The organism is Mycobacteroides franklinii (genome assembly GCF_002013895.1).
GTDB classification, from domain to species: Bacteria; Actinomycetota; Actinomycetes; order Mycobacteriales; family Mycobacteriaceae; genus Mycobacterium; species Mycobacterium franklinii.
The window spans coordinates 55,352-113,022 of sequence record NZ_MAFQ01000008.1 but is presented as its reverse complement, the minus strand read 5'-3'; the positions used below and the strand labels follow the sequence as shown (position 1 = coordinate 113,022).

54 protein-coding genes and 2 pseudogenes (1 of these 56 cut by a window edge) are annotated in these 57,671 nt (G+C 63.5%); 30 read left to right on the top strand and 26 right to left on the bottom strand.

Annotated features, from left to right (window positions below; translation table 11 throughout):
- Positions 1-79: 79 nt before the first annotated feature.
- The 5 genes and pseudogenes from B4393_RS15000 to B4393_RS14980 form a co-directional block, all read right to left on the bottom strand.
- Positions 80-1,476: pseudogene (locus B4393_RS15000) on the bottom strand (IS1380 family transposase).
- Positions 1,477-1,743: 267 nt separating this feature from the next.
- Positions 1,744-3,300 carry an acyl-CoA synthetase gene (locus B4393_RS14995; RefSeq protein ID WP_067992169.1) on the bottom strand — a complete coding sequence of 519 codons (1,557 nt, stop codon included), beginning with the start codon at positions 3,298-3,300 and terminating at the stop codon, positions 1,744-1,746.
- 126 nt (positions 3,301-3,426) lie between these two features.
- The gene (locus tag B4393_RS14990; protein ID WP_067992172.1) at positions 3,427-4,581 is read right to left on the bottom strand and encodes an acyl-CoA dehydrogenase family protein; all 1,155 of its coding nucleotides are present in this window, start codon (positions 4,579-4,581) and stop codon (positions 3,427-3,429) included.
- Positions 4,582-4,639: 58 nt separating this feature from the next.
- Positions 4,640-6,655 (bottom strand): acetyl/propionyl/methylcrotonyl-CoA carboxylase subunit alpha, encoded by a 2,016-nt coding sequence (locus tag B4393_RS14985; protein ID WP_172527842.1) that lies wholly within the window; start codon positions 6,653-6,655, stop codon positions 4,640-4,642.
- A gap of 5 nt (positions 6,656-6,660) precedes the next feature.
- Positions 6,661-8,262 (bottom strand): acyl-CoA carboxylase subunit beta, encoded by a 1,602-nt coding sequence (locus tag B4393_RS14980; RefSeq protein WP_078334774.1) that lies wholly within the window; start codon positions 8,260-8,262, stop codon positions 6,661-6,663.
- A 129-nt stretch (positions 8,263-8,391) separates the two neighbouring features.
- On the opposite strand from B4393_RS14980, the gene B4393_RS14975 reads away from it, so the two are divergent.
- Positions 8,392-9,570 (top strand): acyl-CoA dehydrogenase family protein, encoded by a 1,179-nt coding sequence (locus B4393_RS14975; protein ID WP_078334773.1) that lies wholly within the window; start codon positions 8,392-8,394, stop codon positions 9,568-9,570.
- Positions 9,571-9,717: 147 nt separating this feature from the next.
- Here B4393_RS14975 and B4393_RS14970 read toward each other — a convergent pair whose 3' ends face one another.
- On the bottom strand, positions 9,718-10,359 hold the full coding sequence (locus B4393_RS14970) for a TetR/AcrR family transcriptional regulator (protein ID WP_109558221.1): 642 nt from the start codon (positions 10,357-10,359) through the stop codon (positions 9,718-9,720).
- A 141-nt stretch (positions 10,360-10,500) separates the two neighbouring features.
- Between B4393_RS14970 and B4393_RS14965 the strand changes: the two genes are divergently transcribed.
- The 8 genes and pseudogenes from B4393_RS14965 to B4393_RS14930 all read left to right on the top strand — a co-directional run bounded on the left by B4393_RS14965 (position 10,501) and on the right by B4393_RS14930 (position 20,176).
- A complete protein-coding gene (locus B4393_RS14965; protein WP_078334771.1) occupies positions 10,501-11,337 on the top strand; it encodes an SDR family NAD(P)-dependent oxidoreductase in 837 nt (278 codons plus the stop codon).
- 31 nt (positions 11,338-11,368) lie between these two features.
- A complete protein-coding gene (locus B4393_RS14960) occupies positions 11,369-12,292 on the top strand; it encodes a hypothetical protein (RefSeq protein ID WP_011895451.1) in 924 nt (307 codons plus the stop codon).
- The gene (locus tag B4393_RS14955; RefSeq protein ID WP_078334770.1) at positions 12,289-13,959 is read left to right on the top strand and encodes a flavin-containing monooxygenase; all 1,671 of its coding nucleotides are present in this window, start codon (positions 12,289-12,291) and stop codon (positions 13,957-13,959) included. Before B4393_RS14960 ends, B4393_RS14955 begins: the two co-directional genes overlap by 4 nt.
- A gap of 71 nt (positions 13,960-14,030) precedes the next feature.
- Complete coding sequence (locus B4393_RS14950; RefSeq protein WP_078334909.1) at positions 14,031-15,545, top strand: flavin-containing monooxygenase; 1,515 nt, start codon at positions 14,031-14,033, stop codon at positions 15,543-15,545.
- Entirely contained in the window at positions 15,542-16,504 is a 963-nt protein-coding gene (locus B4393_RS14945; RefSeq protein ID WP_043985032.1) for an alpha/beta hydrolase, read from the top strand. Before B4393_RS14950 ends, B4393_RS14945 begins: the two co-directional genes overlap by 4 nt.
- A gap of 62 nt (positions 16,505-16,566) precedes the next feature.
- Positions 16,567-18,156, top strand: coding sequence for a flavin-containing monooxygenase (locus B4393_RS14940; RefSeq protein ID WP_078334769.1), 1,590 nt, complete (start codon positions 16,567-16,569; stop codon positions 18,154-18,156).
- 351 nt (positions 18,157-18,507) lie between these two features.
- A pseudogene (locus B4393_RS14935) lies at positions 18,508-19,212 on the top strand (cytochrome P450); the annotation flags it as partial.
- Positions 19,213-19,369: 157 nt separating this feature from the next.
- Positions 19,370-20,176: an SDR family NAD(P)-dependent oxidoreductase gene (locus B4393_RS14930; RefSeq protein WP_011895445.1), complete on the top strand. Its 807-nt coding sequence runs from the start codon at positions 19,370-19,372 to the stop codon at positions 20,174-20,176.
- A gap of 53 nt (positions 20,177-20,229) precedes the next feature.
- Here B4393_RS14930 and B4393_RS14925 read toward each other — a convergent pair whose 3' ends face one another.
- Positions 20,230-20,907 carry a TetR/AcrR family transcriptional regulator gene (locus B4393_RS14925; RefSeq protein WP_225397498.1) on the bottom strand — a complete coding sequence of 226 codons (678 nt, stop codon included), beginning with the start codon at positions 20,905-20,907 and terminating at the stop codon, positions 20,230-20,232.
- 143 nt (positions 20,908-21,050) lie between these two features.
- Here B4393_RS14925 and B4393_RS14920 point away from each other — a divergent pair, with 143 nt between their 5' ends.
- A complete protein-coding gene (locus tag B4393_RS14920) occupies positions 21,051-22,196 on the top strand; it encodes an acyl-CoA dehydrogenase family protein (protein ID WP_011895443.1) in 1,146 nt (381 codons plus the stop codon).
- A 606-nt stretch (positions 22,197-22,802) separates the two neighbouring features.
- On the opposite strand, the gene B4393_RS28385 is transcribed toward B4393_RS14920, so the two are convergent.
- From B4393_RS28385 to B4393_RS14885, 7 genes are all read right to left on the bottom strand, one after another.
- The gene (locus B4393_RS28385) at positions 22,803-23,000 is read right to left on the bottom strand and encodes an adenylate cyclase regulatory domain-containing protein (RefSeq protein WP_231963591.1); all 198 of its coding nucleotides are present in this window, start codon (positions 22,998-23,000) and stop codon (positions 22,803-22,805) included.
- Between the two features lie 106 nt (positions 23,001-23,106).
- Complete coding sequence (locus tag B4393_RS14910) at positions 23,107-23,769, bottom strand: TetR/AcrR family transcriptional regulator (protein ID WP_011895441.1); 663 nt, start codon at positions 23,767-23,769, stop codon at positions 23,107-23,109.
- Positions 23,770-24,182: 413 nt separating this feature from the next.
- Entirely contained in the window at positions 24,183-25,919 is a 1,737-nt protein-coding gene (locus B4393_RS14905; RefSeq protein WP_078334768.1) for an acyclic terpene utilization AtuA family protein, read from the bottom strand.
- Positions 25,916-26,728, bottom strand: coding sequence for a TIGR03084 family metal-binding protein (locus tag B4393_RS14900; RefSeq protein WP_011895439.1), 813 nt, complete (start codon positions 26,726-26,728; stop codon positions 25,916-25,918). The genes B4393_RS14905 and B4393_RS14900 overlap by 4 nt, the downstream gene beginning before the upstream one ends.
- Positions 26,729-26,730: 2 nt before the next feature.
- Positions 26,731-27,498: an enoyl-CoA hydratase/isomerase family protein gene (locus B4393_RS14895; RefSeq protein ID WP_011895438.1), complete on the bottom strand. Its 768-nt coding sequence runs from the start codon at positions 27,496-27,498 to the stop codon at positions 26,731-26,733.
- A gap of 386 nt (positions 27,499-27,884) precedes the next feature.
- The gene (locus B4393_RS14890; RefSeq protein WP_067992190.1) at positions 27,885-29,393 is read right to left on the bottom strand and encodes a carboxylesterase/lipase family protein; all 1,509 of its coding nucleotides are present in this window, start codon (positions 29,391-29,393) and stop codon (positions 27,885-27,887) included.
- Positions 29,394-29,614: 221 nt separating this feature from the next.
- On the bottom strand, positions 29,615-30,628 hold the full coding sequence (locus tag B4393_RS14885; protein ID WP_041800299.1) for a helix-turn-helix domain-containing protein: 1,014 nt from the start codon (positions 30,626-30,628) through the stop codon (positions 29,615-29,617).
- A 122-nt stretch (positions 30,629-30,750) separates the two neighbouring features.
- Between B4393_RS14885 and B4393_RS14880 the strand changes: the two genes are divergently transcribed.
- The 8 genes from B4393_RS14880 (at position 30,751) to B4393_RS14845 (ending at position 39,213) form a co-directional block, all read left to right on the top strand.
- Positions 30,751-31,071: a 2Fe-2S iron-sulfur cluster-binding protein gene (locus B4393_RS14880; RefSeq protein ID WP_011895435.1), complete on the top strand. Its 321-nt coding sequence runs from the start codon at positions 30,751-30,753 to the stop codon at positions 31,069-31,071.
- 22 nt (positions 31,072-31,093) lie between these two features.
- A complete protein-coding gene (locus tag B4393_RS14875) occupies positions 31,094-32,485 on the top strand; it encodes a cytochrome P450 (RefSeq protein ID WP_011895434.1) in 1,392 nt (463 codons plus the stop codon).
- A complete protein-coding gene (locus B4393_RS14870; protein ID WP_067992193.1) occupies positions 32,482-33,684 on the top strand; it encodes an NAD(P)/FAD-dependent oxidoreductase in 1,203 nt (400 codons plus the stop codon). The genes B4393_RS14875 and B4393_RS14870 overlap by 4 nt, the downstream gene beginning before the upstream one ends.
- Before the next feature lie 265 nt (positions 33,685-33,949).
- Entirely contained in the window at positions 33,950-34,360 is a 411-nt protein-coding gene (locus tag B4393_RS14865) for an SCP2 sterol-binding domain-containing protein (RefSeq protein WP_067992196.1), read from the top strand.
- Between the two features lie 48 nt (positions 34,361-34,408).
- A complete protein-coding gene (locus tag B4393_RS14860) occupies positions 34,409-36,025 on the top strand; it encodes a fatty acid--CoA ligase (RefSeq protein WP_078290122.1) in 1,617 nt (538 codons plus the stop codon).
- Positions 36,026-36,070: 45 nt separating this feature from the next.
- A complete protein-coding gene (locus B4393_RS14855; RefSeq protein WP_067992199.1) occupies positions 36,071-37,177 on the top strand; it encodes an NDMA-dependent alcohol dehydrogenase in 1,107 nt (368 codons plus the stop codon).
- Positions 37,178-37,447: 270 nt separating this feature from the next.
- Complete coding sequence (locus B4393_RS14850; protein ID WP_067992202.1) at positions 37,448-38,548, top strand: BtrH N-terminal domain-containing protein; 1,101 nt, start codon at positions 37,448-37,450, stop codon at positions 38,546-38,548.
- The gene (locus tag B4393_RS14845; protein WP_043985051.1) at positions 38,545-39,213 is read left to right on the top strand and encodes a transglutaminase-like domain-containing protein; all 669 of its coding nucleotides are present in this window, start codon (positions 38,545-38,547) and stop codon (positions 39,211-39,213) included. The genes B4393_RS14850 and B4393_RS14845 overlap by 4 nt, the downstream gene beginning before the upstream one ends.
- Before the next feature lie 224 nt (positions 39,214-39,437).
- Here B4393_RS14845 and B4393_RS14840 read toward each other — a convergent pair whose 3' ends face one another.
- Positions 39,438-39,671 carry a hypothetical protein gene (locus B4393_RS14840; protein WP_162291742.1) on the bottom strand — a complete coding sequence of 78 codons (234 nt, stop codon included), beginning with the start codon at positions 39,669-39,671 and terminating at the stop codon, positions 39,438-39,440.
- On the opposite strand from B4393_RS14840, the gene B4393_RS14835 reads away from it, so the two are divergent.
- Both B4393_RS14835 and B4393_RS14830 read left to right on the top strand, forming a co-directional pair.
- A complete protein-coding gene (locus B4393_RS14835; RefSeq protein ID WP_078281697.1) occupies positions 39,639-40,022 on the top strand; it encodes a PaaI family thioesterase in 384 nt (127 codons plus the stop codon). The two genes, B4393_RS14840 and B4393_RS14835, sit on opposite strands and share 33 nt — an antisense overlap.
- A gap of 181 nt (positions 40,023-40,203) precedes the next feature.
- The gene (locus B4393_RS14830) at positions 40,204-41,253 is read left to right on the top strand and encodes an LLM class flavin-dependent oxidoreductase (RefSeq protein ID WP_062655119.1); all 1,050 of its coding nucleotides are present in this window, start codon (positions 40,204-40,206) and stop codon (positions 41,251-41,253) included.
- A gap of 47 nt (positions 41,254-41,300) precedes the next feature.
- On the opposite strand, the gene B4393_RS14825 is transcribed toward B4393_RS14830, so the two are convergent.
- The 3 genes from B4393_RS14825 to B4393_RS14815 form a co-directional block, all read right to left on the bottom strand.
- Positions 41,301-41,765: a DUF6188 family protein gene (locus tag B4393_RS14825; protein ID WP_062655118.1), complete on the bottom strand. Its 465-nt coding sequence runs from the start codon at positions 41,763-41,765 to the stop codon at positions 41,301-41,303.
- Between the two features lie 75 nt (positions 41,766-41,840).
- A complete protein-coding gene (locus B4393_RS14820) occupies positions 41,841-42,512 on the bottom strand; it encodes a TetR family transcriptional regulator (protein ID WP_067992207.1) in 672 nt (223 codons plus the stop codon).
- Positions 42,509-42,967, bottom strand: a complete 459-nt coding sequence (locus B4393_RS14815; protein ID WP_218620378.1) for a PaaI family thioesterase — start codon at positions 42,965-42,967, stop codon at positions 42,509-42,511. Before B4393_RS14815 ends, B4393_RS14820 begins: the two co-directional genes overlap by 4 nt.
- A 155-nt stretch (positions 42,968-43,122) precedes the next feature.
- Here B4393_RS14815 and B4393_RS14810 point away from each other — a divergent pair, with 155 nt between their 5' ends.
- Both B4393_RS14810 and B4393_RS14805 read left to right on the top strand, forming a co-directional pair.
- Entirely contained in the window at positions 43,123-43,809 is a 687-nt protein-coding gene (locus tag B4393_RS14810; protein ID WP_067992211.1) for a TetR/AcrR family transcriptional regulator, read from the top strand.
- Between the two features lie 485 nt (positions 43,810-44,294).
- On the top strand, positions 44,295-45,092 hold the full coding sequence (locus B4393_RS14805) for a coiled-coil domain-containing protein (protein ID WP_067992214.1): 798 nt from the start codon (positions 44,295-44,297) through the stop codon (positions 45,090-45,092).
- A gap of 308 nt (positions 45,093-45,400) precedes the next feature.
- On the opposite strand, the gene B4393_RS14800 is transcribed toward B4393_RS14805, so the two are convergent.
- From B4393_RS14800 to B4393_RS14775, 6 genes are all read right to left on the bottom strand, one after another.
- Positions 45,401-46,027, bottom strand: coding sequence for a hypothetical protein (locus tag B4393_RS14800; protein ID WP_083000307.1), 627 nt, complete (start codon positions 46,025-46,027; stop codon positions 45,401-45,403).
- A gap of 251 nt (positions 46,028-46,278) precedes the next feature.
- Complete coding sequence (locus B4393_RS14795; RefSeq protein WP_043985060.1) at positions 46,279-47,031, bottom strand: helix-turn-helix domain-containing protein; 753 nt, start codon at positions 47,029-47,031, stop codon at positions 46,279-46,281.
- Entirely contained in the window at positions 47,028-47,864 is an 837-nt protein-coding gene (locus B4393_RS14790; RefSeq protein WP_070953156.1) for a TIGR04255 family protein, read from the bottom strand. The genes B4393_RS14795 and B4393_RS14790 overlap by 4 nt, the downstream gene beginning before the upstream one ends.
- A gap of 218 nt (positions 47,865-48,082) precedes the next feature.
- A complete protein-coding gene (locus tag B4393_RS14785) occupies positions 48,083-48,541 on the bottom strand; it encodes a transposase (RefSeq protein ID WP_131822210.1) in 459 nt (152 codons plus the stop codon).
- Positions 48,542-48,619: 78 nt separating this feature from the next.
- A complete protein-coding gene (locus B4393_RS14780) occupies positions 48,620-50,203 on the bottom strand; it encodes an ATP-binding protein (RefSeq protein WP_067992223.1) in 1,584 nt (527 codons plus the stop codon).
- A gap of 133 nt (positions 50,204-50,336) precedes the next feature.
- On the bottom strand, positions 50,337-50,534 hold the full coding sequence (locus B4393_RS14775) for a helix-turn-helix transcriptional regulator (protein ID WP_062657835.1): 198 nt from the start codon (positions 50,532-50,534) through the stop codon (positions 50,337-50,339).
- A gap of 168 nt (positions 50,535-50,702) precedes the next feature.
- On the opposite strand from B4393_RS14775, the gene B4393_RS14770 reads away from it, so the two are divergent.
- Complete coding sequence (locus tag B4393_RS14770) at positions 50,703-51,872, top strand: tyrosine-type recombinase/integrase (RefSeq protein WP_067992226.1); 1,170 nt, start codon at positions 50,703-50,705, stop codon at positions 51,870-51,872.
- 227 nt (positions 51,873-52,099) lie between these two features.
- On the opposite strand, the gene B4393_RS14765 is transcribed toward B4393_RS14770, so the two are convergent.
- Together B4393_RS14765 and B4393_RS14760 are read right to left on the bottom strand one after the other, a co-directional pair.
- Positions 52,100-53,287, bottom strand: coding sequence for a tyrosine-type recombinase/integrase (locus tag B4393_RS14765; RefSeq protein ID WP_078334767.1), 1,188 nt, complete (start codon positions 53,285-53,287; stop codon positions 52,100-52,102).
- Positions 53,280-53,807, bottom strand: coding sequence for a helix-turn-helix domain-containing protein (locus B4393_RS14760; protein ID WP_157901280.1), 528 nt, complete (start codon positions 53,805-53,807; stop codon positions 53,280-53,282). Before B4393_RS14760 ends, B4393_RS14765 begins: the two co-directional genes overlap by 8 nt.
- Before the next feature lie 105 nt (positions 53,808-53,912).
- Here B4393_RS14760 and B4393_RS14755 point away from each other — a divergent pair, with 105 nt between their 5' ends.
- The 7 genes from B4393_RS14755 to B4393_RS14730 all read left to right on the top strand — a co-directional run.
- Positions 53,913-54,137 carry a helix-turn-helix transcriptional regulator gene (locus tag B4393_RS14755; RefSeq protein ID WP_078334765.1) on the top strand — a complete coding sequence of 75 codons (225 nt, stop codon included), beginning with the start codon at positions 53,913-53,915 and terminating at the stop codon, positions 54,135-54,137.
- Positions 54,134-54,955, top strand: a complete 822-nt coding sequence (locus B4393_RS14750) for a hypothetical protein (RefSeq protein WP_078334764.1) — start codon at positions 54,134-54,136, stop codon at positions 54,953-54,955. The genes B4393_RS14755 and B4393_RS14750 overlap by 4 nt, the downstream gene beginning before the upstream one ends.
- Before the next feature lie 84 nt (positions 54,956-55,039).
- Positions 55,040-55,297, top strand: a complete 258-nt coding sequence (locus tag B4393_RS14745; protein WP_394334244.1) for a glutaredoxin family protein — start codon at positions 55,040-55,042, stop codon at positions 55,295-55,297.
- Between the two features lie 106 nt (positions 55,298-55,403).
- On the top strand, positions 55,404-56,189 hold the full coding sequence (locus B4393_RS14740) for a TRM11 family methyltransferase (RefSeq protein ID WP_078334763.1): 786 nt from the start codon (positions 55,404-55,406) through the stop codon (positions 56,187-56,189).
- A 346-nt stretch (positions 56,190-56,535) separates the two neighbouring features.
- The gene (locus tag B4393_RS28290; RefSeq protein ID WP_269087568.1) at positions 56,536-56,661 is read left to right on the top strand and encodes a hypothetical protein; all 126 of its coding nucleotides are present in this window, start codon (positions 56,536-56,538) and stop codon (positions 56,659-56,661) included.
- A 117-nt stretch (positions 56,662-56,778) separates the two neighbouring features.
- On the top strand, positions 56,779-57,096 hold the full coding sequence (locus B4393_RS14735; protein ID WP_236743175.1) for a hypothetical protein: 318 nt from the start codon (positions 56,779-56,781) through the stop codon (positions 57,094-57,096).
- Between the two features lie 198 nt (positions 57,097-57,294).
- A protein-coding gene (locus B4393_RS14730) for a recombinase family protein (protein ID WP_078334762.1) crosses the window boundary here: on the top strand, positions 57,295-57,671 show its 5' portion. It continues 178 nt past the right edge of the window; the window shows 377 of its 555 coding nt (coding positions 1-377); the start codon lies at positions 57,295-57,297; its stop codon lies beyond the right edge, outside the window.

Below are 57,671 nucleotides of genomic sequence, written 5' to 3'. Positions count from 1 at the left end.
CTGGCTGTGAGCAGGGGGTATCGGCTGGTCTGTCCAGCTTTTTCCTGTGTGCTCCGGTCGTGGCCTTTCGGCGGATTGGTCAGGTGGGGGCGGTTGCTGGCGGGCTGTGGCCGATGGTGTTGCGCCACAATCGGAGCCAGTGCGTCGCCCACGGCCAGTGGGCTGGTAGGTGCAGGATGGGTCGGCGTTGGGGGCGGGCCAGTCGGGCCGGGATGGTGATGAGGCGTCGGCGCAGGGTGGCGCCGCGAGCCACCGCGTGTGCACCGCCGGCCAGGATGCCGGCGGCGCGCTGCAGGTTGTGGGCGATGGCCGCGCACAGTATCCAGGCAGAGTTCGCCCCGAAACGTCCCGAGGGCATGTGGGCCAGGGGTCCGTCGATGAGGTCGGCGAACACGGTTTCGATGATCGCGTGGCGGCGGTGAGTGATGTCAGCGACGTCGACGGGTTCGTCGGTGTCGGTGAAGAACGGGTGATATCGCCAGACCGGGAACAGGGCGTCGGGGTATCGGGCGTCTTTGACCCGGCGCACGATCAACCGTGCCGTGATCGGAGTCTTCGTGGAACTGAAAGCGGTGCAGGTGGTTTCGGCGACTTCGGCATCGGAGATCCAGGCACCGGTGTCGGGATCGCGGCGGGATAGCACACCGGGATCCACGCGGTGTCATTGATGTCGGCGATGGCCGCGACGACTGCGGCGGTCTTGGTCAGCACCAGCGAGAACCGGGCACCGGCGCGGCGGCAGGCGGTGACCACGCTGCTGTTGCCGTAGGCCGAGTCGCCGCGCACCAGGATGCGCCCGGTGACACCGGCGCCGCGGGCGGTGGCGACGGCTTGGGCGATCATGCGGGCCGCGCCTTTGCCCGAGTTGGTCTTGCCCGCCCGCAGTCGTGCTCCGGTGATCACCGGAGCGCAGTGTTCGGTGCTGATGGTGGTCACCAACGGGGAAAGACCCTTGCGCAGGATCTGCTTGCCGGCGATTTTGGTGTGGCCGTAGCTCGCACCTTGTTTGGCCTGGCCGTAGACCGGGCGCAGCAGTGAGTCGATGTCGATGAACACCCGCCCGTCGGCGCCGGGCAACAGATCGACACGCTCGCACAGAGCGCCCACGTGCTCACTGAGCACCGACTCCAGTTGCCGGGCATGGCCGAAGGTGAACTCCCGCAACAAGGTTCCGATGGTCGACGGGGCGTACACCTCGCCGAACAGGGTCTTCATCCCGCCGCTACGAACTACGTCGAGGTCGTCGATGCTGTCCGCGCCGGTGCACATCCCGGCGATCAGCGTGGTCAGCTTCGGCGACGGATTGGCCGCACCGGACTTGACCCGCTCGCAGCTGAACCGAACTTTGTCGGCCAATGACGATGACAGTCCGGTCTGCTCGGCAAGGGCCATCACCGGTACCAGGCCTGCGCACGACACCAGACGCTCATCATCGAAGACCGCCGACGATGCGGCGAACCTATGGGACACTTGCACCGGAAGTGCCTTTCCGAGTTGTGCCGATAAGTGCGTAGAGAACACTCATCATCGCAGCTCAGAGGGCACTTTCCTCATTCCGACACCCCACGACCAGCCAATTCATCGGTGGATCGAGGATAAGAACATCCGACAAGTGGCGCGCGTGGTCTTGCCACGCGCTAGACGTTAGCGACGATTAACATCTTCAGCTATTTGCAGCGGCGACCGTGGCTACTCGTCGTGACAACACTTCCCAAACCCGCGCTCCGCCTCCGGTGTCGTGCCTCAGCGCTGGACGACGCCGCCCTCGACGCCGGTGAATCGCTTGCGCAGCTCGGTCTTGAGGAGCTTGCCGGTGGCGTTGCGGGGCAGCTCGGGAAGGAGGTGCACTTCGCGGGGGCACTTGAAATGCGCCAGCCGTTCGCGGCACCAGGCGATCAGTTCGTCGGCGCTGGGTTCCTGCTCGGCGGCTGGGTCGGCCACCACCACCGCGACGACGCGCTCACCCCACTTGTCGTCCGGACCGCCGACCACCGCGGCGTCGAGCACACCGGGGTGACGGAACAGCACCTGCTCGACCTCGATGGGGTAGACATTTTCCCCGCCCGAGATGATCATGTCCTTCTTGCGGTCGACGAGCGTGATGTAGCCGTCGGCGTCGATCCGGCCGAGGTCGCCGGTGTGGAACCAGCCGCCCCGGAAGGCCTCGGCGGTGGTCGCCGGCTTCATCCAGTACCCGACGAACACGTTGGGTCCGCGCACCAGGAGTTCGCCGACGGTGTCGGCCGGGACGTCCCGGTCGTCGGCGTCCACGATGCGGGCATCGACGTGCATGGCGACCCGGCCGATTGATCCGGCCCGCGTCGTGATGTTGGCGGCGTCCAAGACCGAGACCATGGGTGCAGTCTCGGTCATCCCAAATCCCTCGGTGAAGGGGACGCCACGTTGCTGCATGAAGTCGATGACAGTCAGCGGCATCGGTGCGCCGCCGCCCATGGCCAGACGCAACGCGGAGAGATCGTAGGAGTCGAAGTCGGGCACCTGGGTCAGCGCCGACCACATCGCCGGCACCATGAACTGGACGGTGGCGCGGCTTTCGGCCATCGCCTTGAGCGTGCTCACCGGGTTGAACGACGGGAGGATCACGCTGGTCCCGCCGACGTAGAGCAATGGCAGCGTATGTACCCCGAGCCCGCCGATGTGGAACATGGGGGCGACTGCAACAGTCACGTCGCTGCCGGTCAGGCCTTGTTCGGCGCCCAGCACGTTGATGGCGTTCCACAGTAGGTTGTCGTGGGTGAGGATGGCGCCCTTCGGGCGGCCGGTGGTGCCCGAGGTGTACATGATGAACGCGGCGTCGCGGCCCTCGACGTCGCTGTCGAGAGGCTCGGGGGCGCCGCCGGAGAGCAGGTCTGGGTAGGCGATCTCGCCGTCGGCCGGGGCGCCCCCGGCCCGGACCGTGTGGCGGACCCGGACCCCCGGCTCGGCCAGCGCGCTGACCGCCGCCGCCGCGAGCGGCTCGTGGAACACGAACACGTCGGCGCCGGAGTCGGCGAGGATGTAGCCGATCTCCGGGCCTGCGAGTCGGACGTTGATCGGGATGGTGATGGCGCCGATCTTCGCGCAGCCGAGGAGGACCTCCATGAACTCGACCGAGTTCACCAGCAGTATGGCCACCCGGTCCCCCTTGCGGACGCCGAGACGCAACAGGTTCGAAGCGACCTGGTTGGTGCGCCGATCGAAGTCGGAGTACGTGAAGCTGGTGTCACCGCAGACGAACGCCGTGCGCTGCCCGTTGAGGAAGGCCCGTTTGGTGACCCACTGACCGATACCGCGATCCATGTTGATTTGCCTCCTCGGCAGTTTTGGTTGACACATGCTCGGTAAGGCAGGACCCGGCCCCGGCGGGCGACCGATCACCACCGTCCGTCTTGTAGACCGAAGCGGACACGAACGGATGAAGGATGCTCAGTATGAGCGGGGCAGGTTCAGGCTGTGCTGAGCCACATAGTTGAGGATCATCTCTCGGCTGATCGGCGCGGTGCGCATCAGCCGCACCGGGCCCCAGAGAGTGGCCAGCCCGTACTCGGTGGCCAACCCGTTGCCGCCGTGGGTCTGGATCGCCTGGTCGAGGGCCAGGATGCCGGCCTCCGCCGCAGCGTATTTGGCCATGTTCGACGCCTCCGCGGAACCGGGGTCGCCGGCGTCGTGCAGTGAGGCCGCCCGCTGGGTCATCAGCCGGGCCAGCTCCAGCTGGATCTTGGCGTGCGCAAGCGGGTGGGACAGGCCCTGGTGGGCTCCGATCGGCACGTCCCAGACCTTGCGCTCGCGCGCGTAGGCCGACGCCTTGTCCAGCGCGTAGCGGCCGATGCCGTTGCCCAGGGCGGCGCCCATTATGCGTTCGGGGTTGAGGCCCATGAACACCTGACGCAGACCGTCGTTTTCCGCGCCGATCAGGTTCTCGGCCGGCACCCGCACGTCGTCGAAGAACAGCGTGAACTGCTTCTCCGGTGTCACCGCCTGCACCGGGATGAGGGTCTTGGTCAACCCGGGCGCGTCGGTCGGGACCACCAGCAGGCTCAGCCGTCCGCGGCCGCGGTCGTCGGTCGCGGTGCGGGTGACGACCAGGATGGCCTCCGCCTCGTCGACGCCGGAAATGTAGTACTTGGTGCCGTTGAGCACCCAATCCCCACCGACGCGCTTGGCGTGGGTGGAGATGTTGTGAGAGTTCGAGCCCGCATCCGGCTCGGTGATCGCGAACGCCATGATGATCTCGCCGCTGGCGATGCCCGGCAGCCAGCGCGCCTTTAGCTCGTCGCTGCCGAAAGCCTCGATGATCGTGCCGCAGATGGTGGGGGAGACCACCGTCATCAGCAGCGGGCAGCCGGCCGCGGCCAGTTCCTCACCGACGATCTGCATGTCGTAGATGCCGCCGCCACCGCCGCCGTACTGCTCGGCGATGTTGACCCCGAGGAACCCCTGCTTGCCCACGGCCTGCCAGAGTTCCGAACTCTTCTCCCCGCCGAGCGACTTGGCCACGTAGTAGTCGTGCCCGAAGTCCTTGGCGATCTCGGACACGGCCTTGCGCAGCGCTCGCCGTTCCTCGGTCTCGTGCAGTTCCATACCGCTCTCCTACTTCGAAGTCACCCGCCACCGGGGCCGGTGACGGGTCTGATGGTGCTCAATCCTCGTCTGCACTGTCGGCCGCTCCGACCACCGCGAGGGCATCGCCGGTGGACACCTGCTGACCCACCTCGACCGAGAGTTCGGCGACGATCCCGTCGATCGGGCTGGCGATGGTGTGTTCCATCTTCATCGCCTCCACCACGACCAAGGCCTGCCCGGCCGTCACGACGTCGCCCGCGGCGACGGGCAGCCGGATCACCGAACCCGGCATAGGCGCCGTCAGCGAGCCCGCCGGCTTGAGCGTGCTGGGGTCCAGGAACCGCGGTACCTGGGTGAACGCAGTGGACCCGGCAGGGCTGTCAACGTAGGCGATGTCGCCGTCGAGGACGACGTCGTAGCCGCGCCGTACCCCGCCGGTCTCCAGGACCACCCGGTCCGGCCGCTGCACGAGCACCCTGACGTCCTCGACCGGTTTGCCGTCGACTTCGACCTCGACGCCGTCGCGGAGCAGCGCATAGCCCACCCGACGCTCGCGGCCGTCGGCGGTCAGCCATCCGGTGGACTGCAGTTGGGACGGGTTGTTGCGCCACCCGGCAGGCAGCGTCGGCTGGACGGGGGCCGCCGCGCGGCGTCCCGCGACCTGGGCGAGTGTGGCCGCGATGGCGTGCAAGCCCTCCCCGTCGCGGTCGATGAGGGCTGCGCCGAGGTCGGCCACGTCGTGGCGGTCGAGGAACCCGGTGTCGGTGCCGCGTCCGGCGAACTCGTCGTGGCGCAGAACGCGAACCAGCAGATCCCGGTTGGTGGTGAGTCCGTGGATCCGGGCGCCGGCGAGCGCGGCGGACAGCGCGCCGAGCGCCTCGGCGCGGGTGGGCGCCCAGGCGATCACCTTGGCCAGCATGGCGTCATAGTGGTGGCTGACCACCGAGCCGTCGCGCACGCCGGAGTCCACCCGGACCCCGACGTGGTCGGGGATCTGCATCGTGCGCAGCGTTCCGGTCTGCGGCAGGTAGCCCTTCGTGGGGTCCTCGGCGTAGAGCCGGGCCTCGACCGCGTGGCCGGTGATCCGCGGCTTGCTCACCTCGGCAGGCAGTGGCCGACCCATCGCCACCAGCAACTGCAGGCGCACGAGGTCGAGCCCGGTGACGAGTTCGGTGACCGGGTGCTCGACCTGCAGCCGGGTGTTCATCTCCAGGAAGGCGAACGTCCCGTCGTCATCGCCGCCGTTCGCGTCGAGGACGAACTCGACCGTTCCGGCCCCGACGTAACCCACGGCCTGTGCCGCCGCGACCGCCGCCGCGCCCATCCGGGCGCGCAGGTCGTCGTCGACGACGGGCGAGGGCGCCTCCTCGATGACCTTTTGGTGGCGGCGCTGCACCGAGCACTCCCGCTCGAACAGCGAGACAACCGTGCCGTGCATGTCGGCCAACAGCTGGATCTCAACGTGGCGGGGACGCTGCACGTACCGCTCGAGGAACACCGTGCCGTCCGAGAACGCCGACATCGCCTCGCGCGAGGCCGAGGCCACGGCTCCGTCGAGGTCGTCGGCCGACTCGACAACCCGCATGCCGCGCCCGCCGCCACCCGCGCTCGCCTTGACCAGCAGCGGGTAGCCGATCTCGGCGCCGAGCTTGCGCAGCTTGTCGGGGTCCAGGCCGGTCGCGTCGCCGCCCGGGAGAACCGGCACGCCCGCATCGGCCATCATCGCCTTGGCCGTCAGCTTGGAACCCATCGCGTCGATGGCATCCGGCGGCGGGCCGACGAACACGAGCCCGGCGTCGGCGCAGGCCCGCGCGAAGCCGGCGTTCTCCGACATGAAGCCGTAGCCGGGATGCACGGCGTCGGCGCCGGTGAGGAGGGCGGCGGCGATCACCCGGTCACCGTCGAGGTAGGTCTCCGCCGGCGAGGAACCCGGTAGCCGGACGGCCTCGTCGGCATCGTCCACGTGCCAGGCGTCGGCGTCGGCGTCGGAGTACACGGCGACGGTCGCGATGCCGAGTTCGCGACAGGTGCGAAACACGCGTCGGGCGATCTCTCCCCGGTTGGCCACCAGCAGCTTCTTGATCACGGGCATCGCCATCACATCCGGAACACGCCGTAGCCACGCTGGCCACGGATCTCGCTGTTGTGGACCACGGAAAGGCAGAACCCGAGAACGGTACGGGTGTCGCGCGGGTCGATGATCCCGTCGTCGTAGAGCCTGCCGCTGTTGGCCAGCGCCAACGACTCACGCTCGATCTGGCCCTCGACGGCAGCGCGCATCTGGGCGTCGGCCTCCTCGTCGAACGGGAGCCCCCGGTCGGCGGCCGACTCGCGGGCCACGATCGACAGCACGCCCGCGAGCTGGGCCGGGCCCATGACGGCCGAACGCGAGTTGGGCCAGGTGAACAGGAAGCGGGGAAAGTAGGACCGCCCGCACATCCCGTAATTGCCCGCACCGTAGGACGCGCCCATCACGATCGTCAGGTGTGGGACAGCGCTGTTGGAGACGGCGTTGATCATCTTCGCGCCGTCCTTGATGATGCCACCCTGCTCGTACTCCGCGCCGACCATGTAGCCGGTGGTGTTCTGCAGAAACACCAGTGGCGTGTCGATCTGGTTCGCCAGCTGAATAAACTGGGCGGCCTTCTCCGCCTCCTCGCTGAACAGGATTCCGCGCGCGTTGGCAAGGATCCCTACCGGGTATCCGTGGATCGAGGCCCAACCGGTGACCAGCGAGGTGCCGTATAGCGGCTTGAACTCGTCGAAGGCGGACCCGTCCACGATTCGGGCGATGACATCACGTGGGTCGAAGGGAACCTTCGGGTCCACCGAAGCGATCCCGAGGAGTTGGTCGGGGTCTCGCAGCGGGGGGGTCGGTGGCTGTGTCGGGCCGGGCCCGAGCTTGCGCCAGTTCAGTCTGGCCATGATGCGCCGCCCGATCCGGATGGCGTCCTGCTCGTCCTCGGCCATGTAGTCGGCCAGCCCGGAGGTGCGGGCGTGCATGTCGGCGCCGCCGAGCGACTCGTCGTCGGACACTTCGCCGGTCGCCATCTTCACCAGCGGCGGACCACCGAGGAAGACCTTGGACCGGTTGCGGACCATCACCACGTAATCACACATGCCGGGGATGTACGCGCCGCCTGCCGTCGAGTTACCGAATACCAGCGCCAGTGTCGGCAGGCCCTGCGCGCTGTGCTGGGTGAGGTCGTTGAATAGCTGGCCCCCGGGCACGAAGATCTCGGCCTGCGTGGGCAGGTCCGCCCCGCCCGACTCGACGACGTTGATGATCGGAAGCCGGTTCTCGCGGGCGACTGCCATGCCCCGGAACACTTTTCGGAAGGTGTAGGGGTTCGAGGCTCCGCCGCGCACCGTCGGGTCGTGGGCAATGATCATCGACTCGACGCCTTCGACGATGCCGATGCCGACCACAACGCTGCCGCCCACCGGAAACTTCGTGCCCCACGCCGCGAACGGACAGAGTTCCAGGAAGGCCGTGTCGGGGTCGATGAGCAGCTCGACGCGCTCCCGAGCCAGCATCTTGCCGCGGCTACGGTGCCGCGCAACGTATTTCTCCCCGCCACCACCATTGGCTAGTGCGAGTTGCGCAGCGATCGCATCGAGTTGTCCGGTGAGCCCCTCGCGATTCTCGATGTATTCCGGCGCGCGGGTGTCGACCCGGTCGGGCAGGACGTCAACCAACTTTTCCTCCAGGTGACATCGACGTCGATCTCCTAACAGGTTACGTTATCGGTCATTAACATTCGTGGACAATGGGGTCGCCCGGCAGGTCGTGCCGACCCTGCCGAACGGTGACGACCAGGAGCTCACATGACTCAGACGGATCAGCGCGAAATTGGGTCCGCCTCAGCGGACCCGTGGACTACGCCCGAGCGCATCTCGTTGCGCAACCTCGCGATGTCGTTCACCCAGAAGGAGATCGTCCCGCACCTGCAGGACTGGGAGGACGCTGGCGAGTTGCCCCGGGAGCTGCATCGCCATGCAGCCGCCGTAGGCCTGCTGGGCATCGGCTTCGCGGAGGAGGTTGGTGGCTCCGGCGGCGACCTGCGCGACCTGGTGCTGCTCACCGAAGCCGTGATGGAGGCCGGCGGCTCCTCGGGCGTGCTGGCCAGCCTGCTCACCCACAACATCGCCGTGCCGCACATGGCCGCGCAGGGCGATCCCGAGCAGATCCGCAAATTCGTCGCGCCGACGCTGGCCGGGGAGAAGATCGGCAGCCTCGGCATCACCGAACCCGACACCGGTTCTGACGTCGCCGGCATCCGCACTACCGCACGGCGCGACGGCGACCATTACGTGGTCAACGGTGCGAAGCTCTTCATCACCTCGGGTGTCCGCGCCGATTTCGTCACCACCGCCGTGCGCACCGGCGGCCCGGGTGCCTCGGGAATCTCACTATTGGTGATCGAGCGCGGTACCGCGGGTTTCGCGGTTTCGCGCACCCTGAAGAAGATGGGCTGGCTGTGCTCCGACACCGCCGAACTCGGATTCACCGACGTGCGCGTGCCGGTGGTCAATCTGGTTGGCCCCGAAGGCAGCGGATTCCTGCAGATCATGCAACAGTTCCAGGTCGAGCGCGCCTTCATCGCCGTGCAGTGCTACGCCACGGCCCAGCGCTGCCTCGACCTGACGCTGGAGTGGGTCAAGCAGCGCGAAACCTTCGGTCGACCGCTATCCACCCGACAGGTGGTGCGGCACAAGATCGTCGACATGGCCACGGCCGTCGACGTCGCCCGTACCTATACCCGCGCCGCCGTGGACCGCATCATCGCGGGCGACACCGACGTGCGGATGGTCTCGATGGCCAAGAACCAAGCCGTAGAGGCCTGCGCGCTCGCCGTTGACACGGCCGTCCAACTATACGGTGGCATGGGCTACCTACGCGAGACCGAGGTCGAAAGGCACTATCGCGATTCGCGCATCCTGGGTATCGGGGGCGGCACCACCGAAATCATGAAGGAGATCATCGCCAAGCAGATTGGCCTCTGAGTGAAGCCGCCATTCGACAGCAGGAGCGTCGGCTTGGCAGGTCGACGAGACGGACCTTCCACCGTTTCTAAGGTAAGTCAACGGTGTGTCACGACCCCTGCGGCCAATGCAGCCTCCGCCACCGGGAAATTGCCTCCGGAGTACCAGCTAGCCAAACTTATCAACCACGTAGCGGCGAGCCAGCGTCTCAGCAAGTCTACTCGTATGTTCGACGATGTCGACCTGACTTACATCGACCAGTAGTCCTGCGTGCCAAGCGCTGATCAGTTCGACGAAGCCGCCGACCGCTACAAACGTGTCCATACGCAGAGCCATTTCGTCTGCGTCAGGCTTCAGATGCGGCTTGCTGGCGGCCATGACGAGCTGGGTTGCTTCCTGCAAGGCCACCGCTCGGCGATCTTGCAATGTTGAACTGCCGACGTGCTGTGTCAGCAGGATCTGTGCTCGCCCGGCATCCTGCGCGATGCGGAGAACAACGATCGAGATTGCGGCGCGAATGGTTTCGATCGGTGGTTGACCGACGCGTTCGGCAAATGTTGCCGAAACCTCGCCGAGCATCTCGTCCCGCACGTTGTCCCACGCTGCTACGAGCAACTCATCGCGCGTCTTGAACTCCTCATAGTAATAGCGGTCGTTCAGCGCGGCTCTGGAGCAGACCCCACGCATTGTCACGGCAGCCCATCCGCTTTCCGTCCAGATCTCCGTCGCCGCGTTCACTAGGCGCCGCCGCCGGTCAGCCCGTCGTTCGGCGCCAGTACGCCCGCCCCACCTTGCTGCCTTTGTCCGCACGAATACATCTTGACAAAGGCAGGAGCGCCGCATCAAACTGGTGGCAGGCGACCACAATTGTGTTCGCCGCCACCAGATGGCTGCAGGCCGGCTTGTCTCACAGGTCAGGCGTCGCCGTAATCTGCAAAGGATTCAGTAGTGATGGATATCTTGAGGTGGGACAGACCGCCTCGCCTGAGCCGCCGCGCCAACGCGGTCGTAACGGGAGCGGGCAGCGGAATTGGCCGTGCCTTCGCGGTGGAGCTCGCCCGTAGAGGTGGACGAGTGGTGTGTGCCGACATCGACCCGGTGCGTGCCAAGGAGACGGTCGGGCTCGTCGTCCAAGCCGGCGGCGAGGGGCTCGACATCGCATGCGATGTCACGGACGAAGAGCAGGTCCGCGAACTCGCCGACAGCGCCGAGAAGTGGTTCGGCGCGGCAGCCAGCCTGGTGATCAACAACGCGGGCATCGGAATCGGTGGCAATGTCATCGGCGCGACGCCCAAGCGGGACTGGGAAGCGACACTTTCAGTCAACTTGTGGGGAGTGATCTACGGCTGCGAGATCTTCGTACCGCGACTTCGCGCGAAGGGCAGCGGCGGAATTATCAACGTCGCATCGGCTGCAAGTTTCGGAGCAGCGCCCCGGATGGCTGCCTACAACGTCAGCAAGGCCGGCGTGCTCTCGCTATCCGAGACTTTGGCGGCCGAACTGAGTGGTACCGGTGTGGCGGTGACTGTACTGTGCCCGACATTCGTCAAGACCAACATCGTCGATAACCCTGGTATCGAGGAGTCGGCCGCCAAGCTGGCAACGAATTTGATGAAGTGGACCGGCGTGTCGGCGGAATCGGTGGCACGCAAAACGTTGGACGCGAACGACCGCAGTCAGTTGCACGTCCTACCCCAAGTCGACGCGAAGATTCTCTGGTTATTTAAGCGGGCAGTGCCTGCCACGTATACCCGTGCGCTCGGCTTGGTCGAGCGAATCGCGCGCTAAGTCATAACAGACAAAGACAAAGGAGACTCCAATGGCATTCAAATACAGCGATATGCTCGAGACGATCAAGAATCGGCAGTGGGCGCTGGCCGACATCGATTGGGACGCGCCGGGCGCCGATAAAATCACTGATGAGCAGCGACCCGAACTGAAGCAGTTCATGGCTGACGTGGTGTGGATAGAACACGTCGGCGCACGCGCTTTCGCCGCCATGGCGCCGAAAGCGCCGTTCGAGGCTCTAGGTGACATCTACCGGTATTTCCATGCCGAGGAGCAGCGGCACGCCAACGCGGAGCTGGCGCTCATGCAGCGGTGGGGGATGCTCGAGGAAGGGGAAATCCCGGTGCCGAACAAGAACATTCGACTGGTCATCGAGTGGATCGACCGATACGCCGAGGCCCTCCCGCTGACGGTGATCGGAGCGGCGATCCCAGCCTTGGAGACTGCGCTCGACGGAGCATTGCTCAAGTTCCTTCTCGACGAGGTGCAGGATCCGCTCTGCGCCGAGGTCTTCAACAAGGTCAACAACGACGAATCGCGGCACTTGGCAGTCGGATTCCAGGTTCTGAACGACCTCGGCGCCAGCCCCATGCGCATTCATGCGACTCAGACGATGGGAGCGCTCATCGACCCGAGAATCCTTCTCGGCGGCGTCCTCTACGTGCCGTTGCTCACCAGGATGTTGACCAATCTCAACGCCATGGGATTGTCGGAGGAGAAGCTCTACAACGCGGTGATGCGGTACGAGAACGTCGGAGATCGTAGTGAGTTCACGCGCCGCGTTCCGGGCTACCACATCTTGAAAGCTCACATGTCCGCCAGCATCAAGCGTTCTCAGCCATTGCATTTCATTTCGCAGCGGCTGGGTACCGCGATCGACCACTTCCCCACCGAGGTGCTCGGTAAGTCACCGACGTGGACAGAAGAGCTGACCTACGAACCGGTGGCCAGATGAGCGACACCACGACCGTCTTGATCGTCGGTGCGGGTTTCGCCGGCCTGGGAACCGCAATCCGGTTGCTACAACAGGGTATCGACAATTTCGTCGTACTTGAACGCGCCGACGAGGTGGGTGGCACCTGGCGGGACAACACCTATCCCGGCGCGGCGTGCGACATCCCGTCGCTGCTCTATTCCTACGGGTTCGAGCAAAATCCGAACTGGTCCCGCGCGTATTCGGGCAGCGCCGAGATACTCGGCTACATCAAGACGATGGTCGACAAATACTCGCTGTCGCGTTTCATCCGGTTCGGAGTGAACGTCACCGGTCTGGAGTTCGACGAGGAAAGCGCACTGTGGACAGCGCAGACAGCTGACGGCTCGCAGTTCACGGCGCGCACCGCAGTGATGGCCAGTGGGCCGCTGGCGAATGCGAGCCTGCCGGACATCCGCGGACTGGACACCTTCGATGGTCACAAGATCCACAGTGCGCGTTGGGATCACGACTACGACATGAGCGACAAACGTGTCGCCGTGATCGGCACCGGAGCCAGCGCTGTTCAGATCATCCCCGAACTGGTGAACACTGCACGCTCGGTCAAGGTCTTCCAACGCACCCCCGGCTGGGTCCTCCCTCGGCCCGACTTCTCCCATCCGCAGTGGGCGCGCACGGCGTTTCGTCGAGCGCCTCGCGTGCAGAAAGCCGCACGGCAGGCGTGGTTCTGGGGCCACGAGCTCATGGCCGTCGGCATGGTCTGGGATACCCCGGTCACCACTGGCATCCAGCTACTGGCGAAGGCGAATTTGCGGAGGCAGGTATCGGATACTTGGCTCAGGCGCCAGCTGACGCCGAACTTCCGTGCCGGCTGCAAACGGATGCTGATGAGCAGCGATTACTACCCCGCTCTTCAGCGCGACAACTGCAAGCTCGTCTCATGGCCGATCGCGACCCTGTCGCCGAATGGCATACGGACCGCAGATGGCATCGAACACGAACTGGACTGCATCGTCTTCGCCACCGGCTTCGATGTATGCAAGGCTGGCACACCTTTTCCCATCCGAGGCGCGCATGGTCGTGAGCTCTCCGACGAGTGGTCCCAGGGCGCCTATGCGTACCGGAGCGTCACCGTCGCAGGCTATCCCAATCTTTTCTTCACCTTCGGACCAAATTCAGGGCCCGGCCATAACTCGGCCCTCGTGTACATGGAGGCCGAGATCAACTACATCGTCAAAGCCATCGGCGCGATCATCGCGAATGATCTCAGTACGCTCGAGGTCCGCGAAGATCGGCAAAATAATTACCACGGCGAGGTACAGCAGCGGTTGGGAAGTACGACTTGGAATTCGGGTTGCAAGAGCTGGTACCTCACGAATGACGGATACAACGGCACCATGTACCCCGGTTTCGCCACCCAGTTCAAGCGCGCACTGTCCAAGGTCGACATGGGTGATTATGTAACGACCCCGACAACCGCACGAACTGAGCACCACCCAACCGAACACGCCCAAAACGGCTCGAATGTGGCCAAGGTTGCCCAGGGCCGCAAGGCCAAGGTAGCCCAGGGCCGAAAAAGCGCAGGCGCCCTGCCAACGCGGTCTGACGTCAAAGCCGACATCCTGGACGTGGGCGTCGGGAAGGTACCGCCTAAGCGCGCAGCCTCGAGAGTGAGGAAAGACGCTTGAGTGTCCATGTTGCGGGCGACGAGAATGCCCCCACCTCCGGAGCCCCTACGTACGAGGTCCCCACCCACGAGATATTGGTCATCGGAGCTGGATTCTCCGGGATCGGAGTGGGCATCAAGCTGCTGAAGGAAGGTTTCTCGGACTTCCTCATCGTTGATGAGGCCCAAGGGGTGGGTGGAACCTGGTACTGGAATACCTACCCGGGGATTGCAGTAGACATTCCGTCATATAGTTACCAATTCTCCTTTGAGAAACGCCCGTCGTGGTCCCGTACCTATGCGCCGGGGATCGAACTGAAGAACTACGCGAAGCATTGCGTGAAAAAATATGGCCTCGCGTCGCGCATCCGCTTCGGAGTCACGGTTGTGAGGGCTGAGTTCGACGAAGAATCGACATTGTGGCGTTTGTTTACCTCGACGGACGAGGAACTGACAGCCAGGTTCGTCATCAATGCCTCCGGGGTTCTCACGCGACCAAAATCGCCGGACATACCGGGGGTCGGGGACTTCGGCGGGGTCACGATGCACACGTCGCGCTGGGACCACCAGCAGACCCTCACCGGAAAGAGGGTCGCCGTCATCGGGACGGGCGCCTCGGCGGTGCAACTGATCCCCTCGATAGCCAAGGACGTGGACACACTCACCGTCTTTCAGCGCACCCCGATATGGTGTCTGCCGAAATTCGACTTCGCGGTGCCCCGCCCGCTGAGTGCTCTTCTCCGGCTCGCACCCGGAGCGCAGATCGCCGCGCGGGCAGCCAGCCAGGCCTTTGTCGAACTCACCTTTCCCGTCGCAGCGCACTTCCATACCGCCATACCGCTGGCGTCGGCGATCGAGCGTGCAGCGATCAGCTATATGCGTCGGCAGGTCACCGACCCGGTCGTTCGGGAGAAGCTGACGCCGCGTTACGCGCTGGGCTGCAAGCGACCAAGCTTTCACAACGAATATTTGAAGACGTTCAACCGCGAGAACGTCCTTCTTGAAACCAACCCCATCACCCGGGTGGATGAGACCGCGGTAATTACGGCCGATGGCGTCAGACACGAGATCGACGTGCTCGTCCTGGCAACGGGATTCAAGGTCATGGAATCGGACAGCATGCCCACCTACTCGCTCAGAGGTGTCGCCGGCCGAGACCAGGCACAGTGGTGGGACGAGAACCGACTCCAGGCATATGAGGGAGTCAGCGTGCCAGGATTCCCGAACCATTTCTCAGTGTTTGGCCCGTACGGATACAACGGCTCGTCCTACTTCGCACTCATCGAGGCACAGGCGGGTCACATTCTCCGTTGCCTCCGGCATGCCAGGACGGCCGACTCGAACTACGTCGAGGTACGCGAGGAGGCGAATCAACGCTTCTTCGCGGAGATGCTGGCACGGCGGCATACGCAGGTCTTCTGGCAGGACAGCTGCGCGGGCGCGAACAGCTATTACTTCGACAAGCATGGGGACGTGCCTCTGCGTCCCACGACGACGGTCGAGTCGATCTGGCGCAGTCGACGATTCGACCTGGCCGACTACCGTTTCGAACGACGACCGGCGAAAAAGGCGGACACTGCCCCACAGAAGGTGGACACCGCCGGATGAGTTCACCTGCCAGGCCGAATCCGAGCATGGCGAGCCACCTGGTCGCGGCAACGGCGCGACGCGTTCTTCGACCTCTCACGCAAGTGATTCCGGCCAACGAGCATGGCTTCGCGGTCATGGACCGCGTGCTACGGGGAACACTCGTGGTGTCGCGGCCAAGGCGCGCAATCAGTGTCGAGAAGGTAGACACGCCCTTCGCCGGTGAACGTGTGCGAGGCGACTGGGTCAAGGCGGCCAACGTGGCCTCGGATGCTCCGCCGATTCTTTATATACACGGCGGCGCATTTTCTATGTGCTCTCCCGAGACCCACCGTGGCCTCATCAGCGAACTGTCCGCGGCCGCCCGCAGGCCGGTATTTGCCGTGCGCTATCGATTGGTCCCGAAATATCCCTTCCCGGCGGCCGCAGATGATGCACTGATCGCCTATCGATGGTTGACAGAGGGAAGCGCGATCACCGCGTCTTCTGGCACGGTGGCGCTCGCCGGCGATTCCGCAGGCGGCCAGCTTGCTGCGGCGACGGCGCTTGGCGCTCGGGAACATCGACTGCCGACGCCGGATGCCATGCTGCTGATGTCGCCGGTGCTGGATTTGACATGCCAACTCGCGATGGACCGTGATCTGCGCAGACGGGACCCCTTTGCGTCCGCCATCTCTGCGTCGAGAACAATGGGTCTGTACGTGGCGGGCGCCGATCCAGCCGACCCGAGGATAAGCGTGCTCGACGCTGATCTCACGGACATGCCACCAACTTTGATTCAGGTCGGCGGACGAGAGATGTTGCTCGACGACTCCAGAGTCTTTGCCAAACGTCTGCAGACTGCAGGGGTCTCCTCGCAGTTGCAAGTTTTCCGCGGCCAGATCCATGTCTTCCAGGCGATGTTTCGCCTACTGCCAGAAGCACGTGAGGCCCTCAGGCTCGGTGGCGAGTTCTTGGCTACTTCGGCCACCGTCCGTTGACAGCGTCCCTGCGCACGCCTTGACCACGAGGCGCCCCAGCACGAAGGTTGTATGAGCTAACGATGAAACCCGTGAAACGTGAACCAACCCAGGACAATCCCCCTGGTAACCCCTCGATCGTCATCATCGGCGCTGGCTTCGCCGGAATTACCCTTGCACTTCGCCTCAAACGCGCAGGGTTCGACAGGGTCCTCATTGTCGAAAAGGGCGATGGTGTCGGGGGAGTCTGGCGGGAGAACACCTACCCAGGGGCGGCCTGTGACGTCCCGTCGCAGTTGTACTCGATCTCCTCGGCGCCGAATCCCAGGTGGGGTCGGCGTTACGCAGAACAAGGTGATATCCTCGCCTACCTTCGCCGCGTCGCCGAGGAAAGTGGTTTGCTGTCCCTCCTTCGGACCAAAACCGAAATCGCTAAGGCGGCCTTCGATGAGCGCACGAACACATGGCGTCTGACCACGACTACCAGTCAGGAATTGGAGTGCGATGTCGTCATTTCGGCCGTGGGCCAGCTGTCCCGACCCTCAGTTCCTGATATTCCTGGAATCTCGGGCTTCGCGGGCCCGTCGTTTCATTCCGCGAATTGGGACCACGATCTGAATCTCAGCGGCAAGCGGCTTGCGGTCGTCGGCACCGGCGCTAGTTCGGTGCAGTTCGTCCCGGTGGTCGCCGCAGGCGCTGAGCACTTGGACGTTTTCCAACGGTCAGCCCCATGGGTGCTGCCCAAATTCGACCGTCAGTACGGTGGGCGGCATCACCAACTGCTGCGCAAGTTGCCCATTCTGCGGCTCAGCGAACGTCTGATGATTTGGACGATATTCGAGTTCTTGGCGTTGGCACTCGTCGACGCGAAGCCAGTAGCGCGAGTCTTGGGAGTCATCGCCCTCCGGCACCTAGGTCGCCAGGTGTCGGATGCCCGGCTGCGTTCCCACCTGACGCCGGACTATGCGCCCGGGTGCAAGAGGATTCTGTTCTCCAGCGACTATTACCCCGCGCTCGCACGTCCCAACGTTTCATTGGTCACCGACGATATCCGGGCAGTAGAGCCTGGCGGAATCCGCACGGTGAACGGCGACTTCCATGCCGCCGACGTGATCATCTACGGCACTGGCTTCAGTGCCACCGAGTTTCTTTCCCCGATGGAGGTCTACGGCCGCTCGGACCGGAAATTGTCGGACGTGTGGGCGGATGGCGCGCACGCCTACTACGGCCTATCGGTGCCAGAGTTTCCGAATTTCCTCATGATGTACGGGCCCAACACCAACGTGGGATCCGGGTCCATCGTCTACATGCTCGAATCGCAGGCCCGACACATCGTCAGGTTGATGAAGGTTCTCCGTGCCCATCCAGGAAGTGTTATCGAGGTCCGTGCAGATGTGGAGAAGCGCTTCAACGACCGGTTGAGTCGCCGCCTGGACAGATCCGTGTGGACTATGTGCACGAGCTGGTATCGCTCGGCGCGGGGGTCGATCTCTACCAACTGGCCCAGCCCGACCTTCTTGTATCGCCTTCGTGCGCGCAGGCCGAAGCGGCGCGCTTACGTCCTGTCGCGTCCCGCGCCCGCGAACTCGTCGCGCAGGGGGACCCCCGAGCCGGCCAACACCCATCTGGCCGACATGCCCTATGCCCCCAGCGGGGCCGATAGCGTCGACTAGTGGCGGCTCTGTTCAGTGACGGGTATCCGAGGACGGCGGGGAGTCGCTGACATTCGAGCGGCAACTGTGATCGCCGTTGACAGGGTGGTACCGGTGTAAACGATGGGTGAAATCCTTCCGATAATGCGAGAAACAACATCAAGGGGGCACTCGATGACCAAATCGCCGTCCGGTTCGGCAAGCAAGTCCCGTGACCGGCTGTTGTCGGTACTACTGAATCCCCTCCCGCAGCGCGTCGAGCGCGCTATCCAGGAGTGAGTCGACGATGGCCGGTTCGCGAACTTGCCGCGCCGCCGACCGGTAGCGGATTGAAGCCAGTTATCGGCGATCAGGGATTGCCTCTCGTTGGCCTTCGCCCGGAACTTACCGGCGGCACGCTCGGGGCAGAATGGTGATTTACTCGCCGCGCTATGTGAGGCGCGCGCCAGGACGGCGAACGCTTCACTGATGCGGACAGCATAAATCAAATGATCTTTCTGATGATGGCCGCTCATGACACGTCAACGATCACCACTGCCGCTGTGGCGTACTTCTTGGCGAAGAATCCTGAATGGCAGGATCGACTTCGTGCTGAGTCTGACCGTCTAGGCGACGATCTGTCGGACATTGAGGACCTGGAGGGGCTTACGGCGATGGACTTGGTCATCAAGGAGTCGCTCAGACTAGTTGCACCGGTACCGTTGGTTATGCGTAAGACGGTGACCGACACCCTAATTGATGGCTACTACGTCCCCTCCGGAGTGCTCGTCGTCATCACGCCTGCGGTCAACCACTTTGCGCCCACAGTGTCGACCGAGCCGGACCGGTTTGACCCAACGCGACTCGAGCCGCCACGGCGCGAGGATCAGGCCCACCGCTTCGCCTGGCTTCCGTTCGGAGGAGGCGCGCACAAGCGCATCGGGATGCACTTCGGCACCTTGGAGGTGAAGGCAATACTGCACGAGATGCTGCGGGAATTCACCTGGAGTCTGGATGACGGCTACCGCGTTCGGTGGGACAATACGTCCCTGCCTGTTCCCTGTCGACGGCCTACCTATTACGTTGTGTCGCCGATGATATCTAGGTCATTCCACGAGACTTTTGAGTGCTTAGCCGAGCACATCGCCCTTACAGGGCGCCGGCGGAATCGACGCAGTCCTCCAAGTGGCCTCGGAGATCCTCAACAAACCCCGGCGAACCGTAGTCGGCAAACCTACGCAAACTGCCGGAAAGGATGGTCATGCTAGAACCATCAACAGCCGTCGTCACAGGAGCAGGTCGAGGGATTGGTCTGGAGATCGCGAGACAACTCGCCGCTGCCGGTCACAAGGTTTTGCTCACGGATGTGGATGGCGACGCAGCGGAGCGCGCTGCCACCGAGGTCGGCGGTGGCGCTTGGAGCGCCACGCACGACGTACGAGATCCGTCGGGTCATCGGGAAGTCGCTGCTCAGGCTTTAGCCGCTGGCCCTCTGGCGGTGTGGGTAAACAACGCTGGGATCCTACTCGCGGGTAACAGCTGGAGTCACAGCGATGCCGAGATTGCGTCGATCCTCGATGTCAATGTACGAGGTGTCGTTGCCGGCTCACACGCGGCAGTTGTCGCTATGGGCGCGGGTGGGGGCGCGATCCTCAACATCGCGTCCCTCTCGGCTCTGGCGCCCATCCCTGGATTAGCGATGTACGCAGCAACCAAAGCGGCCGTATTGTCGTTCACCACATCGCTGCAGGGCGACCTTGACCATGCGGGATTGCCAATCCACGCACGGGCGCTATGCCCTGACGTGGTAAGTACGAAAATGGTCACCGACCGGGTTGCCGACCCTGGGGCGGCGCTTCTGTTCGCCGGACCGCGTCCAATGGATGCTGCGGCCGTGGCCCGCGCGGGACTCGAGTTGCTGGAGAGTCGCCAGATATTCCGGGTAGTTCCTCGGTGGCGTGGCGTAGTTGCGCGCACTAGCGATGCTGCGCCGTCGCTTGGATTGAAAGCTTTCGCGTTGATGCGCGGCGTCGGTGAGCGGCGCCAACGCAATCATCGTTGATGGCGGTGTCGAAGACGGAGGGTTTAGCGTGGGGAGGCTCGAATTGTACCTGGTCAGGTTTTCGGTTCGCAGAGTGGTAAGTGGGGATCAAGCTGGAATCCCAGTTCCTGCAGCCTGTCATTGATTATCAACCAGGTTTGCCGTGTCAACCGAATGACGAGTTCGTCACGAGTGGAGTCGCGATGGTCCAGCCACCATAGGACCGAAGCGTCCATCAAGCCCATGATGGCGGCGACATTGCGGTCTGCCGCCTCTGAGTCCTCGCCGTAGCGAGGAAAGTAACGGGCACCCGCGACGGCGAGTTCAGAGGCGAATGCGCTGCTGCCGGGCGCGGTCTTCTCGGTGCTGCGCCGATAGTGTCGGTTCACCAGGAACCGATAGAGGTTGGGGTGTTCGTCAGCCCACATGACGTGCTGAGTGACCGGCGCGCGTATCACGTCTAGCGGCGATCCCTGGACATCCAGAGTTAGGCGAATCTTCGCAGTGAGTTCGCGGTGGACGTGACGAGCCACGGCAAGATCGAGTTCTTCTTTACTTGCGAAGTGGCGGTAGAAGTGTGTGCGTCCCAAACCGGCCTTGTCTGCGATTTGGCCCGTGAGTGCGTGGGGCCCGTTCTCTTCGATTGCGCTGAGCGCCGCTTCGATGATCTGTTCACGACGTAGTTCACGGCCCGGCAACCTACTGGCCGCGCGGCGTACCGCTGTGGTGTCCACCCAGTGCTGTCGCTCCACGATGTCACCGTAACGCCCCGCGCTCTGGAAAGTTCTGGGTACGTGTTGTACCCGGCGTGCGATTCGTGGTACACCATGTACCCACAGGCGAAGCGAGACCATTGCGGGATCGGTGCGCAAGCAAACACAGTGAGGACTTTGTAATGGCAGCCAACCGCTCTAGCTGGATGGACGACGACCTCGACGCACTGCGGGATTTGGCACGTACGTTCTGTGAGAAGGAGGTCGCGCCGCACAGTGCCCGCTTCATCGAGCAGCACCACGTGGATCGGGACCTGTGGACCCGGGCGGGTGATCTTGGGTTGCTGTGCATGTCAATCCCCGAGCAGTACGGCGGAGGTGGGGGAACGTTCGCTCACGAAGCAGTCTTGATTGAGGAACAGGCCCGCATCGGCGATTCGGCATGGGGCGCGCCGCTTCATAGTGGAATCGTCGCCCACTACCTGCTCGAGTACGGCACCGATGAGCAGAAGGAACGCTTTCTTCCCAGACTGGCAACTGGTGAGATGGTTGGCGCGATTGCGATGACGGAGCCGGGCACTGGCTCCGATCTCCAATCTGTCACGACCAAGGCATCGCGCGTTGGAGACGAATACGTTGTCAACGGTTCCAAAACGTTCATCACCAACGGCGCTCAGGCCGACCTCATCATCGTCGTTGCGAAGACCGACCCCAGTGCCGGAGCGAACGGAATCTCGTTGGTTTTGGTCGAAGGCGATCGACCGGGCTTTCGGCGGGGTCGGGTGTTGGACAAGGTCGGTCAGCGCGGACAGGACACCTCCGAGCTCTATTTCGAAGATGTGCACATTCCGGTTGAGAACCTCCTGGGTACGACTGAAGGCCAGGGGTTCATTCAGTTGATGCAGCAACTTCCCCAAGAGCGATTGATCCTTGCGCTTGGTGCAGTGACAGTACTAGAAACAGCGCTCGAGTTCACTGTGGAATACACCAAAGATCGGCATGCCTTCGGCAAGCCCGTCTTCGCCTTCCAAAACACCAAGTTCAAGCTCGCCGAGGTCGCCACCGACGCCCACATCAGCCGCGTTTTCATCGACGACTGCGTCGCCCGCCATCTGCGCGGTGAACTCGACATCCCCACCGTCGCGATGGCGAAATGGTGGACTACTGAGCGTGCGATGGTCGCCCTTGATGACTGCTTGCAGCTCCACGGCGGCTACGGCTATATGACCGAGTATCCCATCGGCAGGATGTGGGCCGATGCTCGCGTTCAGAAGATCTACGGTGGGACAAACGAGATTATGAAGGAGATCATTGCTCGGTCGCTTTAGATCGAATTCGACCGCTAGATTGGTTACGAGGGGCCGCGATAGCGAGGTGGCGTTCGCTTATCAAGTCGGTGGTGACTGTTCATTAGGCGGTCACTGTTCACTAGGCGGATACCCGGCGAGCTCGCTTCAAACGGGGGCCTTACTCGGCCGGCCTGGGCGCGCCGCGCCCGAGACAGGTTGACCTTGCTGCTGACGCCCTTCAGACGGTATGCGCCGGCGGACGACCACCGGAGGCCTGCGTCGTCGTCGACGATCGCCCGCGTGGAGTCCCACCAACACTGCGCCTGGCCGCGCCGCCGCGCTCACTCGGCTGGCCAGGTTCACGGGGTTGCCGAACCAGTCGCCCGCGCGCGAGACCGCTGACCCGGACGCCACGCCAATCCTCAAGGAAGGCAGGTCATTTGCTGACGCGCTGTCGATCAGGTCCAGCATCGTCGTTACCAGCGGCGTCGGTCGTGATGAGACCAGCATGACCGCGCCCCGAGGGTTTCACGAATCTCACCGGTGGGTTGGCTGCATCGCGCGCAGCAGTCGCGAGTCGATTCGCGAGCCTCTCCAAATCGTCGGGCTGAAGCTTTCAACATGTTCAGCGCGCGAAGCCACGCATCATCTCCGTGGCCTGCCCGATGCCTTCCGTGAGGGCCCGCAATATGGCGACTGTTTCGTCTGGATTCCGGTTTCCGTGCTCAGCTCGCGCAGAGAGACGTACCGTCCCTCATCACCCAGTACGCGGCTTGTAGGAAGAAGGAGAGGGGTTGGGGCCACCAGTCGGCTTTGATCAATCGTGAAGCCCTGGGCATGCAGCCAGGCAATTAGATGAGTCCTTTCCTGGCGGCTGTCGCCCTCAAGACCGTCGTGCAGACATACTGAGCGAGGTCGTCTTCGTGTGTTGCTGACACCCTGGACCTGCTTAGTGCTGCGGCGTACCGGGACGCGGACAGGATGGTTCAGTGTTCACGCCGCGCACCTGGTGACTCGACGCGGGGACGCCGAGCACGGCGTGACCCATCGCAACGAGCAGCGCAGAGGTCTGTTCGGGAGCCAGGCCAGTGCCGCGGTAGTGCAAGATCGATTGAATGGCTCCGATCGCTCCATGAACCATCGCCCGAAGTTCAATCTCATCGACCGCGGGCCGCAATTCTCCGACGAGGTGTACCCACTCTTCTAGATAGAGTCGCTGCTTTCGGCGCAACCGGCTCTGGTGCTGATCCGACAGATTGTGCACTTCGCGGTAATACACCATTGCCAGCTCGCGTTGATCCATTACCAAGGCGACTTGGTCTGACACCAGCAGGGTCAGCGCCTCCGCCTCGTCGCGGGACTGCTCGACGATCGCCGTCGCACGCTTAAGGAGTTTGTCCACCACTCGCTCGAAGAGGGCCGCCAGTAGATCGCTCTTACTGTTGAAATGGCGATAGATGGCCGGCCCGACAACCCCTGATGCAACGCCGATGTCGGCCATGGAGACAGCGTGGTAGCCCCGCTCGGCAATCAACTCGGTGGCAGAGGCGAGAATCCGTTCCCGACGTTCGCCGCCGACCCGGGTACGTCCGGCAACGACCACCTTGTTCACTACTACCTTCCTTCGCTCGCAACCAGGGCTCGCGCAGCACTGCAGCGCCGGGAGCTACACTACGAACGTTAACACCTGCTCACAATCCCAGGTTGAGTTGAAATGTAGACGCCCAGTGGCAGGTGGCTGGCGCCTGCGCGTGTGATCCCCATTCGTGGATGTGCCCGCTCATTGGCCAAGATCGGCAACCGCGTGGGCAGATCGCTGCGCCCTCTTTGGATGTCCAGTTCGGCAAGGAACTGGACAAAGCCATCTCTCCGTCTGCCGGACGCTGTTGGCGTCATCCGATCGTCATCACATCGTTCGGCAACACGGCTTTGGCAAAGGGGCTACGTCAAGCAGCAGGCAGAGGACGGCGACTTGATTGGCGATACGTCGACAGAGTGGCCCGGCTACTCCAAATTCGGGATTTGTCAGGTCGCGCCGACAAGGGATTGCGGTATGTCCACGATGCGGGAGCGCAGGTACTCGCACAAGCCCTTCGCCTGGGCATCCGGCCGGGTCGAGGATGCCACGCCTTCCCCCAGCAGCCCGTGCACCACAACGTTGAGCGCACGCAGGTTGGGCAGCTCGAATCGCTCTATGCGCAGCTGCGCAGCCTCCGGGCCGAGCAGCCCGCGCAGTCGCTCGACGGTTAAGTGCTCGCGCACCCAGGCATAGCCGGCGTCGTCGCGGGCCCAGAGACCAATATTGGCGTTGCCGCCCTTGTCGCCGGACCGCGCGCCCAGAACCGCGCCCAGCGGCGCGCGGCATGTCGGCTCGGTCGGCGGCGCGGCTGCCGCGCTGCCCCGGACCTTCGCGGCCGGCACGCTACCGGTCGGCGGATCGGCGATCCTCCGGCGCTCACCGTTGGGCAGCACCACGACCTGCGTCACGCTCGACCGGGGCACGGTCGCTGGGCGATACACGCCGAACACTGACTCCGACGTGGGTGGCGTGGTGGTGTGGAAGCCGGCATACCCGGCCAGAGCGATCTCCATGATTGCGCTCGAGAACGCCCGGCCGACCTTGCGCGGGTCGGTGTCCTTGACCGTGATCCGCAAGTGCGCGCACGCCTGGTCGTTGGTGGGGGCGTCCGGTGTGTCGAAACGCAGAAACCGGACGTCGACCTCGGCGAAGGATCCCCGGCCGCCGAGGATGTCGAGCAGCTGCTGCTGCGCGAACGCGGCTTTCGCCTCCAGGTCCAAGCCGGTGAGCACCATCGTCATGGTGTTCCGGTAGCCCCCGACCTCGTTCAGCGCCACCTTGAGCGTCTCCGGTGGCGGGCTGCCGGTGACACCCGTGATCGCCACCCGGTGCTCGGCCTGCTGGGCCAGCGAGATCGTGTCGAAGTGAGTCACCACGTCGGGCCCCAGATAGGCCGGCTCGGCGATCTCGTAGAGCAGCTGGGAGGTGACCGTACCGACCGACACCAGCCCCCCGGTGTCGGCGTGCTTGGTGATCACCGACGAGCCGTCGGCCGCCACCTCCGCGATCGGGAAGCCCGGGTAGCGACGGTCGGTGATCTCGTCGAGGAAGGCGTAGTTGCCGCCCGTGGCCTGTGGTCCGCATTCGATGACGTGGCCGGCCACGACGGCACCGGCGAGCCGGTCCCAGTCGGTGCGCTCCCACCCGTGCCACCAGGCGGCCGGGCCGACGACCAGCGAGGCGTCTGTCACCCGTCCGGTGACGACGACGTCGGCGCCCGCACCCAGCGCTTCGGCGATACCCCAACCCCCGAGGTAGGCGTTGGCCGAGACCGGCTTGACCTCACCGACCGCAGGGGTGATCGCGGAGAGGTTCCCGCGCAAGTCGTCACCTTCGATGTGGGCGATCCGGACGGTGATACCGAGCCGGTCCGCAAGCTCGCGCAATCTGACGGCCAGCCCGGCCGGGTTGAGCCCACCGGCGTTGGCCACGATCTTGATACCGCGGTCGGAACAGGTGCCCAACACCTGCTCCATCTGGGTCAGGAACGTGCGCGCGTAACCGCCCGCCGGATCCTTCGCCTGGGCCTTCGCCAGGATGAGCATCGTCAGTTCAGCGAGGTAGTCCCCGCACAGCACGTCGATGCTCTGCTCGCCCGTCCCGCCCTCGACCATCTCCCGCGCCGCGGCGATCCGGTCGCCGTAGAAGCCCGAGCAATTTCCGATGCGTACCGGGTCCCTCACGACACACCTCCGTCGAACTGTCCTGCGGTGCGCCCGCCACCGGGAGGTCCGGCGAAGGCCTGCGCGATGGAGAGCCACTGGTCGGCGAGCGGACCGGTGACGTGCAGTGCGGTGTCGTCGCGATGCCTGCGCTGGGTGACGAGCAGGCAGAAGTCGTGCGCAGTGCCGGTGACCCGGTTGGGCACGCCGTCGGGGCCCCAGGTCCACAGCGTGCCCCCCGGTGCGGTGAGCTCGACACGGACGGGTTCCTCGGGCACCTCCAGGCCGTTGGCCATGTAGCTGAACGCCCGCGCTCCCACGCCGATGTGGGCGACGTGGCGCAACCGGGCCGAGGGCACACGGGTCACTCCCAGCGCGTCGGCGATGTCCTGACCGTGCGCCCAGGTCTCCATGATCCGCGCGGTCAGCGAGGAAGCCGCGCTCATGGGGAGGCCGAACCACGGCACCCGCATCGAGGGGTCGATCGCTGCGAAGGCAGCGACGAGGGCGCGGCGCGCGCCGTCGAACCAGGACAGCAGCTCCGCTGTCGGCATCGGCCGGTAGCGCTCGGCGATGGTGTCCGGGGAGATCCGGCCGTCGGCGAGCATGGGCAGCACCTCGGCCGTGAACCCTTCGGGGTCGGTGGCTGAGCGCACCGCGGCGTCGTCGAAGAACGCAAGATGGCTGATCTGATCGCGGACCGCCCAGCCTGCCGCGGGGGTGGGCGCGTCCCACCCGGCTTGCCCCTCGGGCAGCTCGGCGATCAGTGACCACAGCTCGGCCGTTTCCGCCCCGATGTCGGTGATCAAGGACTCCATCGGCACGGCCACGTCTAACGTCCCTTCCAAACCGGTGTGCGCTTCTCGCGGAACGCGGCGGGACCCTCTAGCGCGTCGGCGCTGAGGTACACCGGCTCCCATATCTGGTCGGCGTGGGCGTAGGCCTCCGTCAGGTGGTGCGCTGCGGAGAGGTATACGGTCTTTTTTGCCGCGAGTACGGACAGCGGTGCGTTGGAAGCGATCCGCAGGGCGATCTCCTGAACTCGTACCCGCAGCTCCGCTGCGGGCACGACCTCGTTCACCATGCCTACCTCGCGGGCGCGCTCGGCAGTGATCGGGTCGCCGGTCATCAAAATCTGCAGCGCAATCCGCGGCGGCAGCAGCCACGACAGCGGGACAGCCCATGGCGAGCCGCGGCCTACCTTGACCTCGCTGACCGCGAACCTGGCGTGCTCGGCTGCGATGACGAGGTCGCACTGCTGGGCCAGTAGGAATCCGCCGGCGAAGGCGACGCCGTTCACCGCGGCGATGGTCGGCTTGGCGACCTGGATGTTGCGCCCGAATTGCGGCGCGAAGTCTGGCGGCGGAACCGTGAGCGCCGTCTCCGCCATCTCTTTAAGGTCCCCTCCGGCGCAGAACGCCTTATCGCCTGCCCCGGTCAGCACCAGAACCTTGGCGGAGTCGTCGGCGTTGAAGCGGTGAACGCTGTGGAACAGTCCCTGCCGGACCGCCCCGTTGAGCGCGTTCCGTGCCTCGGGGCGATTGATCGTCAACCAGGCCACCCCGTCGACGACCTCGTAGGTGATCGCTTCCTCGCTCATCAATCCCCGTCCTGATCGGCACCCGCCCTCCCGATGTGAGGGCTCGTTCACTCGCAGTACGTTACCCGGCAGAATGTCGCGAGGACCAGTTGGTGAGCGAACGCGTTGCGTCCGGCGGCGCAACCCGACCGGCGTGGCCAGCTCCGTAAATGTTGGGTTCGCCACCTCGTCGGCCGCATTCGGTTCGAGCGATTGACGAGATCGGATCCCAAGGCCGCAACACGGGGTTGCATTCGTACGTCAAGTCCTCGGCAAGAATGTGGCCCTCTTCGGCCTTTTGGGATTGGCACGCCGGAGGTGCTCCTTGCCACCGTTTCACCCTTGGCTCCCAGAAACAATCGGTGCCAAATGCTGTGAACGCATGCGTCGCCGCGGGGAACCGCTCGTCAGCGTCCGAGGACTTGAAAACCTTCCCATGCTTTCCGGCGGTCGGCGTGGGGGTCGTTGTCCACTCGCGAAGCGCGATCGAAGACGAGGACCGGACGGGCGTCGCTGGTGTAGCGCGGCCAGCCGTCTCCTGGAACTCCGGTGCGTGCGAAAGCATCCCAGCGCCCTTGCATGTCGTCGCTCACGCGTAGGGCCGAGCGGCGATCGGCTCCGGCGCTGAGTAGCCGACCGAGCGGCGTGCGGTAGGCGTCGAACACCGCAAGAAGCTCCGTCGCATGGGTGGCACCCAGCCCGGCCCATTGCAGAGTTCGCGGGGCGAAGTCATAGCGGTACAGATATGTGGGGGCGTGCCGACTGTGGGAATCCGCGAGCTGCCACAGTGTCGATCCGAATGTGAAGTCGGCCCCCAGTCGGATACAGGCATCGGGGGCCGGATATTCGGGATAGGCAGCAGTAATTCGCTCGCGACAGGTGGGTTCCGCTCCCGCTAGTAACGCTTCGATCTTGGCTTCGTTCGTCGGGAGGAGTTTGAGGAAGCGAGTGAACAACCGGCCCTCGTCGGCGTTCGTACCGACGATCAGCGGCACACGGTACGCCTTGCCGTCGCGCATCGCTTGAATGGGCTCGGACGGTAGATAGTCGGTTCCGAATGTGCATCCCACCGGGTAACCGCCAGCAAGGTCCGATGCACTCGTGGTGAGCAAGCGATCGAATGCATTCACCAGTTGAGCCGGACGCGCCGCCAACAGGAGGCGGGCGGGCTCCCGCTCGTCGGCGCAGAGAATGGATGCGAACTTGGCGGCGAACTCCGCGGCCAGCTCCTGGGAGCGGGATAGCGCGCCGGCCGGACTTTGTGAGATAGCCTGTGCGAAAAGCCCTTTCGCCGCTGGCACGGCCAGCAAAGTGGTAACGGCGTGCGCGCCCGCGCTCTCTCCGAAGATCGTCACGTTATCGGGATCGCCGCCGAATGCCGCGATGTTCTCGCGTACCCACCTGAGCGCCGACACGAGGTCACGCAAGTAGAGGTTGTCGTCAATATGGATGTCTGCGGTGGACAGCGACGACAGGTCGACAGCCCCTAGCGCGCCGAGGCGGTAGTTTGCCGATACGTACACGCAACCGCTGCGGGCAAGCGACGCGCCATCATAGATCGGTGTCGCGGAACTGCCCAGGAAGTACGCCCCGCCGTGAATGAAGAACATCACGGGCAGAGGTCGGTCCGAGCCGCCGTCGGGTGCAACGACATTGAGGGTGAGGCAGTCCTCGCTCATGGGCTGGAACTTGCCCGGACCGACGATGGTGTATCGGCGGGGCTGTGGAGCGCAGTAGCGGAATCGGTGGCAGGGTCGGACGCCGTCCCACGCTTCGACCGGCTGGGGAGCCTTGAACCGCAGCGCGCCGACTGGTGGCTTGGCGTAGGGAATGGAACGCCAGCGATTGACGCCGTCCCGCGTGAATCCTTCGATGGCGCCCGAGGTGAGTTCGGTGCGGACTGTCTTCGCTGGCATGTATCGACAATAGCGAATGACTATTCACACCAGCGCCCGGCTCTGCCGTTCAGTCGCCGTGTCGGGCACGGTTTGGCCTGCTACTGATGACTCACTCGACTTCGGTCAGCGGCCTCCACGGCCGTTCGGTGACGTCGTGGCTGATTCTTAAGCACCGGTTACTTCTTTTCAGAAGAAGAAGCTACCCATGACCGGCTATCTCCGGGCGTGCGGGGACATCCTCAGCGTTGTGAGCGTCGGTACTCGCTCGGAGAGCGGCCGGTCCATCGCTTGAAGGCGTGTGAGAAGTTAGCAAGATCGCCGTATCCGAGCTCGGTCGCGATCTGGCTTGCCGACATTGATCGGGTGATTAACAGCATCATCGCGCTCTCCCGCAGACACGACTGGCGCAACTCGCGAAACGTGGTGCCCTCTTCGGCGAGCCGGCGTTTGAGTGTGCTGGTGGATACCGAGAGTTCGTCTGCGACCCGCTGGCAACTTCGCTGTCCGGGATCCTCGTCCAACAACCGTCTCACCTTCTTGGAGAAGGACGTGGCTCCGCTCTGCTCGTCGAGGGTCCGCCTCAGCTCGGCGACGGCGAGTCGATACGCAAGGGGATCGGAGAACCGGCACACTTCATTGAGCGCGTTGACGGGAACATGAAGGTAGGACATCGGTGCGTCAAAGAACAGGCGCCCGGCTAGTACCATCTCTGCCGCGAGTTTGTTCAGGGAGACCGGCGCTGACCAACTCAAGTGGAGCGTGACGGTCAGCGCGTCACTGACGAGCATGTCCAGCAGTCGTAACAACGCCGAGCCGGTATATGTGACTGCTAAGCAGTCCAGGGCCCGATCGCCTGTGTGCCCCCAGAGCCCGACGGTGAGACCTTGGTCGTTTGGACGGAATTGTGCATTGATCGCCGTGGTGATCAACGGTAGATAGGTGAGCAGCTCGACGATCTCGGCTACCGAGCCTGCGCTGACCAGCGGGACGCTCAACGGGCCGAAAGATGTCAACTGTGCCTGTCCTGCAAACGAGAAGCCGAGCAGGGTTGCCCGGTCGACGTCTAGATCGGGGTACAGATCGCGAAACCACCGCAGTGGCGCCTGGACATCGTGCTGCATCAGCGTCGCCTCGTCGGTTCCCTCGCGCGCCATGATGGTGCGAAGCCGCGCGACGGCGTCCGGGTCGAGTGCCTGGCTCTCCAGCATTTGCACGAACGCGACCGGAGGCACACCGGCGTTGCTGAACTTCACCGATCGTGCCCCCTGAGCCCAATCCACAAGTTCCTGATCCGCGCAAACATAGCGGAAGCGCTCGGATTGGACAATCCTGTTAACAAGTATTCACATTCAGGGCAACTTAAGAGGAGTCGGTAATGGCCGTTGTCACTTTTGTCTCCCACGACGGCGACAAGCACCAGGTGCCTCTCGATGAAGGCCAGTCACTCATGCAGGTCGCGACCAACAATGCAGTGCCTGGCATCGACGGCGACTGCGGAGGCGAAGCGGCGTGCGGTACCTGCCACGTCGTCGTCGATCCGCAGTGGTCCGATCAGGTCGGCTCCTCCGGCGTCGGCGAAGAGGAGATGCTCGCGATGAACCCCGAGCGTCAGCCGACCTCTCGGCTGTCCTGCCAGATGACGGCCTCCGAGGCATGGGACGGCTTGATCGTCCATCTGCCGGAGTTCCAGATGTGACGACGAAGGGAAGTGGTCAAACATGGTAAAAATCTCTGAAAAGGTCGCCGAGAAAGTTCAGGCGACCATCCCGATCGACCTGCAGATTCAAGGTGCACACGCCTACGACAAAACTCGGCGTTGGGTGACCGGTACGAACGGGAAGAAACTCTTTGTAGAGCGTCCTATTCCGCCGGCCGAGGAGGTCGAACTCGCCGACATCGATCTCAGCAATCCTTTTCTCTATCGCCAGGGGCGCTGGCAGTCATACTACGAGCGCCTGCGTAACGAAGCTCCGGTCCATTATCAGCGGCACAGTGCCTTCGGCCCGTTTTGGTCCGTCACCCGGCATGCCGACATCGTGGCCGTCGACAAGAATCATGAGGTCTTCTCCGCTGAGCCATTGATCGTCATCGGGGTGCCGCCCCGCTTCCTGGATATCAAGATGTTCATCGCGATGGATCCACCACGCCACGACCTGCAGCGGGCGGCTGTCCAAGGGGTGGTCGCACCCAAGAACCTACGGGAAATGGAGGGTCTGATTCGCTCGCGCGTAAGGGAGGTGCTGGATAACCTCCCCGTGGATCAGCCGTTCGACTGGGTTCACGACGTCTCGATCGAGCTGACCGCTCGAATGCTTGCGACCCTGCTGGACTTTCCGTACGAGCAGCGTCGCAAGCTTGTCGAGTGGTCGGATCTGGCAACCTCGATGGAGCAAACCAACGGCGGTCCCTCGGACCTTGACGAGACGTTCGTCGGCATGCGCGCCATGGCCCGAGATCTCAGCCGGCACTGGCACGACAAGGCGGCCCGGACCGGTGCCGGAGAAGAGCCTGGGTTCGATCTGATCACCATGCTGCAGAGCAATGAAAGCACCAAAGACCTGATCGACCGGCCGATGGAGTTCTTGGGCAACCTTCTGCTGCTGATCGTCGGAGGCAACGACACGACCCGGAACTCGATGAGCGGCGGCGTTCTCGCGTTGAACCGCTACCCGGACCAGTTCGAGAAGCTGAAAGCAAATCCCGACCTGATCCCCAACATGAACTCCGAGATTATCCGATGGCAGACGCCACTCGCCTACATGCGCCGGATCGCCAAGGCCGACACCATGCTGAATGGTCAGTTCATTCGCAAGGGTGACAAGGTCGTGATGTGGTACGCATCGGGAAACCGCGATGAGCGCGTATTCGATCGGCCCGACGACTTCATCATCGACCGGGACAACGCCCGCAACCACATCTCTTTCGGGTTCGGCGTCCACCGCTGTATGGGCAACCGGTTGGCCGAGATGCAGTTGCGGATCCTGTGGGAGGAGCTGCTTCCTCGTTTCGAGAAGATCGAGGTCATTGGTGAGCCCGAATACGTGCAATCCAACTTCGTCAGGGGAATCAGCAAGCTGATGGTCCGCCTCACCCCGAAAGCCGGCGCATGACTTTGCATCGAGCGGTCATCGTGGGCGCCAGCCACGCGGGCGCCCAACTGGCGGCCAGCCTTCGTCAAGAAGGATGGGACGGCGAGATCGTCCTCGTCGGCAATGAATCGGCAGCGCCCTACCAACGCCCTCCGCTGTCGAAGGCATATCTGGCCGGGAACTGCACAGTCGACAAGCTCGCGATCCGCAGCGCCGAGTTTTACACAAAGCTGCGAATCGAAGTTCTGGATGCGACGGTGGAGGCAATCGATCGCGCAGCGGGTCACCTCTCGCTGAGCACCGGCGAGGTGCTGCCCTACGACAGGCTCGCGCTGTGCACGGGCGCGCGCCCCCGTCGGCTCTCCACCCCAGGCGCCGACCTGGCCGGAGTCTTCTACCTACGCACCGCGGCGGACGTCGAGATGATCCGAGACGCCACCAGACCGGGGCGTCGAGCCGTGATCATCGGCGGCGGTTACATCGGATTGGAGACGGCTGCCTCCTTGCGTGCGTTGGGTCTAGAGGTCACCGTGCTCGAGGCGACGGAGCGCGTCCTCGAACGGGTGACCGCCCCGGAGGTATCGGCGTTCTTCGACCGGATCCACCGGGAGGCGGGCGTCAACATCCAGACGGGCGCGCGGGTCGAGGCTCTGTCTGGCGACGGCAAAGTCGGCGAAGTAGTCCTGGCCGGTGGCGAATCGATTTCCGCCGACCTCGTCATTGTCGGCATCGGCGTTGAGCCGAACACCGAGCTCGCCGCTGCCGCGGGCTTGGTCGTCGACAACGGCGTCGTGATCGACGACCAAGCCCAGACCAGCGACTCCGCCATCATGGCCGCCGGGGACTGCGTCAGCCACGACATGGCTCGTTACGGCCGCCGTATACGTCTGGAGTCCGTGCCCAGTGCGGCCGAGCAGGCCAAAGTCGCGGCGGCGACTTTGTGCGGGAAGTCCAAGAAGATATCAGCGCTGCCTTGGTTTTGGTCAGATCAATACGACCTCAAGCTCCAGATCGCGGGTCTCAACACCGGGTACGACGAGGTGGTCCTCAGCGGCGACCCGACCCGCGACCGCGACTTCACCTGCTTCTACCTGCGTGCCGGCGAGCTCATCGCCGCCGACTGCATCAATCGCCCCCGCGACTTCATGTTCAGCAAGCGGGTCATTACGCAGCAGGTCCCCGTCGAACGGGCCGAACTCATGCTCGCCGGCTCGGTCTGAGGTCATGGCTGCATGGGCGATGGGACGGCGACTGCGATTGCGACGCGTGTGTCGGAGACGAACGTCAGCGAGAACCGCCATCCAACTCCGCTGGCCGCGGGGACTGGCTAGCGGATGCCGCCGGGCACCTCGGCGGTGTTACCGCAGCGCATCAGAAGCTAGTGGAGGTCGCCAACAGGCGTGACGATTTTTGCGGGGGGAGCATCGTCTTGAGTCGATGCTCGCGACTGTTCTGTTCTGACAACGAGATTGGTGGAGATTGACGGTGGCGGTATTCAAGGACGAGGACGAGGTCTATGCCTTCTTGGGTGGGATCTTTCAACGGGGCTTGGAGAAGGAGGGACTGGCGGACAAGCTCGCAAATTCGGGTGTGGTGTTACGGGTGCACTACACCGATCCGGACGCGGTGGTAACGGTGGACATGCCGAAGAAGGTGGTGGAGACCGGAGCGGCCAGTACCGCGGTGCCCAACGTGGAGTTGTTCATGTCGGCGGACACTGGAAACAAGTTCTGGCTGGGCAAGGTGAACCTGACGATGGCGATGGCCAAGGGGACGGTGCGCGCAAAGGGCCCGGTGCCGAAGTTGATCAAGTTGATTCCGCAGGCCAAGAATCTGTTCCCCGAGTACCGGTTGATGCTGCAGAGTCAGGATCGGCAGGACCTCATCGATGCGTGACCGTCGCCTCATCAAGGGTTGTCGGGCGGGCTCTCGATGAGGAGCACGATGCAGGACGTTGCGTTGACGGTGCCCGCGATCGTGGCCCATGCTGCGGCAGTCCATGGCGATCGCGAGGTGTTGACCGCACGCGGACCCCAACAGATCTCTGGGGTGTCGTATCATGAGTTGGGGCAGCGTGCGGCGCGGTTGGCGAATGCGTTGCGCGAGATAGGCATTTGTGGAGACGAGCGTGTCGCGACGCTGCAGTGGAGCAACCAGGAGCACCTGGACTGTTACGCGGCGGTGCCGTCGATGGGTGCGGTGCTACATACGTTGAATCTGCGGCTGCCACCTGAACAGCTGACGTGGATCGCCAATCATGCCGAAGATCAGGTGATCATCGTCGACGGTACGGTGCTGAACCTGTTGGCGGCGGCGTTGCCGTCGATGACCTCGGTGCGCACGGTGCTGGTGACCGGCACGGGTGATCTTACCGCAGTGCAGGGCTGCGGAAAGGACGTCCTTCGCTACGACGATGTGGTGGCAGCCCAGCCGAGCACGTTCGACTGGCCCGACGTCGACGAGCAGTCGGCCGCAGCGATGTGCTACACGAGCGGTACTACCGGGCACCCGAAAGGCGTTGTCTACAGCCACCGTTCGACGTGGTTGCACTCTCAATCGGCGTGCACCTCGAACGCCTTGGGCATCGGTCATGACGACACGGTGTTGGCGATCGTTCCGATGTTCCACGCTAATGCCTGGGGGTTGCCGTATGCGGCGATGATGGCGGGGGCGCAGCTTCTGCTGCCTGACCGTTTCCTGCAGGCGGGGCCATTGGTGGAGATGATCGAGGCGGCCCGGCCCACGATGGCGGGCGCTGTGCCGACGATCTGGACCGATGTCTTGCACTACCTGCGCGACAATCCCGGCCACGACGTGAGTTCGCTGGAGATGGTGGCGTGCGGTGGTTCGGCGGTTCCGAGGTCGTTGATGACTGCCTATGACGAACTGGGCATCCGAATCGTGCAGGCCTGGGGGATGACTGAGACCTCCCCGCTGGCTGCGGTCGCTCTGCCGCGGAACACCGACACCCCGGAGAGGTCCCTTTACCTGCGGGGAACCCAAGGCAGGGTAGTGGCCGGTGTGCAGGCGCGCATCGTTGATGACAGCGGTGCAGAACAACCTTGGGACGGACTGTCGGTGGGGGAGATTCAGATCCGCGGCCCGTGGATCACTCAGTCCTATTACGAGCATGACAGTCCGGCGGTGTCGCCGGACGGTTGGTTATGCACCGGGGATGTCGGGACCATCAGCGCCGATGCGTTCATCACTCTCACCGACCGCGCCAAAGACGTGATCAAGTCTGGAGGGGAGTGGATCTCCTCGGTGGAATTGGAGAACGAGTTGGCCGCTCACCCTGCAGTACGCACCGCCACGGTGATTGGAGTGCCCGACGACAAGTGGCAGGAACGGCCGCTGGCAGTGGTGGTCCTGGCCGCTGACTGCACCGCCACCGCTGCGGAGTTGACTGAGTTCCTGCGTGCACGGGTGGCCAAGTGGTGGCTACCGGAACGGTGGGCGTTCGTCGCCGACGTTCCGTTGACGTCTACTGGCAAGTTCGACAAGAAGAAGCTGCGCCGCCAGCATGCCGACGGTGAGCTCGCCGTCGAGACGCTGGCGTGAACCATCCACTGCTACGGAAGCACCGACGTTGAGGAGAGGACACACATGAAAACACGCGCTGCCGTGCTCTGGGGCTTGGGAGAGAAGTGGGAGGTTGATGAGATCGAGCTGGATCCGCCCGGTGCGGATGAAGTGCTGGTCCGGTTGACCGCCAGCGGGTTGTGCCATTCAGACGAACACCTGGTGACCGGTGATCTGCCGTTTCCGCTGCCCGTCGTCGGTGGTCATGAAGGCGCCGGCACCGTGGTCGAGGTGGGTGCAGGTGTCGAGGACCTGGCCGAGGGCGATTCGGTCATCCTGACGTTCCTGCCGTCTTGCGGGCACTGCTCTTACTGCGCGCGCGGGATGGGAAACCTGTGCGACATGGGTGCGGCGATCATGATGGGACCCCAGATCGACGGCACCTACCGCTTCCATGCCCGCGGCGAGGATGTCGGCCAGATGTGCTTGCTGGGCACGTTCTCGGAATACACCGTGGTGCCGAAGGCCTCCTTGGTCAAGGTTGACCACGGGACACCGTTGGACAAGGCGGCCTTGATCGGTTGCGGTGTCACGACCGGTTACGGCTCGGCGGTACGCACCGGTGACGTGCGCGCCGGGGATACCGTGGTCGTGATCGGCGCCGGCGGCATCGGCATGAATGCGATCCAAGGCGCCCGCATCGCTGGCGCGTTGACCATCGTGGCTGTCGACCCAGTGGAGTTCAAGCGCGAACAAGCTGGCGGTTTCGGCGCGACGCATGCCGTTGCCACCATCGATGAGGCCTGGTCACTGATCAGCGACATCACCCGTGGCAAACTCGCCGACGTCTGCGTCTTGACCACCGACGTCGCCGAAGGGGCCTACACCGCTGAGGCGCTATCACTGGTCGGTAAACGCGGCCGTGTGGTCATTACCGCGATCGGACACCCCGAAGACACGTCGATGTCGGGCTCGCTGCTGGAATTAACGCTGTATGAAAAGCAGATCCGCGGTGCCCTCTACGGCTCGTCCAACGCCGCCCACGACATCCCGCGGCTCGTCGAACTCTACAACTCCGGACAACTCAAACTCGACGAGCTGATCACCCGTGAGTACACCCTCGATGAGATCAATGAGGGCTACGACGACATGCGGTCAGGCCGCAACATCCGAGGACTCATCCGATTCTGACAGAGCACCGAAAGCAGGGAAGCGCAAAACGGCACCAAGCGAGCTCAGTACAACGATGGCGATGCTGCGGGTCAGGGGCTCTCACCGTTGACGCTTTGATGCGGATAGCGATCGAAAGCAATGTTTCCCATAGTCATAGGCGGTCGAGCTGCGCGGGTGAGATTGGCTGCGGTCGACCAGTTCTGGCACCTACCGCCAGCCGCGACGCCTTGATGGAACGTAGCTTTCGATGAGTCTTAACAGTGCTATTGGACAAGAGAGGAAGCGGCGATGGCGAGGATTGAAATTCCCTATCCCCACAGGAGAGGAGGGCACTGTGGTTCCGGTGCGCTGCGTGACCTTACTGAATGGGCACAACTAGGATGGGGGACAGAAACACTCAGTGAAGGATTGGTCTTCACCCTCGGCGGAGCCTTGGACTTCTCGTACGTCCGCTCTACGCAATTGTTTCCCCAGATCTACCTGGTAGGACGAGGAAGCGACCTGGAAAAAGACTACCTCTCCCGAGTTGGTGCAAACTGCGTAGTGCGATCGACCGATGACGCAGACGTGGGATGGTCATTTGTTACCGACGAAGTCGACAAGGGCCGACCCGTCATGGTCTGGGCTGACATCGGCGAACTTCCTTACCTGCGCGTCCGATTGCACATGAGCCGTCACGACATCGTCATCACCGGATATGATGACGAACAAGGGGTTGCCTATGTGGTCGATAATGACCGCGAGACCACCCAAACGGTGGCTTATGACGACCTGCGCCGGGCGCGGTCCTCGGTAGGGTTCCCTACACCGACCCGGCACACCACATATCACGTCGACTGGCCGGAGCGAGTGCCCGACCTTGGGCCGATTGCCGCCACTGCATTAGCCGCGAGCGCAGCTTTCATGCGCGGCGGTGCCGTAGGTGCGCCGCTACTGCGCATCGAGGCAGCTGAAGTCGAGGCCTCCGGTTTGAAGGGTGTGCAGGAGTTCGCCGATGACGTACGGCATTGGCCAACGGTGTTTGATGACGACGCCCTGACCGCGGCATTGTTCGGGCTCGGGGCGTTCATCGAGAAAGCCGGAACCGGTGGCGGGCTCTTTCGTATGCTGCAAGCACAAGGTTGCCAGAATATCGCCGATCTCCTCGGGGACGCCGCCGCAGCCGAAGCGGCGGCCGCGGCCCGACACGCTTCCCAAGCGTGGTCTGAGCTTGCGGCCGCAGCCACCGATGCCGGCACATCGCTACGGAGTCGTAGTCTCGCTGCGGCCAAAATCGCCGCGACGATCCCGGACTCCGAAACACGCCTCGTCGAAGCCCTCGAAACGGCCAGTCGATCCGTTGGCACTGTCGATACCGGCCTCGAGGCTTATCTGAAAGGCTATCTGTGAGCGACACTTCAAACGAATCGAGTTTCCTGGAGACAACTGGGTTCCTCGATTGGCAGCACGACGATGTACAGCGCTTCACCGAGGACGCGGTCGGTGACGTTCGTGACCCTGTGCAGAAGGCGAGGTTGATCTTCACCGCTGTGCGGGACAGGATTTGGTACGATCCCTATAGCACCGACGACGATCCCGAGCATTATCGGGCGAGCTATGTAGCGACAGCGTCGAGGGCGTATTGCATACCGAAGGCGGTGCTGCTGACCGCGGCAGCTCGTGCGGCGGGCATTCCGGCCCGGCTCGGATTCGCGGACGTGCGCAACCATCTGCAGACCACCACATTGCGTGCCCGGATGGGAGGTACCGACGTGTTCGTCTACCACGGATATAGCGAATTACAACTCAACAACCGCTGGGTGAAGGCCACTCCGGCGTTCAATGCCGAGCTCTGCGCGCGATTCGGTGTACCTCCGATCGACTTCGACGGCCACACCGATGCGCTCCTCCATGCCTACGACGGTGGGGGAAGCCAACACATGGAGTACCTCAACGACCGCGGTTGGTACCACGATCTCCCCTTCACCGACATCGTTACAGAGTTGCATCACCGGTACGGCCCGCTCATGGCTGGCGCTGGAGCCCAGCGTGACGCCTTCTCCCAGGAGTTGTGAGGCGCTGCGGACTGTGTGCCAGTTCATTGTGACGCGATCTGGCCGGCTATGAATACACTGCAGTCCAAGGGATTACGGGCAGGACCAGATAGCCGACAGTGTCCTAATCGGAAGGTGTGTCGCAGCGATGATCTCGGCGGGCTAACGAGTCCTACATACATATCTACCGGCGATCAGCCCAGTCGACGCCGGCGCAATTCTTCAGTCGTGTGGTGAACCACGCGCTACGAGGGTCTATTTAGGAGGGTTTCGTCATCGAAGAGCAAGCGGAAGAAGATTCGGCCATCGCATGGTGGCATAGCTTTCAGGATCGTGCTGTCGCCGCCGACGGCGACTACCTTGATGCGCACCACCCGTGGTGCCTTGGTTGCGGCACAGACAATCCGCACGGTCATCGCCTGCGAGCGCGTCGGCATGGCGACGGGGTGGGTGCCAGGCATATCTTCGACGGCAGACATCGCGGCGCACCCGGTATCGCACATGGCGGCGCAGTCATGACCGTACTCGACGACATGGTGGGCATGTTGCTGTACGTCGTCGGTGAGATGGCCGTCACCCGCAGGTTCGATACCGAGTTCTACGCGCCGGTGTTGCTGGGGGTCCCCTACGAGGTCAGCGCGGAGCTGGTGTCCAAGACCGGCCGGAAACTCGAAGTCCGGACAGAATTGCGCGAGGAGACTACCGGTCAGCTAGTCGCGTCCGCCTCAGGGTTATTCGTCGTCGTCACGATGGCGCACTTCACTAGTTCCATACAGAAGGCGACTTCGACACCCTGCATTGTGCGGTCACCCAGGGAGGGAAGATGCTGAGCACCAGCCTTGGAGGTGGCGCACGGCTGGCCGCGCGCGTTCCACGTCTCTTACCCCGCTCGACGCAAACATCATCAACGCACTCATGTACCTGGTCGCCGAGGATCACCTCCACCAGACGGCGGCCACGGGTCAGCGCCGTCGTATTCGACGGCCCGCGCCCGCGCACAGGAGACCGGTCATGAGCACCTACGGCCTGTCGGTTCTCGGCGCGGATTTGAAGTCACTGGCCCAGACCGCACACGCCGCCGATGCGGCCGGGTTCGACGCCGTATGGGCCTCGGAGTTCTACTCCCGGTCGGGTTCGATCTCCATGGCCGCGATGGCCAACTGCACACAGAACTGCCGGATCGGTTCCTCCATTCTCTACGGCGTCGGCCGAAGCCCCCTGGTGCTGGCCACCGAGGCGCGTGATCTCGACGAACTCTCCAACGGACGGCTGGTGCTGGGCATCGGCAACGGCACCAAGCGGATGATGAGCGACTGGCACGGCGTGCCCGACACCTCCGCGCCCGCGCTGCGGATGGAAGAACTCGTGATGCTGCTGCGCCGGATATGGAACCTGCATGAAGGCCCGATCCATCACGAGGGTCGTTTTTACAGAATGAATCTCACGCCGACCGGCGACGTGGGACCCTCCAGCCGGCCGATCCCGATCGTCACCGCCGGTGTCCGGCCTCGGATGTGCGAGGCGGCCGGGCGGGTGGCCGACGGGCTGGCCGGACATCCCCTGTTCACCACCACCTACGTCGAGGAGATCGTCCGGCCCGCTATCGCCAGGGGTGCCGCGCACACCGGCCGCGACCCCAATGACGTGGAAATCATTTCCATGGTGATGTGCGCCATCCACGACGACGCCGAGGTCGCCAGGCGCGAACTGGCGCAGCAGATTGCGTTCTACTCCTCGGTCAAATCCTACGAGACGGTACTTGATGTGAACGGCTTCGCCAGCGAAGGCCGAACCATCCGGGAAGCATTCGCCCAGCGCGATTTCCCGGCGATGTTCGCCGCGGTGTCCGAGGAGATGATCGACACCATGGGCGTCGCGGGGACGGCACACGAGGTCCGTGAACAGCTGAGACGCTACGACGGCGTCCTCGACCACATCATGCTGTATTCACCATCGGTTGGCATCGCTCCCGAGCGCGTGCAGCAAAACCTCGACAGCATCATTCGGGAATGCTCGCCCGCCTCGATGTCGCCAGGGCAGTCCGGTCCACGTTCAATCTGATCCACGCATTGCCGCCGAAGTTGACCCGTCCCCGTCCGCGGTCGCATTTAGTGCGTCTGTCGCGCCGACCCCGCCGACGGTTGTGCGGCGTTGTTGAGGATGTTGGCGTCGTCGCTGTCGGGGAGGTCGTGGCGGACCACGCGTACCCGCCCCCGGGGTAGGCATGCCATGTAGCCGTGGCGCTTGCCGTACAACTCCCATGCCGTTTCCTCGGAATCGGGGTCGACGTCGATGCTGTGTCCACGCGAGAACCTCAGGTGTAGCCCTCCATCGTCGCCGGACCAGGCCTGAGTGCACACCGCGCCGGCGAGGTTCAACAACGGGCGTTCGTCAGTCGCGATCTTGAGTGGATCGATGCGTACCGCTTCTGCGGGATACGGGTCGACCGCAGGCAGTGTCAGCAGCAAGGGGCACGAGATGACAATCTCGTTGTAGTCGTCCAGGTCCAGGACCAGGCCGTCGCGCACGGAGACGCGTTGCACGACACAATTTTCGATCCATTGGGTATACATGGCACTCTCCTTCGCCGCGTCATCGAGCCTCGCCCTAAGGGTACTTCAGGTAGCGCTGCGATACTACTAGTATCGTTATGCGGTTTCCGCGGGTCGTGCGCGGCTGGTCACCACGCGCCGAGTGGCCAGGTCGATGCGTTCGCGAGTATCGGCGGCCGACGCTCGGTGGCCACAAAAGGCCACGAGGTTGGCCAGCCACACGTCGGAGATGATCGCGGCGATGTGTAAATCGGCTGGAGTCGGTTCGCCGCCCCTGAGCGTGCGGGCCAGCAGGGTCTGAATTTCGGCGGCGGCGCAGTCTAGTTCTGCGGCTGCCCGGGTGTCTGCAACGGCGAACGCTCGTGTCATGGCTGATGTCAGCCAGGGATCGCGCTGCCAGCGGTCATGTAGGTGTGTGGTGAGACGTTCGAGCCGTTCCAATGGCGTGCCGTCACCGCTAGCCCAGTCGTCAGCCGAGTCGAGTCGGCGAAACTCGCGCGATAGCGCCGCCACCAACAAGTTGGTCTTCGCCGGGAAGTGGCGGTAGAGCGTGCCGACGGCGATACCGGCCCGCTCGGCGACCGACCGCATCTGAACCGCCTCATAGCCACCTGACGTGGCCACGAGCAGGGCCGCGTCCAGAATCGCTTCCCGGCGCTGGGTGGATGAATGCGAGGCGGGCGCTACAGCGGTCCGCGTCCGGCCGCCGGCTGATTTTGCCTCCAGCGGTCGGGTTTTGCCATGGCTGCGAGAAAGGGGGAGCGTCATGGTCGCCCGTCGTCGAGGCCGCCGTGACGTGAGAACTGTTCGAGAAGGCCGCCAAAAGCACTGACGTCGCCGTGCGCAGCGAAGTGATCCTGGCTGACCGCGACAAATACCGCAGTGGCGGTGAAGCGGTTGGCCCCATCGGAATCAGTGCCCGTCGCCATGACGTGCAGAGCCCGTCCTTCGCGGCACCGGATGTGGGCGGTGATCCTGTGGGGTTGATGCAGAGGTACCGGCCGCAGATACTCCACTGTCAGGCTGCGAGTCACCGCTGGTGTGCCGGCGATCCACAATGTGAATCCCAAGACGTCATCGCACGCCGCCGCAACTGCTCCGCCATGGGCCAGCCCAGGAGCCCCGATGTGGCGCTCGTCGAAAATCACGTCGGAGTACACCGCGTCGCCGCGGCGGTGCACCACCAACTGCAGTCCGTGGGGATTGTCGGGGCCGCAACCCATGCACGTTGTCGTGTGCGAAGGTAACCGCTTCGGCAGCGACGCGCTTTCCGGCACAATCACGCTCCAATACTATCGGTTTCGCTTCGATACCGTTAGTACCACACTGCTAGACTGCCAGGACAGCATCGCGTGAAATCGACCGCCGAGGTGAATGAGTGAGCGACAGTCAGCCAGCGCCGGTCCCTGACGATGACGTGGACCCGCGGCGAATCCGGTCTCGAAATCGACTGCTGGATGCAGCCGCGACCCTTCTGAGCACTGGCGGCGTGGAAGCCGTCACGATCGATGCCGTCACCAAAGCGTCCAAAGTGGCCAGAACCACGCTTTACCGCCATTTCCAAAGTTCGTCGCACCTGCTCGCAGCCACGTTCGAACGCTTGCTTCCCCAGGTGGCGACTCCGGTACCGACCAGCGGCCCTCTGCGTGACCAGTTGATCGAATTGCTAAGCCGCCAAGCCGCTCTTTTCAACGACGCGCCACTGCATGTCACGACGCTGGCATGGCTGTCCCTTGGTCCCACCGGCCCGACGAACGAAGCCGATGATCGACACACATCCGGCGCGTTGCGGGCCCGAGTCGTCGACCAGTACCGGCAACCGTTCGACGCCATACTCTCTAGCCCGACGGCGCAAGCCGAGTTGGAGAACTTCGACCGAGAACTGGCGCTGTGCCAACTGGTCGGCCCACTGGCGTTTGCCCGGATGACCGGGATTCGCGGCATCACTCACGACGACTGCGAGAACCTCGTCGATGGCTTTCTCGCCGCCCACTGCAAGAGCGACGATGGCGAGACCAAGCGCGTGAAGGCCGCCAGTCTGCATGCAGGGCGACCGCTCGCATAGCCCTCTAGCGGCAACGAGTTTCACTGCGCCCAGTCTGGCTGGTCTTCGAACTTTCCTCTGCACTCCAGTCACGTCGGCGATGGCACCGGCGAAATGTTCGCCGTCACTCGCTAGGGGCCGTGCACGCAGATCGCAGGCATGCCCACGACGACTATGTCGGGCCAGGCGACGTGAACCGCCTCAGCGTTCGCAGTGCGGTTGCTCGCGTTGAGACCCCGTAGCACTTTCGTCAATGGCATTGCGGATCGATGCGTGTTTATCGTCCGACGAAAAGTGATCGTGCTGGCCCCAGAGTGCAAGAGGTGTGTCGGAATTGGAGGAACTGGCTGGCAGGGATGGCTTGGTGGCAAGCGGGGCGGGTTACTCGGCAGTGACGACAGCGGCCGGGGCGCGCCATCGGAAGTGACGCTGAGCGACGCGCGGAACTGAGACGAATGTGGCTGTGGTCGTGGACGAAACCTCGTGTTGCTTCGTAGGTTGTCGACATGACTGCTGTGTCGAAACTGGAGGCGCGTCGTCGCGCCGTCGAGGCGCAACGCCGAGCGAACGAAGTGCGAGCGCAGCAGGACCGTGCCAACGCCGATGACGCGACCGCCGTTCGGGCGTTGATCGGACGCCTGCAGGATGTGGACGAATGGCAGGCCCGTCGCGTCGCGCAGTCTCGCCAGCAAGCGGAGGCGGAGGCGCAGCGCAGGCGCAGCCGCTATTACGCGGAAGCCTGTGCATCGATCAAGGACATGCGGGAACGTGGCGCGACGTTGGCGGCTATCGCCGAGCTGGTCGGTGTTGATGTCAGAGAGATACGCGCGCTGCTGCGCAGCAAGGCGGCGAAAGCCGTTAAGAAGCAACCGGCTGCGCGCGCTGATGCATGGCGCGACGCTCGTGTGGACACGGAGTGGCCGCGGTGCGTGCGATGCGATGTGTTGATGATGGATCCTGAAGACAGGCCACGTCGCGGACGCTGCCGGCTCTACTGCTCGGACACGTGTCGGCGCGACTCATCTGCTGCACGCATGGCTGCCGAGCGCCACGGAACGCCGATCCGCGTCGTCGAGGTGCCGAGGGCCGGTTCCGCGACCGACCTCGCCCTGACGCCTGAAGATTCACCGGCTCCTGTCCCTGTCAGCGCGCTCGACGCCGCAGACATTGCCTCCCGGGACGAGCGGGCGCTGTGCACGCTGCTAGCGAGGCTCACGGAACGGGCACGGCACAAGGACCTCGACCGAGCGACTCTGACGGCGGCGCGTGATCTCGCCAAAGCTGTTTATCCGTATCGCGCCTGAACGGCTCAGCAACCGTATCGATCATCTGGTCGTCAACGCCCGTTGTGCCCGCGTGATGCGCGCTGCGTAACCTGGGTCACGTGGCAGATAACCCGCCAGGCAATCGATGTGCGTCCTGCGCAACATCGGCATCGGCGTTGCCGAGCGCCCTAGGGCGGATCCGTCGCCAGTGAGCGCAGTCGCTCGTAACCTGCCTTCTGACTCCGCGATCCGGCCGGGAGCGGACCGCGGCGTGCTTCGATAGGTACGTGGGGCCACCCTGTCCGAAATCAGCTGTGCGATTGGTGAGGCGGACACCCCGAGTGGGTCTATGCAAACCGTCCGCGCTCGAGAGTCGGCGCTTCGATGGGTACCGACGCGCGATAGAGTCGCACGGGGCATTTGTCGACCGTGAGGAAATGGATTGGTTCCCAAGTAATCCCGGCGGCGTTCAATGACTTCCGATGGGACTTCCATTCGTCGCGAAGCGGTTTCTTCTCCGACGGTCCGAAGCGGACGTCTGTCAGCACGAGTAGTCGCACACGCTTCGGATACAGTGTGGTCCCCTCGACGATCTCCAAACGAAGCTGTTCGACGTCATCGCACCAGTCCTGCGACTTCTTCGCCTTCGAAATGAGTTTGCGCAGAGCTTCGAATACCGGACCGGCAAGCGCATCGTGCACAGCAGGCCGGCCAAGTTTGCTGGCAAGGCGCTGTCCGAGAATGAGCTCGTCCTCAATCGAGGCGAACCCCACGACCGGTTCCTGCGCAGCGAGCAAACCCTTGCTGACCGGAACGATCGCGCGCAGGTCCACGGCCCAAACCGCTCCAGGAACCGGAGGCTCACTTAGCCAGACGTAGTCGGAGAGCTGATGGTCTTTGATCTGCTGGACCTTCTCCGTCGAAAAGACTGAGATGTCGCGTACCGGGCATGCCTGCACCAGCGGATGCCGCATCCCGGGACCGCCCGCAATGTCGCAGGTCTGTGACACCACCGCGGCATACCCGCTGTCACTCAATGGTGCTGACCGAGCACGCACCTCACCCAACGCTCCATCGGCAGCGGGTTCTCCGGTTACAGGGTCGTCTACCCACGCTGGGACGATCCATGCGCCGCGATCCATCGGGAGAAGATGCCCTTGCCGCCACCGCTCCAGAGCGAGAAGCGTGTGCGGGGGCCATCGCTCCGGCAGGAGTCGATCAATAGTCACCGGGCGAATCCGTCCTCGACGTTCTCGGTCACCACCGGACCACCGGTTCGAATGATCGGTGTCTCGACGTGTTCGGCGATCCCCTCGTATACCGAAGTGCCGATCTCTCGCCGAGGGAACGGCGTCCGATCCACAGCCAGGTCAACGAGGTCGTCGAACCGGCCGTCGAGTAGTGCGGAGGCTCGCTTCTTGTCGGCACGCAGCCACCTGTTCATCGGCTGGTCCAGTGTGCTGCGGAGGTCGTCGACGGCGTCCGCCAACTCCCACAGTCCACCCAAGCTGGCTACACGGGGCCGGCTGGCGGGGGGCTTTGCCGCCCACGAGTGGAACGTGCGCTTGTTGATGCCGGTGGCCTTGAACATCTCCTTCTGCGTTAGGCCCAGTTCGGCTCGGATTCGTTCGAAGGCATCAAGAACATCGACCGTCTCGTCGACCTGTTGCTCGTCGGACAGCACCGTATCGATGAATGTATACGGCATCGTCAACCACAGCGCCGAGCCCGGAAGGTTCATCTGCCCGTCGAGACTCTTGAAAACTTCGACGCGAACCTGATCCCATCCGCACGGGTCGAGGGCTCCAGAGAAATGCGCGACGACATCCCGCAACCCCGGCGATGAACTCATCTCCACGAACGTGCTGGACCAGAGTCCGTCCTCGCAAGGGGCCGGGTACAGGCCCTTTTGTGCTCGGGCCCAGGAAGGTGACCGGAGCACGCGGGAGCCGGTCGGCTGCTGCTCCATGATCGTCATTTCGCGCTCCCTTCTCGAAGCTCTTTCAGGTAGGTATCGGTAACCGACGCCTGAAAAAGTGACAACGAAGTGCGGTTCAGCCGCTCCGCTGAGATGACGACCTCTCGCACGTCGAACGTGAATGAGGAGTGGCGGAACACGTCCGTATCGAGTAGATACTGCACGCACTTGCCCGAATCATCGCGAACTGGTCCATGCCGCAGCAACGCGCCGTGATGATCATCAAGCCGGATCTCCACCTGCTGTTGAGCACCTCGAACACTGCCGCCGAACACTGGGTTAAGCACAGGGCCCAGAAGGGTGTCGTCGATCCGGCCACGCCAAGCCTCTGCAGAGTTGAACCCACTGTCATGGAAGCGGTCGACGTACCGCAGACCGATGCGGTGCACCAACGATGGCTTGACTAACCGTCCGAGAGATTCGACCAGAACGGTTAGCGGAGCCTTCATGCTGGTACGCCACCGCTCGTAGCGGTTGACCTGCATGATCAGGATGTCGGGCATGAGCGTGACGTGTGCTCCGTCCGCGGAAGCAATTTGCCACCCACTGGACTCCGCTGCCACCTGGGAAACGCCGTTGGCCCCGAAGTCGATCCTCATCTGCTGTTGGACGGTGGGTTGAATGCTCGGGAAGTCCACCCCCGTGTTCTCCACAAGGTCGTCCCGGAAAGCAGCGGCGACCTCCGGTGTGATCTCGTCGGTACGGGCGGTATACCGGATCTCGATCACTGCGACTTCGAGGGGAGCGTTTCCGAGCAGGGTCGGATCGGCCGAGGGCAGCCCCCCCAATGGAACGTCCTCAGCTGGGCGAAGTGTGTGTGGATCGATGGTCATACTGTCCTGTCCATAGAGATGCACCTTAGATGCACCTACCGACAAGTGTAGGCGCTATCGTCAGAGATGAGGAGCAGGAGAGGCAGCGGCCCCCGGTCCGGAAATAGCGAACGCGGCTTCAAGGGATCTATGCGCCGCTCGATCGCATCTCGTCTGTCGACACGGGAGTGCGAAAGGCCATTTCGAAGCGGATGGTGCCGCCGCAAAACGGAACCTACCTAAGGACGGCTTAGGCGCAGTGTGCTGCTCTGCCGCCGTTGGGCCGGCCCGCACGCCGTCAGAGAGCCATTTGCCCTTCCAACACCGTGGGCTGTCAACGCGGCGATCTCGGCAGGTAGGTCAGCCACGAAGCGGAGCTCCAGTTCGTCGATTGCGTCTCGTCGCGCCGCTTCGAGAAGCAGGGTCGCATCGTCACGATGGGGGAGAACTCCGTGATCGCGCGCATAGCGATCTGTGACGGTATCGATGAGATCGTCCAACGAGGTGGTGAGAAGAAGCGCATCGTCGCCGGCGTGGCGCTCTGCGAACTCCTCGCGGCGTTCGCTGGACCATGTTGCTGGATAAGAAAGATCTGACAGATACAGCTGCTTGATGGCCGCCTCCAACTGGCCTGACCACCCGTAGTCAGGCCAGTCGTGGATGACCGCCTGGACGATCGCGTCGAATTGCGTGCTCACGAAGACCACTCCTCCCGTTGAGGGACCTGGTCCAGATTCTGCCCGATGGTGCCGACGCCGCTAGCCCGACAAGCGCGGTCACGACGCCTCGACGTCTAGATCGTCGGCTGAATGACCCTTCGGGACAGTCTGGCGGTGCGCGGGCAGCTCTTGAACAGAGGACGACTGCTCCCGCGGAGCCGAAATGCGCGAGGGACGCGAGGATTGCGAGTGTTGTTTGGCCGACACATCTTTGTAGGGCGGGTAGACGGTCCACAACAGGACATTCCGATGATTTCGAGCGCCATCGTCTTCGATCGCCCAACCCAGACTCCGTAGCGCGGGTGCGTGCCGTCGTAGGACGGCCGTGACATCCCGCCCGTTCCGGGGCCACTCCTTCGGCCTGCGCCAGGTGTCGCCGGTTGGCGTGACTGTCGCCAGCAGGTCGCCTCCGGACTTTGCGACGAGCGGTTCCCGGATGTGCAGCCGTAGCTGTTCGATGAACGGGTCGGCGGACAGGCTGTCTTCGGAGAGTTGATTGGCGCGTGACAGGTAACGCCGGAAGCCATGGGTCGACAGAATCTCGTCAACGGCCGCCAGCGTGCGACTGAAGTCCGCCATCCGTGGCGACACGTCGACCGAAATGGTTTCCAGCCGTTGATGGACGACGGCGGCCAGATCGAGAAGCCCGCCCAAAATCCCTGGTAGAGCCGTGCGCCACTGTTGTCGCATCGTGGCTTCCGGTTGTCGCATGTGGCGATCAATGCGTCGCAGGTCGACAGTCGCCAGTCGCTCCGCGAGGTCGGGCCGCACTGCTCCGACGTCGATGCCGTTGATGATGACGCACCGCCGAAATTTGATGACTGCGAGATCGGAGTCTGTGTACAACGCCCGTTTGACGTTGCCGTCGCCGGTGGCGGCGCGGCACAGAGAATCCGACAACCACGGCGAGATAGTCGACAGGTTGTCCAAGGCAACGACCCACGAACCGGAGGCTGCAGTGACCCACGAGTCGGCGTCACGCGGTGCCTGCCGCAGGGGGACCGGTGACGGGTCGATGAGATCGACCAGCATGCGCGTGGTTGTGCTCTTGGCGCTGCCCTGCTCGGCGAACAGCGCCAAGATCGGGTGGGGGACGTCCGTCTGGACAAGAGCGGCAACGAGGGCAGCAAGGAGGACCGGTCGGTCTTCAAAGTCGACGTTGACGAAATCCCAGAGCTTCTCGACATTCCCGCCCTGAGCCGGCAGCGGCATCGCCCCGGTCAACTTGGTACGCAGAAAGCGCACAGGTGCCCGTTCGGTGAGCGTCCACCGGCCCTGTCGGATACGAATCGTCTGGACATCGGGCCGTCCGGTGTCGATGTAAATGGTGCCGTCATCGTCAGCGACGCGGAGGTTGAGGCGTTCGGGCGGCTTCGTGGCAGCCAAACCTTCGAGGATCAGGGTGGCGTCAGTCAGCGCCTGGCCGCCGGCGACCGCGCCGGTTTCGGCGAAGTACCGTGCGGCGAGGTCGGCGCGTAGACCGGCCTTGCCGGCGCGGAGCAGCATCACCAAGTGCGGGCGGTCGCGGTCAGCGCCGAACGGCTCGCCCTCTTCTGAGAGCCCGAGCAGGTAGCGTTCCTGTGCCATGCTGACCAAGCGTGCGGCTACCGACTTCTTGTCCGTCTCGGTGTTGTCGCTCATAGGATTTCCTGCATACGGTGCTTATGCAGGCTGCGTTGACGAGCTATTCTCATGTGGAACTTCCGTGTCGGATGATCAGGTGGTTCGAACAAAGACCTCGGCTAGGCCCCGGGGTCTTTTTCGTGGGTGCGGTTCACGCGGCGTCTCCGCCTCCGCGCCGGGTTGCGCTTTCTTGCTCCGAGATCCATCGCAGCACTTCGTCGCGCCGGTAGACGACTCGGCGGCCCAAGGTGAAACTGGCCGGTCCGATGTCGCAGTGGCGCCAGTAGCGGAGAGTTCCAACGGGAATGCCGATGATGTCTGAAACCTGTTTGGCACTCAGTAGATCCATGTAGCTGCTCCTCAATAGTGGGTTCTGTCAACGAATCCAACGGTGGTGGTGGCGCCCTGCATTTGTCCACCAGTACCCTCAACTTCGCCTATAAATTGGCTCCAGTCGAACGATTTCGTCGGCTGTCGGTGGTCGGTGGGAATCTGGCACCCAACGGAGGTGGCTCACATGCAGCGACGAAACCGCCGCGCCGGCGTCGAGGACAGGTGGCGTCGATCGGACGGGACCCCTGCCGCGCGCAATGGCAAAGGGCGCCGATGGTTGGCCCGGTATGTCGATGATCAAGGCGGTGAGAACACCCGTTCGTTCGACCGCAAGGTGGACGCTCAGGCCTTTCTCAACGAGATCACAGCCGCGCAGACGATAGGAACCTATGTCGCGCCAAAAGCCGGGCGCATTACCGTCCGTGAATTGCACGCCAAGTGGCTTGGTACCCAGGGCCATTTGAAGGAGACGACGGTTGCGACACGCGCGTTCGCATGGTCGGGCTACGTCGAAGGCCGGTGGGCCGCGGTCGCAGTAGCCGACGTGCAATCGTCGGATATCAGGGCGTGGGTGCAGCAATTGGCGGCGGGTGGAGCCAAACCGGCCACCATCGAGAATGCGCTTAGCGTCCTGAGACAGATTCTGGAGATGGCCGTCGACGATCGACGGATCCCCCGCAATCCGTGTATGGGAGTGAAGTCGCCGCGACGACAGCACCGAGCACGGGGCTACCTGACGCACCGGCAGGTGGAACTTCTGGCCCGCGAGGTCGGCGAGTACGCCATCGTTGTTCGATTTCTGGCCTACACCGGGTTGCGCTGGGGCGAGATGGCAGCGCTGCGGGTGGAGTCATTCGACATGCTGCGTCGCAGGGTGAATATCCGTGAGGCGGTCGCCGAGGTGAAGGGACGTGTGGTGTGGTCGTCGCCGAAATCCCACGAACGTCGCTCGGTGCCGTTCCCGGCGTTCCTGGCCGAGCCGCTGGCCGTGCTCATGATGGGTAAGCGGCGTGAGGACTTGGTGTTCACATCGCCAGGAGGAGCACTGCTGCGAGTGTCGACGTGGCGGCCGCGGGTCTTCAACGTGGCCGTCCAACGTCTCCAGGCAGCAGACCCGGCGTACCCCACCGTGACACCGCACGACCTTCGCCACACGGCGGCGTCGCTGTCGATCAGCGCGGGGGCCAACGTCAAGGCCGTCCAGACGATGCTCGGGCACGCGTCCGCAGTCCTGACCCTGGACACCTATGCAGACTTGTTCCCGGACGACCTGGAGCAGGTTTCGGTTGCACTAGATGCGGCGCGGATGCGGTCTTTGGAATCCACTGCGGACCAGCTGCGGACTGGGAAGTAAGAAGGCCCCGACCAGAATTCCCGGTCAGGGCCTCTACCTGCGAACACACCAGTCGGGGTGGCGGGATTCGAACCCACGACCTCTTCGTCCCGAACGAAGGTTACACAGCTTGAACTGGGGAAACATCTGATTTGTTATCACAATATGAAACACGTGTTATAGCAGTTAGATAGGCATTTTCTTCTTCCAATCTGTCCAACGAATTCAAGGCGGACCAAAACTCTTGCCTACCCACTGCCTACCCGCCCCATCGACTCGACGGCAGCGTGCAGGGTGGCGGCGACTTGCTCCAAGTCCTCAGGGAACAGCTCGGCGTAGGTGTCCAGAGTTAGTGTCGCGGACTTGTGGCCGAGCATGATTTGCAACGCCTTGACGTTGGCTCCAGCTTGGACAGCCAGCGACGCCGCCGTATGGCGCAGATCGTGCGGGGTAGCGTCCGGGAAGTCCGTATGGGTAACTCCCTGCTCGTCCACTTCACGCAGAGACTTCACGCAGGGGTTCCAGATGCGGTCGCGCCACGTGTTGAGACGGAGTACCCCGCCCTCGGGAGCGGTGAACACCTGGTCGGCCCGCTTCTTCCCTTTGCACTGCACGCTCAGCGGCTCAATGAGGAACTTCGGCACAGGCACATGTCGCCTCTGTTTGCCTTTGGTAGGCGTCCAGTTGAGCTTGCCTTCGACTTCCGAGACCTGCTGGCGGACATAGACCTGGCGACGCAAGAAATCGACATCCTGCACAGTCAGCGCTGCCGCTTCCCCGAACCGCAGGCCGGTATAGACGAGGAACAACACCAGCGTGCGGTAGCGCTTGTCTATGACTCCCGCGAGTACCCAGGCTTGTTCATGGCAGAGGTACACCTTGGGTGGGTCGGTGCGGGCGGGGAGCTTGTGATTCCTGGCGACGTTCTCCGCCAGGCGTTTGTCGTCCACTGCCACTTGCAGTATCCCGCGCAGCACTTCCATCGCGGACTCGATGGTGGTGGGTTTTGCGCCCTTGTCCTGCATTTCGACCATCCAGGCTTTGACACCCGAACGCTGGACATCGCGGACAGTCCTATTGGACCACTTCGGTGCAACCCATGTGCGCCAAGCGGATTCGCGCCTGGCGCGTGTCCCGCCTGGCTTCTGGTGGGACAGATACTCGGCGTAGACATCGGCCACCGTGACCAGTCCAGCCTTCTCCGTGACGTAAGTGCCTGTAGTGAGCCGCGTAGTTGCGGCATCGCGGTAGGTCTCGGCATCGACTTTACGGTCGAACGCTTCGGTCTCACGCTCGCCGTCTAAGCCGATAACTGTTACACGCCAACGCTTTCCGCGACCATGGCGGGGCTTCTTCTCACCCGCCTGCTGCCCCCGTGTGTAGAACCATAGGTCTTCCAGGGCCACACCTGGCTTGCGCCGCTGTGGGTCAGCCATCCGTACCCTCCGTCGCGGGGGAGAGGGTCACCAGGCTCACATGCACCCGTGCGAGCACCTGCTGCAAGACGGGCGCGACCTCGGCGGGTGCTCGCAGTGGTTTGTAGTGGTCTTGAGTGTCCCAGAGGTATTCTGCCAGGTCAGAGGGGGTTTCCAGGTCGTTCCAGCCATCCCCGACGAACGCGCCATCCGCGACTACGGCAGCCGCCGCTTCGGTGAACGCCGACCCGTAGTCGCGGAGCGCGGATGCGGCGGCGTCCCGCTGCATGACGACGCGCTGCACCAGCTCCTCTGCAGTCACGGGAGCTATTTCGTCCAGTAGTGATCCCATGTCCACGCCGAGGGCACGAGCGATGTCGCGGAGTTCGGTCGCCCGCACCGGGCGGTTCCCTAGTTCGATGCGCCCGTAGATGATTGAGGCAAGCCCTGCCGCCGACGCGACCTCTCGCTGTTGAAGTCCGAGTGCTTCGCGTCGGCGGCGGAGGGCTGCGCCGAGGGCGCGGTCTTGAGGGTCGGCCATGCCGACCAATCTATACCCAATCATCCAAAACGGACAGCACGTCCAAAGCGTGTGCTACTATCTAAAATAGATGGTTAGTCCACAACGGATTTTCAAGGAGGTGAGATGGCACGGAACAAAGCAGTGCTAGCGGAGGAGTTTCTGACTCCCGCCCAGGTGGCAGGCCGGTTGCAGGTAAGCCGCCAGACGCTCTCGTACTGGCGTTCGCGGAACACCGGGCCGCTGAGCATTCAAGTCGGCTCCAGCGTGCGGTATCCGAAGGACGAATTTGAGGCTTGGCTGGCCATGCGCACTGAGCGGTCGGCTCGGGGCGAGCGGGTCTCGGCATGACCACACCACAGCTCGACATCGCGACCGCCGCGCTCCACGGCCTGATCGTGTCCGCGCGGCACGAGAACTCCGGCGGCATCGCCGCCGACCTGCTGGCGCAGCAGCAACAGGGGGGCGTCGAGGGCCAGAAGCCTGAGTTCGTCGCCGTGGAGTACCGCCTGTGGCAGAACAACAAATATGCGAGCAGTGGTAGGACACCAAGCACCGCAAGGCATTTCAAACACGGTGATGCTGTCAGCAGCGACATCAAAGATGTGCTGCGCGAGTCTGGCAGCCTGGCCGAAGTGCTGTACCGGGGCCGCGACGCCGAGCTGGCCGAACGGACGATGATGTCCCACCGGGGCGGATACGAGCTGGCAGGGGCACACGGGCACGAGCGTCTGCTCAAGCACCTCACCCCGCAGGGTGACATTGATCTGCTGTCGGACGTGACGCCCGCGCACCTGCGGGAAGCCGTGCGGCGAAAGACCACACGGACGGGCTGGGTGTTCGAGGCGCTTAGTTGGTGGACAAAAGACAGGATGTTCGGGCCTGCTCGTCAAACCGTGCTGCGCGGTGTCACACGGACGGACACCCTCGCAGTGATCGGCGTGCTGGGCGACTCGATGACCGCCGAAATGACTGGCACTGAAGCCCAGCAGCTCGTGGACCGCGCGGTGGAGACGCACCAGCTCGTGGAGGAGCTGGTGGGCAAAGGTCATCCTTCCCCATGGGCCTCGAAGATGGCACGGAACAAGACCGGCGTCGAGATGCCCGAGCTGGTCGCGGCCGAGATGGTGCGCCGCAAGAACATCGAGAACGTGCGGGTCTCAGCCTGAGTAAGGGAGGGTGTTGCCGACCCGACAACGGGTGCGGCACGCGGGGCTCGTGACCCTGGCATCCACGACGTATCAACGCTTTTGATGCACAAGGAGAAACACATGTCTGTCGTCGTGTACACAAAACCTGGTTGTCCGCAGTGCACTGCGACGAAAAGGAAACTCGCGGGTCTGCATGTACCACATCGCTCTGTGGACGTGACTGGTGATCCCGCAGCCCGCGCCACGGTGGTGTCGCTCGGGTACACGTCGCTTCCGGTGGTGCTGCTTCCTGACGGTCGGCACTGGAGTGGCTTCTCTCCGGACAGGATTGCCGAGTTGGCGAACGCGAAAGCTGCTTGACCACAAAAGACTTCCCATCAATCCCGATGGGACAGAAAGAAGAGACCCGCCGCTGGGAGGCAACCCAAGTGCGGCGGGTCTCAACAAGAAGATAGGAGCAGTCTACATGACTGTATTGGCAGAAACCATCACCGACCTGGACTGCGAGGTGGAACTAGACCCAGCTCTACGGTCCTACCGGACGATGCAGGAGCTATTGGATGACCTGCGTGCGCGGGCAGACGAAGCACGTCGCGCGGCGGGAGCACTGCCCTGGACAATCACCAGCGTCGTGAACGGGAACAACGCTGACCTCATCGCTCACATCGCCCCGCTGTACATCCCACCGGGAAGTCTGGTCAGAGATGTCACGTGGGGGAAGGGCGCGTTCTGGAAGAAGATGGATACAGGCTCGATCAGCCTGGTCGGCAGCGACATCGCGCCCCATGTTGCTGTGGGCGACGTGCTCTTGGCTGACTTTCGAGCACTTCCGGATGCCGACGAAAGTGCTGACGTGGTGGTGCTCGACCCCCCGTACATTCATAACCCGGGCAAGCACCAGACCGACTCGCGGTACAACAACGCCGCGACGACCGGGGGTATGAGCCACAAGGATATTCGCGCCTTGTACGGCGACGGTATGGCTGAGGCGATGCGCGTTCTCAAGCCCGGTGGGCGCTTGCTGGTCAAAGGCAAGGACGAGGTGGAGTCCGGGCGTCAGTGCTGGTCTCATGCCGAACTCCGTGGGGACGCCGAGTCGATGGGTCTGTACGCGCGGGACTTCTTCATCCTCGTGCCTCCGGCACGCACGTCGATGAACCGTTGGAGCACGCAGAAACACGCTAGGAAGGTTCACTCGTTCCTGTGGGTGTTCGAGAAGAAGGTACCGAAGCGGGCGCGGCGCGCCGCGTGACCGGGAGGGTGCTGCCGACCGTCATGGTGCGGCACGTGGGGTTCGTGACCCTGGCATCCACTGGGTGCACTGAAAAGGTTGGTGCACAAGAAGAAAGGAGAAATGTGATGCTGGAATGTCCAAGATGCGGCGATGAATGTGATGCGAGAGACATGGTGGAAGTTGCCTCGGTTATCGTATGTTCCGAATGTCGTGCGATGCGGAACTGTCCAAGATGCGGCGACGAATGCGATGAGAGAGACATGTCGGAAGTTGACAAGGCTATCGTATGTTCCGAATGTCGATTTGACGCAGAGCTTGAAGATTTGAGTCGATGGGAAGAGGAACTCGCAGAGGGAGCGCACTGATGCCCGAAAACACCTGCGGAACATCGTGTTCCGAATGTGAGCAGTCCAACGAAGCCATCGTCCGGCTGGTCGATGTGCTGATGCGGATGGGAGTGGATTTCGAGCTGCACCAGACCGCCGCGTGATCACACGCTAGAAACCCCGGAGGACTTTCCTCCGGGGTTTCTTCATGTCTCTGACCTGCGCGGGGACGTGCACCCTTCTCGATTGCCCTCCCTGCCCAATCCACCTAGCTTCAGAGCATGTCCGAAAACCCCACGCTCCGAGGTCATCTGATGGCACTCACGGAGCTGTTCGATGAACCGCAACACGCCCGTGGCCCCGACGCCCAGCGGTGCTCGGCAGGCGACCATCCCGCCGAGTGGGCAGAACTGACGTTGGGTTGGTCTCGGGTTCTCCAGGCGGCTCGAACCCTCCAGTCCCGCCACGAGGAGGACGGCGGGGATCAGGTGCTTGCCCTGTGTGCCGACACCTCACGGGAGGCATCTGTCGCCGAACTCCGTTGGTACTGGGCGAGGCTCGTGCACAAGTACGTCGAGGGGGTGGTTATTGATGAGTGATGCCGAGCCACCCTTGACTCCCGTCGAGCGGCTGACCATCGTCGGTCTGTACGCCCACCTCACCGTGTCCCAAAACCGTTCGGTTCCAGGACAGCTCGGCTCCGAGCGCGCGTGTTACGCCGACCATGACATTCACCGTCCCGAAACCTTGTCCCACAACAGGATTCCCGTATCTCGGGCATCGGAGGGTTTAGAGACATGTTAATTGGTTACGCGCGGGTGAGCACCGCCGAGCAGTCCGTGGGGCTCCAGCTCGACGCTCTCCAAGCCGCTGGCGTCGAGCGGGTGTTCGTGGACGAGGGGGTGTCGGGCTCGGTGTCGAGCCGACCCGAACTCGACCGCTGTCTGGAAGTGTTGCGCGAGGGTGACACCCTGGTCGTGTGGAGGCTCGACCGACTCGCTCGCTCCCTACGGCACCTGCTGGAACTCGTGGAGAGCCTCTCGCAGAGGGGAATTCATCTTCGCTCGTTGACCGAATCCATCGACACCAGCTCGGCGTCGGGGAGGCTCATCCTCTCGGTGTTCGGGGCGCTCGCGGAGTTCGAGCGGGGACTGATTGTCGAACGAACCCAGGC

Bases quoted from the DNA above. Each gene is read 5' to 3' on its own strand.
- B4393_RS14875 (WP_011895434.1), top strand. From the start codon at position 31,094: ATGGTAAAAATCTCTGAAAAGGTCGCCGAGAAAGTTCAGGCGACCATC.
- B4393_RS14765 (WP_078334767.1), bottom strand. From the start codon at position 53,287: ATGGCTGACCCACAGCGGCGCAAGCCAGGTGTGGCCCTGGAAGACCTA.
- B4393_RS14895 (WP_011895438.1), bottom strand. From the start codon at position 27,498: ATGAGCGAGGAAGCGATCACCTACGAGGTCGTCGACGGGGTGGCCTGG.
- B4393_RS14860 (WP_078290122.1), top strand. From the start codon at position 34,409: ATGCAGGACGTTGCGTTGACGGTGCCCGCGATCGTGGCCCATGCTGCG.
- B4393_RS14840 (WP_162291742.1), bottom strand. From the start codon at position 39,671: ATGTCTGCCGTCGAAGATATGCCTGGCACCCACCCCGTCGCCATGCCG.
- B4393_RS14780 (WP_067992223.1), bottom strand. From the start codon at position 50,203: ATGAGCGACAACACCGAGACGGACAAGAAGTCGGTAGCCGCACGCTTG.
- B4393_RS14825 (WP_062655118.1), bottom strand. From the start codon at position 41,765: ATGTATACCCAATGGATCGAAAATTGTGTCGTGCAACGCGTCTCCGTG.
- B4393_RS14930 (WP_011895445.1), top strand. From the start codon at position 19,370: ATGGTCATGCTAGAACCATCAACAGCCGTCGTCACAGGAGCAGGTCGA.
- B4393_RS14955 (WP_078334770.1), top strand. From the start codon at position 12,289: ATGAGCGACACCACGACCGTCTTGATCGTCGGTGCGGGTTTCGCCGGC.
- B4393_RS14920 (WP_011895443.1), top strand. From the start codon at position 21,051: ATGGCAGCCAACCGCTCTAGCTGGATGGACGACGACCTCGACGCACTG.
- B4393_RS14880 (WP_011895435.1), top strand. From the start codon at position 30,751: ATGGCCGTTGTCACTTTTGTCTCCCACGACGGCGACAAGCACCAGGTG.
- B4393_RS14990 (WP_067992172.1), bottom strand. From the start codon at position 4,581: ATGGAACTGCACGAGACCGAGGAACGGCGAGCGCTGCGCAAGGCCGTG.
- B4393_RS14815 (WP_218620378.1), bottom strand. From the start codon at position 42,967: ATGGGTTGCGGCCCCGACAATCCCCACGGACTGCAGTTGGTGGTGCAC.
- B4393_RS14805 (WP_067992214.1), top strand. From the start codon at position 44,295: ATGACTGCTGTGTCGAAACTGGAGGCGCGTCGTCGCGCCGTCGAGGCG.
- B4393_RS28290 (WP_269087568.1), top strand. From the start codon at position 56,536: ATGCCCGAAAACACCTGCGGAACATCGTGTTCCGAATGTGAGCAGTCC.
- B4393_RS14820 (WP_067992207.1), bottom strand. From the start codon at position 42,512: ATGACGCTCCCCCTTTCTCGCAGCCATGGCAAAACCCGACCGCTGGAG.
- B4393_RS14870 (WP_067992193.1), top strand. From the start codon at position 32,482: ATGACTTTGCATCGAGCGGTCATCGTGGGCGCCAGCCACGCGGGCGCC.
- B4393_RS14965 (WP_078334771.1), top strand. From the start codon at position 10,501: ATGGATATCTTGAGGTGGGACAGACCGCCTCGCCTGAGCCGCCGCGCC.
- B4393_RS14985 (WP_172527842.1), bottom strand. From the start codon at position 6,655: ATGCCCGTGATCAAGAAGCTGCTGGTGGCCAACCGGGGAGAGATCGCC.
- B4393_RS14745 (WP_394334244.1), top strand. From the start codon at position 55,040: ATGCACAAGGAGAAACACATGTCTGTCGTCGTGTACACAAAACCTGGT.
- B4393_RS14770 (WP_067992226.1), top strand. From the start codon at position 50,703: ATGCAGCGACGAAACCGCCGCGCCGGCGTCGAGGACAGGTGGCGTCGA.
- B4393_RS14960 (WP_011895451.1), top strand. From the start codon at position 11,369: ATGGCATTCAAATACAGCGATATGCTCGAGACGATCAAGAATCGGCAG.
- B4393_RS14995 (WP_067992169.1), bottom strand. From the start codon at position 3,300: ATGGATCGCGGTATCGGTCAGTGGGTCACCAAACGGGCCTTCCTCAAC.
- B4393_RS14800 (WP_083000307.1), bottom strand. From the start codon at position 46,027: ATGCGGCATCCGCTGGTGCAGGCATGCCCGGTACGCGACATCTCAGTC.
- B4393_RS14795 (WP_043985060.1), bottom strand. From the start codon at position 47,031: ATGACGATCATGGAGCAGCAGCCGACCGGCTCCCGCGTGCTCCGGTCA.
- B4393_RS14755 (WP_078334765.1), top strand. From the start codon at position 53,913: ATGGCACGGAACAAAGCAGTGCTAGCGGAGGAGTTTCTGACTCCCGCC.
- B4393_RS14750 (WP_078334764.1), top strand. From the start codon at position 54,134: ATGACCACACCACAGCTCGACATCGCGACCGCCGCGCTCCACGGCCTG.
- B4393_RS14855 (WP_067992199.1), top strand. From the start codon at position 36,071: ATGAAAACACGCGCTGCCGTGCTCTGGGGCTTGGGAGAGAAGTGGGAG.
- B4393_RS14740 (WP_078334763.1), top strand. From the start codon at position 55,404: ATGACTGTATTGGCAGAAACCATCACCGACCTGGACTGCGAGGTGGAA.
- B4393_RS14790 (WP_070953156.1), bottom strand. From the start codon at position 47,864: ATGACCATCGATCCACACACACTTCGCCCAGCTGAGGACGTTCCATTG.
- B4393_RS14890 (WP_067992190.1), bottom strand. From the start codon at position 29,393: ATGCCAGCGAAGACAGTCCGCACCGAACTCACCTCGGGCGCCATCGAA.
- B4393_RS14735 (WP_236743175.1), top strand. From the start codon at position 56,779: ATGTCCGAAAACCCCACGCTCCGAGGTCATCTGATGGCACTCACGGAG.
- B4393_RS14850 (WP_067992202.1), top strand. From the start codon at position 37,448: ATGGCGAGGATTGAAATTCCCTATCCCCACAGGAGAGGAGGGCACTGT.
- B4393_RS14760 (WP_157901280.1), bottom strand. From the start codon at position 53,807: ATGGCCGACCCTCAAGACCGCGCCCTCGGCGCAGCCCTCCGCCGCCGA.
- B4393_RS14945 (WP_043985032.1), top strand. From the start codon at position 15,542: ATGAGTTCACCTGCCAGGCCGAATCCGAGCATGGCGAGCCACCTGGTC.
- B4393_RS14940 (WP_078334769.1), top strand. From the start codon at position 16,567: ATGAAACCCGTGAAACGTGAACCAACCCAGGACAATCCCCCTGGTAAC.
- B4393_RS14830 (WP_062655119.1), top strand. From the start codon at position 40,204: ATGAGCACCTACGGCCTGTCGGTTCTCGGCGCGGATTTGAAGTCACTG.
- B4393_RS14775 (WP_062657835.1), bottom strand. From the start codon at position 50,534: ATGGATCTACTGAGTGCCAAACAGGTTTCAGACATCATCGGCATTCCC.
- B4393_RS14975 (WP_078334773.1), top strand. From the start codon at position 8,392: ATGACTCAGACGGATCAGCGCGAAATTGGGTCCGCCTCAGCGGACCCG.